The 56,376-nt window shown below is 60.3% G+C and carries 59 protein-coding genes and 1 riboswitch (2 of these 60 running past the window's edge); of the genes, 9 read left to right on the top strand and 50 right to left on the bottom strand.

Annotation, left to right across the window (positions count from 1 at the left end; genetic code table 11):
* From acsB to DXX99_RS02100, 10 genes are all read right to left on the bottom strand, one after another.
* Positions 1-116: the beginning of an acetyl-CoA decarbonylase/synthase complex subunit alpha/beta gene (gene acsB, locus DXX99_RS02145; RefSeq protein ID WP_115791856.1), read on the bottom strand. Its footprint begins 2,092 nt before the window's first position; only the first 116 of its 2,208 coding nucleotides appear in the window; its start codon is at positions 114-116; its stop codon lies off the left edge, out of view.
* Entirely contained in the window at positions 109-2,037 is a 1,929-nt protein-coding gene (gene cooS / locus DXX99_RS02140; protein WP_115791855.1) for an anaerobic carbon-monoxide dehydrogenase catalytic subunit, read from the bottom strand. The genes acsB and cooS overlap by 8 nt, the downstream gene beginning before the upstream one ends.
* 21 nt (positions 2,038-2,058) lie before the next feature.
* Positions 2,059-4,530, bottom strand: a complete 2,472-nt coding sequence (locus tag DXX99_RS02135; protein ID WP_240610782.1) for a molybdopterin-dependent oxidoreductase — start codon at positions 4,528-4,530, stop codon at positions 2,059-2,061.
* Between the two features lie 36 nt (positions 4,531-4,566).
* Positions 4,567-5,088: a 4Fe-4S binding protein gene (locus DXX99_RS02130; RefSeq protein ID WP_134642932.1), complete on the bottom strand. Its 522-nt coding sequence runs from the start codon at positions 5,086-5,088 to the stop codon at positions 4,567-4,569.
* Entirely contained in the window at positions 5,061-6,914 is a 1,854-nt protein-coding gene (locus tag DXX99_RS02125) for an NADH-quinone oxidoreductase subunit NuoF (protein ID WP_240610781.1), read from the bottom strand. The genes DXX99_RS02130 and DXX99_RS02125 overlap by 28 nt, the downstream gene beginning before the upstream one ends.
* A 19-nt stretch (positions 6,915-6,933) precedes the next feature.
* Positions 6,934-7,410 carry an NADH-quinone oxidoreductase subunit NuoE family protein gene (locus DXX99_RS02120; RefSeq protein ID WP_115791851.1) on the bottom strand — a complete coding sequence of 159 codons (477 nt, stop codon included), beginning with the start codon at positions 7,408-7,410 and terminating at the stop codon, positions 6,934-6,936.
* Positions 7,407-8,165 carry an ATP-binding protein gene (locus tag DXX99_RS02115; protein WP_115791850.1) on the bottom strand — a complete coding sequence of 253 codons (759 nt, stop codon included), beginning with the start codon at positions 8,163-8,165 and terminating at the stop codon, positions 7,407-7,409. Before DXX99_RS02115 ends, DXX99_RS02120 begins: the two co-directional genes overlap by 4 nt.
* A 172-nt stretch (positions 8,166-8,337) precedes the next feature.
* The gene (locus tag DXX99_RS02110; RefSeq protein ID WP_115791849.1) at positions 8,338-9,450 is read right to left on the bottom strand and encodes an alkaline phosphatase family protein; all 1,113 of its coding nucleotides are present in this window, start codon (positions 9,448-9,450) and stop codon (positions 8,338-8,340) included.
* A 71-nt stretch (positions 9,451-9,521) separates the two neighbouring features.
* Positions 9,522-9,842: a phasin family protein gene (locus DXX99_RS02105; RefSeq protein WP_115791848.1), complete on the bottom strand. Its 321-nt coding sequence runs from the start codon at positions 9,840-9,842 to the stop codon at positions 9,522-9,524.
* Between the two features lie 394 nt (positions 9,843-10,236).
* On the bottom strand, positions 10,237-10,725 hold the full coding sequence (locus tag DXX99_RS02100; protein WP_115791847.1) for a UPF0236 family transposase-like protein: 489 nt from the start codon (positions 10,723-10,725) through the stop codon (positions 10,237-10,239).
* A 247-nt stretch (positions 10,726-10,972) separates the two neighbouring features.
* Here DXX99_RS02100 and DXX99_RS02095 point away from each other — a divergent pair, with 247 nt between their 5' ends.
* From DXX99_RS02095 to DXX99_RS02085, 6 genes are all read left to right on the top strand, one after another.
* On the top strand, positions 10,973-11,308 hold the full coding sequence (locus DXX99_RS02095; protein WP_115791846.1) for a hypothetical protein: 336 nt from the start codon (positions 10,973-10,975) through the stop codon (positions 11,306-11,308).
* A 17-nt stretch (positions 11,309-11,325) separates the two neighbouring features.
* A complete protein-coding gene (locus DXX99_RS11320) occupies positions 11,326-12,075 on the top strand; it encodes a hypothetical protein (RefSeq protein WP_134642931.1) in 750 nt (249 codons plus the stop codon).
* Between the two features lie 326 nt (positions 12,076-12,401).
* Entirely contained in the window at positions 12,402-13,127 is a 726-nt protein-coding gene (locus DXX99_RS02090; RefSeq protein ID WP_115791845.1) for a hypothetical protein, read from the top strand.
* 38 nt (positions 13,128-13,165) lie between these two features.
* Positions 13,166-13,549 carry a hypothetical protein gene (locus DXX99_RS11315; RefSeq protein ID WP_134642930.1) on the top strand — a complete coding sequence of 128 codons (384 nt, stop codon included), beginning with the start codon at positions 13,166-13,168 and terminating at the stop codon, positions 13,547-13,549.
* Positions 13,550-13,745: 196 nt separating this feature from the next.
* Complete coding sequence (locus tag DXX99_RS11310) at positions 13,746-14,003, top strand: hypothetical protein (protein WP_134642929.1); 258 nt, start codon at positions 13,746-13,748, stop codon at positions 14,001-14,003.
* A gap of 1 nt (position 14,004) precedes the next feature.
* Positions 14,005-14,442, top strand: a complete 438-nt coding sequence (locus tag DXX99_RS02085) for a type II toxin-antitoxin system VapC family toxin (protein ID WP_165847654.1) — start codon at positions 14,005-14,007, stop codon at positions 14,440-14,442.
* Between the two features lie 6 nt (positions 14,443-14,448).
* On the opposite strand, the gene DXX99_RS02080 is transcribed toward DXX99_RS02085, so the two are convergent.
* The 29 genes from DXX99_RS02080 to DXX99_RS01945 all read right to left on the bottom strand — a co-directional run bounded on the left by DXX99_RS02080 (position 14,449) and on the right by DXX99_RS01945 (position 43,712).
* A complete protein-coding gene (locus DXX99_RS02080; protein ID WP_115791843.1) occupies positions 14,449-15,594 on the bottom strand; it encodes a hypothetical protein in 1,146 nt (381 codons plus the stop codon).
* Positions 15,591-16,586, bottom strand: coding sequence for a radical SAM protein (locus tag DXX99_RS02075; protein WP_115791842.1), 996 nt, complete (start codon positions 16,584-16,586; stop codon positions 15,591-15,593). The genes DXX99_RS02080 and DXX99_RS02075 overlap by 4 nt, the downstream gene beginning before the upstream one ends.
* Entirely contained in the window at positions 16,583-17,629 is a 1,047-nt protein-coding gene (locus DXX99_RS02070) for an ABC transporter substrate-binding protein (protein ID WP_115791841.1), read from the bottom strand. The genes DXX99_RS02075 and DXX99_RS02070 overlap by 4 nt, the downstream gene beginning before the upstream one ends.
* A gap of 21 nt (positions 17,630-17,650) precedes the next feature.
* Positions 17,651-18,424: an ABC transporter ATP-binding protein gene (locus tag DXX99_RS02065; protein ID WP_115791840.1), complete on the bottom strand. Its 774-nt coding sequence runs from the start codon at positions 18,422-18,424 to the stop codon at positions 17,651-17,653.
* Positions 18,421-19,512: a FecCD family ABC transporter permease gene (locus DXX99_RS02060; protein ID WP_240610773.1), complete on the bottom strand. Its 1,092-nt coding sequence runs from the start codon at positions 19,510-19,512 to the stop codon at positions 18,421-18,423. The genes DXX99_RS02065 and DXX99_RS02060 overlap by 4 nt, the downstream gene beginning before the upstream one ends.
* Positions 19,427-20,101 (bottom strand): ABC transporter ATP-binding protein, encoded by a 675-nt coding sequence (locus DXX99_RS11825; protein WP_115791839.1) that lies wholly within the window; start codon positions 20,099-20,101, stop codon positions 19,427-19,429. Before DXX99_RS11825 ends, DXX99_RS02060 begins: the two co-directional genes overlap by 86 nt.
* Positions 20,094-20,867, bottom strand: coding sequence for an ABC transporter permease (locus DXX99_RS02050; protein WP_240610772.1), 774 nt, complete (start codon positions 20,865-20,867; stop codon positions 20,094-20,096). Before DXX99_RS02050 ends, DXX99_RS11825 begins: the two co-directional genes overlap by 8 nt.
* On the bottom strand, positions 20,857-21,615 hold the full coding sequence (modA, locus tag DXX99_RS02045) for a molybdate ABC transporter substrate-binding protein (RefSeq protein WP_115791838.1): 759 nt from the start codon (positions 21,613-21,615) through the stop codon (positions 20,857-20,859). Before modA ends, DXX99_RS02050 begins: the two co-directional genes overlap by 11 nt.
* Positions 21,616-21,673: 58 nt before the next feature.
* Positions 21,674-21,795, bottom strand: a riboswitch (molybdenum cofactor riboswitch).
* Between the two features lie 69 nt (positions 21,796-21,864).
* Positions 21,865-23,736 carry a methyl-accepting chemotaxis protein gene (locus tag DXX99_RS02040; RefSeq protein WP_115791837.1) on the bottom strand — a complete coding sequence of 624 codons (1,872 nt, stop codon included), beginning with the start codon at positions 23,734-23,736 and terminating at the stop codon, positions 21,865-21,867.
* Between the two features lie 151 nt (positions 23,737-23,887).
* Entirely contained in the window at positions 23,888-24,805 is a 918-nt protein-coding gene (locus DXX99_RS02035; RefSeq protein WP_115791836.1) for a sugar phosphate isomerase/epimerase family protein, read from the bottom strand.
* Positions 24,806-24,821: 16 nt separating this feature from the next.
* Positions 24,822-26,123, bottom strand: coding sequence for a B12-binding domain-containing radical SAM protein (locus DXX99_RS02030; protein ID WP_115791835.1), 1,302 nt, complete (start codon positions 26,121-26,123; stop codon positions 24,822-24,824).
* 154 nt (positions 26,124-26,277) lie between these two features.
* Positions 26,278-28,497, bottom strand: a complete 2,220-nt coding sequence (locus DXX99_RS02025) for a hypothetical protein (protein ID WP_115791834.1) — start codon at positions 28,495-28,497, stop codon at positions 26,278-26,280.
* Between the two features lie 19 nt (positions 28,498-28,516).
* On the bottom strand, positions 28,517-29,683 hold the full coding sequence (locus DXX99_RS02020) for a glycosyltransferase family 4 protein (RefSeq protein WP_115791833.1): 1,167 nt from the start codon (positions 29,681-29,683) through the stop codon (positions 28,517-28,519).
* A complete protein-coding gene (locus DXX99_RS02015; RefSeq protein ID WP_134642928.1) occupies positions 29,664-29,927 on the bottom strand; it encodes a hypothetical protein in 264 nt (87 codons plus the stop codon). Before DXX99_RS02015 ends, DXX99_RS02020 begins: the two co-directional genes overlap by 20 nt.
* A 12-nt stretch (positions 29,928-29,939) precedes the next feature.
* Positions 29,940-30,110, bottom strand: a complete 171-nt coding sequence (locus tag DXX99_RS11415) for a hypothetical protein (protein WP_165847653.1) — start codon at positions 30,108-30,110, stop codon at positions 29,940-29,942.
* A gap of 11 nt (positions 30,111-30,121) precedes the next feature.
* On the bottom strand, positions 30,122-30,850 hold the full coding sequence (hisIE, locus tag DXX99_RS02010; RefSeq protein WP_115791831.1) for a bifunctional phosphoribosyl-AMP cyclohydrolase/phosphoribosyl-ATP diphosphatase HisIE: 729 nt from the start codon (positions 30,848-30,850) through the stop codon (positions 30,122-30,124).
* A gap of 13 nt (positions 30,851-30,863) precedes the next feature.
* Positions 30,864-31,622, bottom strand: coding sequence for an imidazole glycerol phosphate synthase subunit HisF (gene hisF, locus DXX99_RS02005; RefSeq protein ID WP_115791830.1), 759 nt, complete (start codon positions 31,620-31,622; stop codon positions 30,864-30,866).
* On the bottom strand, positions 31,612-32,358 hold the full coding sequence (gene hisA, locus DXX99_RS02000; protein ID WP_115791829.1) for a 1-(5-phosphoribosyl)-5-[(5-phosphoribosylamino)methylideneamino]imidazole-4-carboxamide isomerase: 747 nt from the start codon (positions 32,356-32,358) through the stop codon (positions 31,612-31,614). Before hisA ends, hisF begins: the two co-directional genes overlap by 11 nt.
* A complete protein-coding gene (gene hisH / locus DXX99_RS01995; protein WP_115791828.1) occupies positions 32,349-32,969 on the bottom strand; it encodes an imidazole glycerol phosphate synthase subunit HisH in 621 nt (206 codons plus the stop codon). The genes hisA and hisH overlap by 10 nt, the downstream gene beginning before the upstream one ends.
* Complete coding sequence (hisB, locus tag DXX99_RS01990) at positions 32,966-33,550, bottom strand: imidazoleglycerol-phosphate dehydratase HisB (RefSeq protein WP_115791827.1); 585 nt, start codon at positions 33,548-33,550, stop codon at positions 32,966-32,968. The genes hisH and hisB overlap by 4 nt, the downstream gene beginning before the upstream one ends.
* Before the next feature lie 3 nt (positions 33,551-33,553).
* Positions 33,554-34,831 carry a histidinol dehydrogenase gene (gene hisD, locus DXX99_RS01985; protein ID WP_115791826.1) on the bottom strand — a complete coding sequence of 426 codons (1,278 nt, stop codon included), beginning with the start codon at positions 34,829-34,831 and terminating at the stop codon, positions 33,554-33,556.
* A gap of 2 nt (positions 34,832-34,833) precedes the next feature.
* Entirely contained in the window at positions 34,834-36,114 is a 1,281-nt protein-coding gene (gene purD / locus DXX99_RS01980; RefSeq protein WP_115791825.1) for a phosphoribosylamine--glycine ligase, read from the bottom strand.
* Between the two features lie 12 nt (positions 36,115-36,126).
* On the bottom strand, positions 36,127-37,662 hold the full coding sequence (gene purH / locus DXX99_RS01975) for a bifunctional phosphoribosylaminoimidazolecarboxamide formyltransferase/IMP cyclohydrolase (RefSeq protein WP_115791824.1): 1,536 nt from the start codon (positions 37,660-37,662) through the stop codon (positions 36,127-36,129).
* Positions 37,663-37,674: 12 nt separating this feature from the next.
* Positions 37,675-38,715 (bottom strand): phosphoribosylformylglycinamidine cyclo-ligase, encoded by a 1,041-nt coding sequence (purM, locus tag DXX99_RS01970; protein ID WP_115791823.1) that lies wholly within the window; start codon positions 38,713-38,715, stop codon positions 37,675-37,677.
* Positions 38,716-38,718: 3 nt separating this feature from the next.
* Positions 38,719-40,140, bottom strand: a complete 1,422-nt coding sequence (gene purF, locus DXX99_RS01965; protein WP_115791822.1) for an amidophosphoribosyltransferase — start codon at positions 40,138-40,140, stop codon at positions 38,719-38,721.
* Entirely contained in the window at positions 40,130-40,855 is a 726-nt protein-coding gene (gene purC / locus DXX99_RS01960) for a phosphoribosylaminoimidazolesuccinocarboxamide synthase (RefSeq protein WP_115791821.1), read from the bottom strand. Before purC ends, purF begins: the two co-directional genes overlap by 11 nt.
* 24 nt (positions 40,856-40,879) lie before the next feature.
* Entirely contained in the window at positions 40,880-42,172 is a 1,293-nt protein-coding gene (gene purB, locus DXX99_RS01955) for an adenylosuccinate lyase (protein WP_115791820.1), read from the bottom strand.
* Positions 42,169-42,657 (bottom strand): 5-(carboxyamino)imidazole ribonucleotide mutase, encoded by a 489-nt coding sequence (purE, locus tag DXX99_RS01950; RefSeq protein ID WP_165847665.1) that lies wholly within the window; start codon positions 42,655-42,657, stop codon positions 42,169-42,171. Before purE ends, purB begins: the two co-directional genes overlap by 4 nt.
* 149 nt (positions 42,658-42,806) lie before the next feature.
* Complete coding sequence (locus tag DXX99_RS01945) at positions 42,807-43,712, bottom strand: DMT family transporter (protein WP_165847652.1); 906 nt, start codon at positions 43,710-43,712, stop codon at positions 42,807-42,809.
* A 121-nt stretch (positions 43,713-43,833) separates the two neighbouring features.
* Between DXX99_RS01945 and selD the strand changes: the two genes are divergently transcribed.
* Positions 43,834-44,877 carry a selenide, water dikinase SelD gene (gene selD, locus DXX99_RS01940; protein WP_115791817.1) on the top strand — a complete coding sequence of 348 codons (1,044 nt, stop codon included), beginning with the start codon at positions 43,834-43,836 and terminating at the stop codon, positions 44,875-44,877.
* Here the strand turns inward: selD and DXX99_RS01935 are convergent.
* The 3 genes from DXX99_RS01935 to DXX99_RS01925 are packed head-to-tail and all read right to left on the bottom strand — an operon-like array spanning position 44,867 to position 48,141.
* The gene (locus DXX99_RS01935; RefSeq protein WP_115791816.1) at positions 44,867-46,642 is read right to left on the bottom strand and encodes a bifunctional lysylphosphatidylglycerol flippase/synthetase MprF; all 1,776 of its coding nucleotides are present in this window, start codon (positions 46,640-46,642) and stop codon (positions 44,867-44,869) included. The two genes, selD and DXX99_RS01935, sit on opposite strands and share 11 nt — an antisense overlap.
* Complete coding sequence (locus DXX99_RS01930) at positions 46,579-47,574, bottom strand: lysylphosphatidylglycerol synthase transmembrane domain-containing protein (protein ID WP_115791815.1); 996 nt, start codon at positions 47,572-47,574, stop codon at positions 46,579-46,581. The genes DXX99_RS01935 and DXX99_RS01930 overlap by 64 nt, the downstream gene beginning before the upstream one ends.
* Positions 47,575-47,580: 6 nt before the next feature.
* Positions 47,581-48,141, bottom strand: a complete 561-nt coding sequence (locus DXX99_RS01925) for a FumA C-terminus/TtdB family hydratase beta subunit (protein WP_165847651.1) — start codon at positions 48,139-48,141, stop codon at positions 47,581-47,583.
* Between the two features lie 90 nt (positions 48,142-48,231).
* Here DXX99_RS01925 and DXX99_RS01920 point away from each other — a divergent pair, with 90 nt between their 5' ends.
* Together DXX99_RS01920 and DXX99_RS01915 are read left to right on the top strand one after the other, a co-directional pair.
* Positions 48,232-48,471 carry a DUF6364 family protein gene (locus DXX99_RS01920; protein ID WP_115791814.1) on the top strand — a complete coding sequence of 80 codons (240 nt, stop codon included), beginning with the start codon at positions 48,232-48,234 and terminating at the stop codon, positions 48,469-48,471.
* Positions 48,461-48,892 carry a PIN domain-containing protein gene (locus tag DXX99_RS01915; RefSeq protein WP_115791813.1) on the top strand — a complete coding sequence of 144 codons (432 nt, stop codon included), beginning with the start codon at positions 48,461-48,463 and terminating at the stop codon, positions 48,890-48,892. The genes DXX99_RS01920 and DXX99_RS01915 overlap by 11 nt, the downstream gene beginning before the upstream one ends.
* Here DXX99_RS01915 and DXX99_RS01910 read toward each other — a convergent pair.
* The 8 genes from DXX99_RS01910 to DXX99_RS01875 form a co-directional block, all read right to left on the bottom strand.
* Positions 48,889-49,728 (bottom strand): fumarate hydratase, encoded by an 840-nt coding sequence (locus DXX99_RS01910; RefSeq protein ID WP_115791812.1) that lies wholly within the window; start codon positions 49,726-49,728, stop codon positions 48,889-48,891. The genes DXX99_RS01915 and DXX99_RS01910 overlap by 4 nt on opposite strands.
* Positions 49,729-49,746: 18 nt before the next feature.
* Positions 49,747-50,424, bottom strand: a complete 678-nt coding sequence (locus tag DXX99_RS01905) for a metal-dependent hydrolase (protein WP_115791909.1) — start codon at positions 50,422-50,424, stop codon at positions 49,747-49,749.
* 63 nt (positions 50,425-50,487) lie between these two features.
* Positions 50,488-50,736, bottom strand: a complete 249-nt coding sequence (locus tag DXX99_RS01900) for a hypothetical protein (protein ID WP_115791811.1) — start codon at positions 50,734-50,736, stop codon at positions 50,488-50,490.
* A 4-nt stretch (positions 50,737-50,740) separates the two neighbouring features.
* Positions 50,741-51,964: a Ger(x)C family spore germination protein gene (locus DXX99_RS01895; RefSeq protein WP_115791810.1), complete on the bottom strand. Its 1,224-nt coding sequence runs from the start codon at positions 51,962-51,964 to the stop codon at positions 50,741-50,743.
* On the bottom strand, positions 51,964-53,601 hold the full coding sequence (locus DXX99_RS01890; RefSeq protein ID WP_240610771.1) for a spore germination protein: 1,638 nt from the start codon (positions 53,599-53,601) through the stop codon (positions 51,964-51,966). Before DXX99_RS01890 ends, DXX99_RS01895 begins: the two co-directional genes overlap by 1 nt.
* Positions 53,558-54,709 (bottom strand): GerAB/ArcD/ProY family transporter, encoded by a 1,152-nt coding sequence (locus DXX99_RS01885; RefSeq protein ID WP_240610770.1) that lies wholly within the window; start codon positions 54,707-54,709, stop codon positions 53,558-53,560. Before DXX99_RS01885 ends, DXX99_RS01890 begins: the two co-directional genes overlap by 44 nt.
* A 190-nt stretch (positions 54,710-54,899) precedes the next feature.
* Complete coding sequence (locus tag DXX99_RS01880) at positions 54,900-56,180, bottom strand: bifunctional folylpolyglutamate synthase/dihydrofolate synthase (protein ID WP_115791808.1); 1,281 nt, start codon at positions 56,178-56,180, stop codon at positions 54,900-54,902.
* Between the two features lie 5 nt (positions 56,181-56,185).
* Positions 56,186-56,376 carry the end of a valine--tRNA ligase gene (locus DXX99_RS01875; protein WP_115791807.1) on the bottom strand. It continues 2,458 nt past the right edge of the window, so only the last 191 of its 2,649 coding nucleotides appear in the window; the start codon falls outside the window, past its right edge — the gene reads right to left on this strand; the stop codon is at positions 56,186-56,188.

The raw sequence follows: 56,376 nt of genomic DNA, 5'->3' as shown, positions 1-56,376 counted from the left end.
AAGGCGACGGGATGATCCGGCCCGTACTTCGCCAGGGCCTCCTTCAGGGCCTCCTCCGCCCGGGATACTATCCTGTGCGCTCCTCTTATAGCCGCCGCAGCAATTATCCTAGACAACTTCGAGCTTCCTCCTCATATCCATGTCGTAGAGTACCCGCTCTTTGGCCACGTCGATGCCCAGCGCCTTGCGCTTGGCGTCGATATGGGCGATGATGGTGCGTGCCATGGCCACCGGATCGGGCTCGTAGAACCAGTGAGCATTCACGTAATCCTTCATGCCGCCGAAAACGAACTCGGAAAGCTTCGCGCTTCCCGTTGTGGGAAAGGCCACGCCGAAACCGACCGTGACCCCACTGGCCACGAAATACTGCCCTATGGCGATAGCCTTTTCGCTCATCCACTCCGGGGCACACCCGCAGAGCGGTACTTCCGATATGTCTTCTCCCAACCCCCCTTCCTTGACGATTTCGGTAGCAGCTATCAAGAGCCGGCTGTTGTCCACGCAGGAGCCGCAGTGGAGCACCGGCGGCATGCCTACCGCTTCGCAGACCTCCCGCAGCCCCGAGCCGGCCATCTCGGCCGCCTCCGGCACGAGTAAGCCCTCTTTGGCACAGTTGATGGCCGCGCAGCCCGTCACCAGCACCAGCACGTCGTTGGCGATGAGCTCGCGCACCAAAGTAGTGTGTAAGTCACCGAAACGCACCCGGGGGTTGGAACAGCCCACCACCGCCGCCACCCCCCGTATGCGGCCGTTGATAATGTTGTCGTTAAGTGGCCGGTAAGAAGCCCGGAAGCGCCCACCCAGGATGTACTTGATGGTCTCGTGGCTGAAGCCGGCGATGAGGTCCATCTCCTCGACGGGAATCTCCACCTTGCGGCGCTGGGGAAAGCGCGCTATGGCCCGCCGCACTATCTCCTTGGCCACCTCCAGCCCCCGGTGGTGGTCAAACTCCAGGTGGGTTACCCCGGGAAGCCTAGCTCGGGAAGAGGTGGTGAAGAGCTCCGTGTGGTAACAGCGGGCTACCTGCCCCAACCCCTGCATGATACACTGTACATCGACCACCATGGCCTCCACCGCCCCGGTGGCGATGGCCAACTCCTGCTGAAGGACGCTTCCCGCCACCGGCACCCCCTTGCGCATGAGGATCTCGTTGGCCGTGCAGCAGATGCCCGCCACGTTTATCCCCTTAGCCCCTACCGCCCGGGCCTGGGCCAGCAATTCCTCGTCCCTGACGGCCAGGAGAATGAGTTCGGGTAAAAGGGGCTCGTGCCCGTGCACGATTATGTTCACGTGATCGGGCTTGAGCACCCCTAAGTTGACTTTAGCCCTTATGGGCACCGGCGTGCCGAAGAGGATGTCCTGTAGCTCGGTGGCAATCATGGAGCCGCCCCATCCGTCCGCCAGGGCCGTGCGCATGCCGTGCAGCATCAGGTGCACATATTCTTGGTCCACCCCCATGTGGGTGCGGTGGAGCATCTCCACGATCTCCCGGTCGATCCCCCGGGGAATTATGCCGAGCCTCCGCCACACCTCCTGCCTCTTCTGCGGAGCGCGGCGAACAAAGCTCAGCTCCCCTTCCTGCTGCCCGAACTCCGTCAAGGCCTTCAGGGCCACCTCCTCGGCCAGTTGGTTCTTGCTCTTGCCGACGGGATCGATTCCCAGATCCTGGGCCACCGCCCAGAGCTTCTCCTCATCCTTTATCTCAAAACCGGGTGCCTCCCCTCGCGCTGCGGCCAGGAGAACCAAAGCCACCTCCCGCGCGTGGTCGGAGTGCGCCGCCGCCCCCGCCGCGACCATCCGGCAAAAGTTGCGGGCCGCGATGGTCTCCGCCGTGGCTCCGCATACCCCGGCGTCCTGCCCATCGTCCTTTACGCGGCAGGGCCCCATGTAGCAGAGGCGGCAGCAGGTTCCCCCACTACCGAAGGGACAGGTCTTCTTTTCTCGCACCCGGTGGAAAACCGTGGTGACCCCTTCACGGGAGGTCTTTTCGATCATCGCCTGAGTAGCCTTACAGCTGGTAAAAGCTTCTGCTTTCAATTTCTTCGCCTCCTCCAAGCTTTAGGCCCGCGCTATGCTGGCCGGCACCGACCCCCAGGGTGCCTCTAAAGGAAAGAGGGCAGCGGCCGCGGGGGAGAAGGCCGGCACCGCGGCCACTCCCCGGGGAAGTGCCTTGTCCAAGTGAACCCGGGTAGTGAAGGCACCGTATGGCGTGGAGACCTCCACCACCGCTCCCTCTTCTAGCTCCTCCTCTGGGGAAAGGGCAACGAAGTTACCTTCGTAGGGGAGGAGAACCTCTAGGCCGCTCAGCTTCAGCCAGTCCTGCCGGTAAAAAGACGGGTAAAAGGCCAAGGCGGTAAGCTTCAGCTGGCTATCTCCCCTGCCGGGCCCTACCTCCCCCAGCTCCCAGAAGCCTAGCTTCCTTTCGGCCGGCACCAGCCCAAACTCAGGAGTTACTGCCTTAATCTCGTTAAGCAGGAGTTCTTGCGCCGACAAGTTCAGTTCAAGGTTCATTTTCGCCGCTAACAAGGCGAAAACCTGCCAGGGCATCAAAATCCGGGGAGAAAGGGCGGAGGAAAGGTGGTGCTTCTCCCCGTGGGTGGCGATGATTGTACCCCCCGTCTCCGGCAGGGAGGCTAGAGGGAGCACCACGTGGGCCTTCTCGGCCGTCTTGGTCAGGGTAAGATCCTGCACCACGAGAAAATCAAGTTCTCCAAGCTTGGCGGCAATGCTCCCGCTGCCGGGGTAAGAGCCGAGCGGATCTTCTCCCAGGAGGTAAAGCGCTTTCACCGGGCTTCCCGGCCTTAACATGGCGGTTAAGCTCAGCCCCGGGGTCCCGTTAGGCACCCTCCCCCAGAAAGCGGCAAATTCGCTTGCTGCCTCGGAAACTGGTCTTAAACCCGGGAAGAACTCCGCCACCCCTCCCAGGCGCCAGACCCCCTGAGCGTTGACGAAGGCGGAGGTGGGAAAGAGGGCCTTTTCCCGCCGCCCGGTGAGCAGGAGTAGGTTGAGCGCAGCCTTGCCCGTGGCCGGCGATACCCCGTCCACGGGAAGCAGCAATACACCCCGTGCTTCCTCAGACCATAGCTCGGCCGCCCGGGCCAGGTTCTCCTCCGGCACGCTCACCTCTACGCGGGCTAGTCGCTCCACCTCCTCCGCAAAAGAGGCAAAGTAAGGCACCCGCTCAGCCAGCGTGCGGTAGGTAGGTTTCTGGAGAATGAGCCAGGCTAGGCGAGCCAGCACCAAGGGCTCCTCCCCGGGCAGGGCCTGCAGCCATACATGGGCCAAGCGAGCAGGTCGGTCTTTGTAAAACCCCAGGTAGATAAGCTTGGCCCCTCTTCCCACCGCTCGCTTGAGATATCCCCAGGTGGCCGGGACCCGCTGGCAGACGTCTCCCACCAGCAGAATGACATTGGCCTCCAACACGTCTTTCCAACTGGCGTAGCCCTCCGGGCCCCCGGTCACCGCATCCGCGTGCCGCAAAAGCTCCAGTCCCGCCCCCACCCGCAAGCCACAGTCCACGTTGTTGGTTCTGAGTCCGGCCCGGAAAAACTTCTGAAAGGCGTAAGCCGTCTCACAACTGACCAGCGGGCTTAAGATTCCCCCCACCCCTTCGGCACCGTAACGCTCGCGGGCCTGGTGAAGATTCTCCGCCACCAGAGACAGCGCCTCGTCCCAATCGACAGGTACCAGCTCCCCGCCCCGGCGAACAAGGGGCGTGGTGAGACGCTCGCCGCTCTGGAGGTACCCGTAGCCGAAGCGCCCCCGCGCGCAGAGGTAAGCCACCGGCCGAGGGGAGCTCACCTTGACGATCTCCCCCCTGCGAAGGTGATAGTTGAGTTCGCAAGCAGCGCCGCAGTAAGAACACCGGCTGGGAACCTTCTCCAGCTCCCACTCTCGCCCTTTACCTAGGCGCGCCTTCTCCATCAGCGCCCCCGTGGGGCAGACCGAAACACAGCTCCCGCAGAAGTCGCAGCCGGACTCAAGCAAAGGACGGTCAAGCGGCGTCCCCACGCGGGTCTCGATGCCCCGCTTCATGAAGTCGAGAATGTCCGCCCCCTGAGTACGGCAGACACGGATACAGCGCCCACAGAGGATGCAAAGGTTATAGTCGCGAACAATGAAGAGGTCGTCTTTGACCTCGTAGCCGGGATCGCGCACCTCGAAAAAAGGGCGCTTGATGCCCAGTTCGTAAGCGTACTGCTGCAACTTACAGTCCCCGCTCTTGTCACAACTGAGGCACAGCCCCGGGTGGCGCGAGAGCAGAAGCTCTAAGACAAACTTGCGCGCCTCGCGCACCCTCGGGGTGTTGGTGTGCACCACCATACCCTCCGCCACCCGGCGCATGCAGGCCACCACCAGCCCCCGCACTTTCTCCACTTCGACCACGCAGAGGCGGCAGGCACCCGTACCCTCCAGGCCCGGGCAGTAGCAGAGATGGGGGATTTCTATCCCCAGAGCTTCCGCCGCGTGCAGGATGGTGGTCCCTTCCGGAACCGTGACCTCCCTACCGTCAATCGTGAGGGTAACCATCCCGGCCAAGAGTCTTCTCCCCTTTCTGGACGAGTGTCACACCAGTTCGATGGCGTTTTCCGGACAGGCCGAAACGCACACCCCGCAACCGTTACACTTGGCCGCCAAGATAAAGTAAGGGTGGTTATCCGTGCTGTAAGGCACATAAGGATCCCCTATAATGGCCCCTGTGGGGCATAAGGCCCGGCAGAGGTCGCACTGCGTGCAACGCTCGGGGTCGATACGGTAGCGGATGAGCTCAGGACAAGCGTGTTGCGGGCAGTTGCCTTCGCAGTGCGCCTCGAACTCCAGCGCTGCCTCCTCCAGGCTCTTGCCTAGTTTCTCCAGCGCCTCTTGCCCGAACTTGCACCGGGCGGTGAGTACCACCCCTTGGGCCAAAAACCGCAGCTCCTCCAGCTCCCTCTTATTCGCCCTCCCCTTCTGCAGACGGTTCAGGAGGTCGAACACCAGTGGCGCCGCCACCAAGCAGGGAAGGCAGCGCCCGCAAAGTTTGGAGTTGGCAAATTCCTCGTACTCCAGGTAGGCCCGCTTCACCGCACAGAGCTGGGCTTCGGCCACGGCTTTTCCCCTCCCGCCGCCTCTAAGTAAATAGCTCCTACAGGGCAAACTCCCAGGCAGGCACCGCAGCGCTTACAAAGGTCGGGCTCGATGTAAAACCCGTCGCGTCTCTCTAGAATGGCTCCGTGTGGGCAGGTGTCCCGGCACCAGCCGCACTGCACACAGTCTTCGCCGATGACGTACTTCCCCACTTTGGTGCAGGTCCGCGCCGGGCAGCGCTTCTCCCTGATGTGTGCCTCGTACTCTTCCCGGAAGTACTTAATGGTGGAGAGAACGGGGTTGGGGGCACTCTGTCCCAGGCCGCACAATGAAGTTTCCTTGATCTTTCTCCCCAACTCCTCCAAGAGCTCTATGTCCCCTTCCCGCCCCTCACCGGCCACTATGCGGTTGAGAATCTGCAGCATCTCATAAGTGCCTATCCGGCAGGGAGGGCACTTCCCGCACGACTCCTGCTGGGTGAAGTTGAGGAAGAAGCGGGCAAACTCCACCATGCAGGTTCCCTCGTCTACCACCACCATGCCCCCCGAGCCCATCATGGAGCCGAGCCGGGTCAAAGACTCGTAGTCCACCGGCGTGTCGAGGTATTCTTCGGGGATGCAGCCACCCGAAGGGCCTCCCGTCTGTACCGCCTTGAGCCGTGCCTCCCCCAGCATCCCCCCGCCCAGCTTTTGCACGATCTCCCGTAAGGTCATCCCCATAGGCACCTCGATAAGCCCGGTGTTCCTCACCTTGCCGGTGATGCAGAAGGCCTTGGTGCCCTTAGAGGTCTCGGTGCCGTACTGGGCGTACCATTCTCCCCCTTTAAGGATGATGATAGGTATGTTGGCAAAGGTTTCTACGTTGTTGAGGCAGGTGGGCATCCCCCACAGACCCTTTTCCACCGAACGGGGAGGGGTGACGCGCGGAGAAGGGCGCTTCCCCTCGATCGACATCATCAAGGTGGTGGACTCGCCGCAGACGAAGGCCCCCGCTCCTTTCTTGAGCTGGATGTCGAAGGAGAAGCCTGTGCCCAGGATGTTTTCTCCTAAAAGTCCCCAAGCTCGGGCCTGCTCCAGAGCTATTCCCAGGCGTTTTACCGCCAGGGGGTACTCTTCCCGGACGTAGATGTAGCCCTCCCGGCAGTCGCCGATGGCGTAGGCGCAGATGATCATCCCCTCGATGATCGAGTGGGGATCGCCCTCCATCAGGCTGGCGTCCATGAAGGCCCCCGGGTCCCCTTCGTCTCCGTTGCAGATCACGAACTTGCGCGCTCCAGGAGCCCGGCGGGCCCCCTCCCATTTTACCCCCGTGGGGAAGCCGGCCCCACCGCGGCCTCTCAGCCCCGACTTCTTTACCTCCTCGATCACCTCTTCCGGGGTCATCTCGGTAAGCACCTTGGCCAGGGCCGTGTACCCCCCCACCGCCAGGTAGTCCTCTATGTCCAGGGGGTTGATCTTCCCCAGGTTCCTCAGAGCGATCTTCAGCTGGTGCCGGAAGAAAGACATGTCCTCCGGGCGCCGGCAAATTTCCCCTGTCTGAGGGTCGCGGTAGAAGTGCTGCACCAGCTCCCCACCCCGCTTGAGCACCACGTCTACGACCTTGGGGACATCCGCCGCCGTGACCCGGTGCAGGAACCAGCCGCGCGGCTCCACGGTGATGACCGGAGCCCCCTGGCAGAAACCCTGGCACCCGGTAGGTACGATTTGCGCTTTTACCCCTTGGCGGGCTATCTCCTCCTGAAAGGCGCGGAAGGTCTCTTCCGCCCCGGCGGCCAGGCAGCCCGTGCCCTGGCAGACCTTGACCACCAGCCCCGCCCGGGCTCTCTTCTCCGCCAGCTCCCGCACCATTCTTTCCAGCATATGCCGGCTAGTGATCCTGGTCACGGTTTTCCCCCTGCCTCAAGGCGGCGAGCAACTTCCCGGGATCGCTGGCGGTAAAGACCTTTTCGTTGATCATCACCACCGGAGCCAGAGCGCAGCACCCCACGCAGTTGACCGCCTCCAAAGTAAAACTGAGGTCGGGCGAGGTTTCCCCCTCCTTGAGTCCCAGCTCTTCCGAAAACTTGGCCAAGACCCGCTCCGAGCCCCGCACGTGGCAGGCCGTGCCCCGGCACACCTTGATAACCGTCTTGCCGCGGGGGGCGAAGTAAAAGCGGGCGTAAAAGGAGGCCATGCCGTAAAGCTCGGCCAGCGACACCCCCATCTCCTCCGCTACCACTTCCATGGCCTCGGGAGGGAGATAGCCGAACCGCCCCTGAATGTCTTGCAAGATGTGAGTGAGTACCCCCTCCCTGCCCTTGTACTTGGCCACTATTTCCCGCGTGACCGTTACCGCTTCGCTCATCCTACCCGCTCCTCTGCCAAAGCTTCTTTAATCTTCTCCACCGCCTCCTGAAAGGCGGGACCAGGAACCCCATCCCCAGACCACAAAGCCTCATCGAAGGGAAGCAGGGCTATCACCTTGCCTGGAAAGGCCCGGTTTATCGCTTCCGCCTCCTCCAGCGTCCGCACCTTACTTCCCACCACTGCCACCCGCTTTATCGCCAGATCGGCCGCCAGCCTATCCACCAGGAAGGCGGTGTGCAGGCTGCGCCGGTTGGGCTCGGTCACGATGAGCAGGACATCCACTCCCCGCGCCGTACCGCGAGAAAGGTGTTCTACCCCGGCCGGCATATCCATCACCACTACCTCATCTTGCTCCAGCAGGAGCGCAGTGATGATGGCGTGAAGGAAAGCGTTTTCCCGGCAGTAACAGCTCGTGCCCCCCTTCTTGAGTTCCCCTAAGCGCAGGAAAAAGATGTTGCCCGCCCGGAAGCAGAACTCTTCCAACATGGTGGCCACCGGGGGATTCAGGGAGAAAAAACTTCCCTCCCCTCCCATGACCTCTCTTATCTTCTCCTTTAGCTCCACTACAGGAACAATGCGGCTGGTCTCTTCCTCGCTAAGCCCTAAAGCCAGGGCCAAGGAAGCGTCCGGATCTGCGTCCACGGCATAAACGCGCCGGTGGGTGGCGGCGTAAGATCTTATGAGTGCCGCCGCCAGGGTAGTCTTGCCCACCCCTCCCTTGCCCGATATGGCCAGCTTGATCCCCTGCCCCAACTCTCTCCCCTGCTAGCCTTAGAGCTTTAGCCGTATTTTTAGCACGCCCATAAAGGGGGAACAAAGGCTTCGGGCTTGAGCGGGCAGATTTGCTCGCCTAAACGCAGGAAAAAATCTTTCACCGGCACGGGGAAAAGAAAAAACGGAAGGGAGAACCTTTCGGGGGAAAAATTCAGAACATAAGATAGCGGCGGCGGAGAAAACGGTATTCCCACCAGTAGCCCAGGAGGGAAAGCAAGAAGAATATTCCTAACGCCAGCTTCCAGGCATAAAGCCTGCGTTCAAGACCAGCAATACGGGCATCTTTTTGAGCGATAATTTTCTGGATCTCCTCTTTCTCGCTGTAAACCCTCTCTTTCTCACGCTCCAAAAGCTCCTTTTCCCGCAGAAAAGAGCAAAGGAAGCTACGGGCACCGTAAAGGGCTTCGCTCAGCTCCTTCACCCGCACCTCCAGAAGGTAAGTTTCGCTCCGTTCGGGGCCGGGCTGTAAAGCGTTCCAAAGCACGTGCCCTTCTGCCGAAGGAAGCTTCACTCCCAGGAAGTAGGCCAGGGTAGGGGCTACATCGGCAAGGCTTACCGGAGGCAGGGTCACTCCCGCCTTTACCTCCGGGGCCTTAAAAGCCAGGTAAGGATCCCCGGTAGTGCCGGTGAGGCAAAAGAAGGTTCGGTCGAATATCTGTTGACTGTAGCAGAACTGGAGGATCCGGCCCACCTGGGTATCGGCCTCCTTGACGGCTCGCAGATAGTCCTTCTGGCTCCCTCCGGCGGCCCGCACCAGCGCCGGCCCCCGCCAGACCACCACCAAGAGGTAAGGCTGCTCCTCCCGAAGGCAGGCCAGCACCTTATTGGTCAAAGAAGTATCGTCGGGAGCACGCACCAGCTTGACTTTCTCCTCTGGAGGCAGTCTCCATTCCTCCTTACCGGCCAGGAAAAGAAAGACTCCCGTCTGCCTAGAAGCAAGAGAGCGGAAGATGCCGGGAACGGCGGGCAGGTCTTGGAAGGAAAAGCAACGATGGCGCTCAGGCTGAGCTCCGGTGAGCAGAGTGGCCAGCGCCGCAGCGGAAGTATCGGGGAAAACACCGCTTACCTTCTCGGCCCTCGCCCCCGCTGCTCCCACCCCACTTATGTTAGGGGTAAGCGAGGAGTTGACTGCTTGACGGTCGAGGCCGTCGACCACCAGCACCAGAAAGCGCTCGGAGTGAAGCGGTTTTCCCTCTTCGGCCCAGGCGGGTAAAGCCCAAAGCAAAAAGAGGCAAAGCGCGAGTTTAAGCCAGCGCCAGGGCATAAAAAGCGCCCTCCCCCGAACTCTTCCTAAGAGCTAGTTTACGGAGCAGGAGGGCGCTTTTAGAACTTAGGTTAGTTGGCTTCGGTCTTGCTCTGACTCTCTAGCAAGATGGCCTCCAGGCGCTCTATCCTCCGGAGAAGATCCTCCCACTCGCGCCGGGAAACCCAACCCCACTGGTAGCGCCACCTCTCCAACCTCTCCTTGGTGGCCTGACATAGGCTGGCGTGCTCCCTAGCACCCCGCTTTTTGAGCTCCTGCCAGAGCGAGCGCGCTTCCTGGGAAGAAGCCTTCCCCTTCTCCTTAAGCTCTTGAGCCAGCTTCTCCAGTTTTTCTTTGGCCAGGGAGAAAGCTCCCATCCCTACCCATACGACCTCTTGCAAAACTCCCGCCATTCTCTCTCCCCTTTCCGGGTAAGGCCTACCTTTTAACAAAAGTCTACTCTAACCGACGTCTGATCGCAACTCGCACACTCCTTTGGTGCGCGTCAAGAGTTGGTAGGTGGTTCGGGAGAAAACTTCCCTTCATGGAGACCTCGCCGCCCAGTATAGTCCCGGTACCTATGCCATTAAGGGATCAAACTACTGAGGCTAGGCCGGCTTAGTTCCCGCAACACGTGCTTCACCCATGGAGCTCCTCTAGACTGCCCCCCTCAATGCCGGCAAACTCGCGTCTCGGGCCAGCTCCCTGCTTCCTCTATCTTCCATAAGCCGCCGGCTCAACTGGGTGTCTTTCCCTTCTCAAAAACGGCTTCTCTTCTGGACTCTCCCTCCTGCCTGAGCGCTTCTCCTACCCCTGCACGGCCTGCCACACCGCCATGGGGCTTATCCCTGGGACAAGATAGCCTGGAATTTCTGCCGCTCGCCTGAAGGGCATGTCCGCTCCCAGCTTCACCGCCATCTCTTTCAAGCGCGGTGTGCACCGGGATCTCTCTGACCAGCCCAAGGCCTGGTCAAGAAGAAACCCGGCTTCCCCCGTTTGCTTGTTCCGGTAAAGCCGCCTTTTTACTTTGAATTCCCCAAAGCTGCTAACTACGGTTCTTTCCCGGAAGCCTATCACTTTCCAGGTGCGCTTGTCCCGGGCGTTCACGAGCCAGGTGTCTATTTCCTCGAGGGCCCAGGCGAAGATCTTCACGCAAGCTCCTTGAGAGAGCTTGTACACTTCTTCTTCGAGCTTGTAGAAGTCGCGACATTCGGTAATTAGTTTGCTAACTTTCTCCCCCAGAAGAAGGATTATGTCCGCAAGAGGTTGAATGTCTGAAATAGGTTGATTGTGCATGAGACCTCGCTCCTCCTTTCAGTCCATGAAAATTGTCCGCGAGGGGCGAGGTCTCCTCCTTCATGAGTCTCCTCCGTCACCTACTGAAATTGTACGCCCTCACTCCTTCGAGTACCCACAGACCTTCCTACCGGCAAGGAGCTGTGTCGGAAAAGCTTCGGATTACAGAGGAAGGGGATTGTAAGTGGGAGGGGCAGGGTCTTTTTCAGCTCTATCATTCCAGTTCCAGAAGGAGGTAGAATTTTAAGTGAGCTGGGCTAGGATCGAATACGTGGCTTCGGAGGCTTTTAAGGCGATGTACAGCGATTGGTACTCTCCACTTGAAGATGTTGGCGCCAGTCATGGAGCTTCGTTATACGAAGCCAGCGAAGAAGGGCTCGTGCCTCGTAATGTTGGTAGGGCAGGGGGTGCGGTGGCATTTGCTTGTGCTGCGCACACACTTTACAGCGGTGCTAGAACATTCTGTGAGGCTTACGAGTGGTACGAGGTAAACCCGTATGAGCTCTTGTCGAAGCCAGACCTACAAGAACCCAACTGGTCCCAGTCAGATTGGGTAGGCTTCTACCAAAATGAAATAGACTAACCATGTGAGGTGATTATATGAAGAAAGGTCCTGTTCCTTCTATTTTTTATATTGGAATTACCTTTCTTGCTTCTGTTGCTGCTGGTTTGTTAATAGGGCTGGTTGTGCTGCCGTGGTGGACCAGCGCTGTCTATCAGTCTCCCTATTGGTATGATTTTTTAAGAATCGTCGCCTTCCGATGGCAGAAATTGATGTATATTTTTATAGGGTTATACGCTTTGATTGCCGATAGATTGAGTGGCCGCGAATTACCTCCCAGTTTTGGAGATTCCCTTAAAACGGTTCTAGACTTATTTTCCCACATAGGCCTCTCCAGGTGCATCGTGTGGACGCTTGGCTTAGCATTACCCACCATCTTTTTGTCCGGGTTTCTTGGCGGGATAGATATGTCGGTGGTGATATTTTTCTTTTTCATGGTAGCCATTCCATTTTCTTCTCTCACTGCTTTCGAGATAAGGTTATCTAGGTTTTACCCTCATCTTGCAGGAGATTCAATGAGCTCCTTTTTCCGCCTGGGACTACTAGTGCTATTCGTTATATTTCTGTTCGCTATTGTATCTCACGTTTTTTCCGGTCCCGTTCCGAGTACTGACCCAACTTCGGTGATGCGAGACGATACCATCTTTGGACTTGTTCTCTCGGCATGTTTCTTTTACAGGGCTACTACTGCTTTTCGGGCAGTGCTGAATTCTCCATCCTCCTCAAAAGGAGAAGTGCTGGAGCAGCAAGAAACAGAAAAACAAAAAGAAGCGCCTCCCGCCGAGTAGAGGTGGGCGCCTGCTTCCCGAGGTCGAGGGGAGTTCTGCGGGAAAGCTTCGGGTTGCAGAGGAAGGAGATTGATTGTGAGTGAGAGAAGTAGAGTTTTCTAGCTCTACCACTCTGGCTCCATAAGCTGAATCGATGGGAGAAGCTGCATACGCGGCGGGCGCTGCTGGTCTCATCGATGCACCTCTAGCAGCTGGGGCTGGCGGGCTGGTAGCTGGTATACTGGGGCTTACTCCTTTGCCGCTTTGGGACGGGCTTTTACCAGGGATGGGAGAAATACGGGGTGAACCCTGCCGGTTAAGATCATGAACTTAGGGGGCTGGAGGTAGTGAAGAAGGGCTCTGCTCTCCCTCTCATTTACGCCGGGGTGTTGGTTGCCTCTGCGCTGCTGGGAGTTGCCCTGGGGGAGCTCGTTTCGCACGGCGACCTGCGCCGGGATCTCAGCTCGGTAATTGATCTACCCAAGGAGGCCGGGGCTTGGTTTAAGCTGATGGGGCTTTTTATTGCCTGCGTTGGGGCCTTTGCTGTTTTCTTGGATAAGAAGGAGCTTATCAGCAAACCCAAGATCAACCCCGAAACAGTGTTTGATCTGTATCGGCATGTTCGTTTGTTCCCACTTTTTATCCGCGCCTTACTGTTTTGCTTTCCTTTTATGTTAATATCAGGTATATTAGGGGGCTTGCCTGTTAAAGTTGTCGCTTATTTTCTGCTTCTTGCTTTTCCTCCAGTTACGATGTGTATAGTCTTTTTTTGTGCTACTGTATATGCATACTACGATTATTCCGCACGGTTTACTCGAACAGTACCGAAGTTGGTACTAACGGGTATTTTGGCCACGGGTATGGTGCTCGTCCTTGGAGTTATGGTTTTCGGTCCTACACCTTTTTTTAGTAAAACCGACCCCATATCGTGTGCTTGCGAAGCTTTTTGCTTTGGAGCGGGAGGGTTGGCATATTTCCTCTATGGTTCCAGGATCTTCTTCAGAATCATAAAAGAGGAACTAGGCAGGGCGGAGGCTGGAGAAGGGAAAGAAGCATCTCATCCCGCCGAGTAGAGGGAGCAAAATAATGCGCAAACAAGGAAGGGATTTTTATGGTAAGTAGCGTGGAAGTCACGATTCAAGTCTTAACTGGATTCTTCTTTGTGGGTGTAGGATTATTTCTTTTTGTTTTTCGCCACACAAAAATGATAGTGGCTCTTTCGCCCCTTGTAATAGGTCAAGGACTATTTCTTGCTTTGTTAACTGTTATGTTACCCCAGCCTGAATCCTGGCGTGTAGGACTAGTTCTGCTGCTTACTCAAAATGCTGTTGTTTCTCTCTGCGTAGGTATTGACTTCTTAGTCTATAGGCAACGGGAAGCTTTGGATAGTGCTGCTAGGAAATATTTTAAAACTATTGGTTTTCTTTTTCTCATTTTCTCTTTTCCCCCAGTATGGCTGCTCGCTTTATATCTAGGCCGCATTGCAAGCAGGTAGGTTTTGATATGATGTCTGCAGGACGCAAAACTGCAAGCCTAAGGCCTTCGAATCGCAGGCTCTCAGTTCGCGAAGCAAGACGCCCTGTTTTTTTTTAAAGCATGCCGGTGCGAAAGAGCACAGGAGCTTCACGATGTAGATTGGCACTAAAGCACTAAAGTGCTACAATAGAGTTGTTAGCGAGGGGGGAAGTAACATGAGAACGGCGAGGTTAAACATTTACTTGGATGACCCGGCGCTGCGGGAGAAGGTGAAGATCGCAGCCGCACGTAGGGGCGTATCTGTGAGCGCCTACGCCCTTATGGCGCTAAGACGCCAGCTGGCGGAGGACGGTTTACTTCCTACCGCGGAGAGCCCCCAAGAGGCGGCCCGAGCTCTGGATGCCATACGCGAGCGCGTCGGGCCTATTGGAGTGCCCGTGCGTCTTCTCATCGAGGAAGGGCGGCGCAGATGAGGTGCGCGTGGTCGTAGATGCTAGCGTGAGTCTCAAGTGGGTATTCGACGATGAAGAACATGTGGAGGAAGCTATTGCCCTGCGGGACGCGGCGGTGTTCGAGCACTCCTTCGAGATGTTTGCGCCCTCCCTGTGGGTGTACGAGATTGCAAACGGGCTTCTGGTCGCGGTGTGTCGGGGGCGTATCTTTGTGGATGTTGGCGAGGAGGCACTGCGTCACCTTCTGGCGCTGGGCGTACGTTTGGCCGATCCGGAACCCGCGGACGTATACCGTTGCGCGTTCCGCTACAGGATAAGTGCCTACGATGCAGCGTATCTGGCCCTGGCCGAGCAGCTGGACGCGGTACTTTTTACGGGTGACGGGCGTTTTTATGCCGCTGTGCAGGAACTCGTGCCCCGGGTGAGGTGGATAGGGGAATTCGGAAAAGGTAAGCCATGAAGGGGATTAAAGCGGGTCGCGCCAAGTGACCATGACGCCCTGGTGGTAAAGACCCCGCACGAAACACTCCACGCATAAGCGGCAACCGGCGAAGACGTGAGTGTGAACGCTGCGCCCTCCTACCGCCGCCGTCCGGCCCGGGTAAACCCTGCCCAGCGCCGCCGCAGGGAGCTCGCTGAAAAGCCCGGAAAAAGGGTAGGGTTTTCCCGGCCGGTCTTCGCGGTAGTAAGCCAGGCCAGGAGGATAAGTCCACGCGGTGAAGTGCTGCCCGGTGAAGAGGGCCAGGTACTGAGGGAAGTCGGCGGCTATGTAGCGGTACCAGCCGCAAGTGTTGGCCACCGGGCGAAAGGGCCAGGGGAAGGCGTCCGTCCCCATTCCCTCCAGCAAAACCAGCAGTATCCGCTGGCCCCGCCGCAGGAGCTCCAGCAGGGTCGGGGCCAAGTCCACCAGTGAATTCACTTTTTCCCTCAGCCCGGCAGGGCCAGTCAAGGGGATAAGGGCGGGGCCCTCCGGCACCAGGTAAGCCGGGCGAGGGCTGCTTCCCAGCGCCCGCAGACAGAAACCCTCCCGGGACAGGATCAGGTAGTCGGGGAAGCGCTGATAAAAAGCGGGGTGGCCGCCAAATTCGTTCTGGAACTCCTCCCGCGCCACCACCCTCTCTATCCCCACCGCGCGCCGCAAAAGCTTCAGGTCTTCAGAGGTGGGAAGAAAAAGACCGGCTTGGCGCGCCAGCGGACCAGCCGCTACCGCCAGCCCCTCCAGTGACGATAAGAGCTCCACCTCCCCCCGGCAAGGAAGCATCCCGCCCAGCCCCACCAGGACCGGTTCTAGAGAAGTGGCGGACAGCAAACGCTCCACTTCCCGGCGGGTTCTCGCCACCCGCTCCTCCCAGGCGCTCTTCCCCTCCGGGTGGAAAGCAGCCCAATAAGGAGAGGCGTAGATCGCTACCAGCAATTCCGGGGCGTAATCCCGCTCCAGCGCCAGGGCCATCTCGGTGACCCAAGTGGCGGAAGCGGGGTCGAGGTCCCCGGGATAGGGGTACCGGGCGGCTAGATCCCGGACCAGCTCCGGCGCTTCCTCCCCCTCCAGCGCACGCCCTTCCTCCAGCGTTAGCAACTCCTGCCAGTCACCCACGTCGATGAGCGCCCTCACTTTCCGCCCTCCTCCCCAGGGGCCATGATAACAGGTACCGGACAGCCGCAGCGGGGGCAGGAGTTTCCCCGGAGGCGCAATTCCTGCAGCCTGGCCCCGCACCCCCCTAAACTTACCCGAACAATGAGCTCGGTCCCACAGCAGGGGCAAAGGGTGCTTACCCAGCGAGAGCCGGGGAAATTGCCCAGGTAGGTAAAAGGCAGGATTTTCCGCAGCTCTTTCAGCCGGCGCTGCAAGCGATCCACCCGGGGACGAGGCCAGTCGGCCAGGCGGTGCTCAGGCTGCAAGCGCAGGAGGTGCCAGGGTAGGTGGGGAGCCAGGGAACGCAGGAAGGAAGCCATCGCTTCCAGTTCGGCGTGGTTTATCTCTTCCGCCACCGGGGTGGTCACCTCCAGATGGGTAAGGCCGGATAAAAGTTCCAAGTTGCGCCGCACCACCCGCGCCGAGGTAACCCCCAGCCAGCGGCGAGCAAGGGTCTCGTCCAGCAACTTAAGGCTTGCGTTGACGAAATCCAATGCTTCCCCCAGCGCCCGCGTGGCCATTTCGGTGCCGTAGCCGTTGGTCAAAGCCCCCACCCAAAGACCAGCGGCCCGGGCTTTTGCCGCCGTCTCCAGCAGGGAAGGCAAGGAGACCAGGGGTTCGTTCAAAGCCCAGACCACCGCACGGCAGCCGCTCTGCCGCGCCAGAGCCACCACCCGCTCCGGGGAAAGGTGATGAGGGAGGGAGGTGGCGGGGTTAGCCCGGGCGGCGTAAAAATTCAGGCAATAGGCGCAGTCGAGATTACAGCCTACCCCTCCGAGAACCAGCACCCGCGCCCCGGGGTGAAAATGGAACACCGGCAGCGATTCGATGGTGCTCACCCAAGCCGCGGCGTAGCGGTGAGGATAGAGCTCCACCACTCCGGCGGGAGTGGCGGCGTAGCGGCCGCAAAACCCCCCTTCCGGGCCGAGAAGGCAGCGGCGTTCACAGTAAGGGCATTCCCGGGCCGTCAATCCAGCTTTCCCCCTAGATCGGTGAAAGAGCGGCCGTAAAACTCCTGATAGAACCGATTAGCTTCCTGAAGCGGGTCTAGATCGGGAAAGAGCTCGGGGTGCAGGGTTTTGGCCAGCCAGATAAGACCCAGAACATTCTGAGGGGCGGGCCAATCCCAGGGAGTGAGATTCGAGGGGAACCACATAACTTTGTGGTTTTTAACCGCTTTCAAGGTTTGAAAGCGGGGATCGGCGCAAATCTCCTGAGGAGTGACCTTCCCCACCCAACCGTAGCGCGGCACCAAAATGAAGTCCGGGTTCCACTGTATCAACTGCTCCGCCGAAACCGACACCCACCCGCCGCGCAGCCCGGCAGCTACATTTCTCCCGCCAGCCATGGCGATAAGCTCGCTCTGGTACATATCACCCGCCGCCGCTTTGAGAATGTCGGTGCCGGCGAAGTAAACCGTGGGGCGATCGGCATCGGGTAAGCTCTTGGTTTTAGCCTCAATCTGGTTCATAACATCCCGGTAGAAGGACACAAACCTCTGCGCCCGCTGTTCTTGCCCAAAAAGGCGCCCCAGGTTTTCCATAGTGCTCATAACTTGTTCGGGGGTTTCCGCTACTACGGCGAAAACTCTCAACCCCCGGGAACTTAATTCGTTCACCATCTTAGCGTCACGCCCCTTTACCAGCACCAGATCCGGCTTCAGAGCCAGGAGACTTTCGATGTTGACCGCTCCTTTCTCCCCTCCCACCCGGGGCAACTTCTCGAGTTCGGGAGCCAGCTGAAGGAAAAAGGGCTCCTTACTCCCCACTCCATCGCTGGAGACCAGACGATTTTGCACTCCTAAAACAAAGAGGAAATGGGTGGCGATGGGGTAGAAAGAAACCACCCGGTTCACCGGACCGCTTACCTCCACTTGGCGGCCCAGGCCGTCGCTGGCCACAACGGCGGCCGGGGCACCTGGGCCGGCAGGTGTTCCCCGGCCCCAGCAGCCTCCTACCAGCACCCCCAGCAACGCTATAAGGGTCAGCACCGCCCCGATTTTCTTACCCTTCATAACTCCACCTCCAGAGAAATTTCACATTAGGGGAATGCAGATTCGGGCCTCCCCCGCCCCGTCCAGTTGCACCCGCACGATGCGAGCTTTTACCCGGTAGAGCCGAGCCAGACTCTCCTCGGTTATCACCTCCCCCGGCGGGCCATATCCGACCACCTCGCCCCCCCGCAACAGGAGCACCCGGTGACCATAAAGCAGGGCGTGGTCGGGAAAGTGCGTGGTCATAAGGACGGCCAGACCGGAAGCGGCCAGACGCCGCAGATTCTGCAACACCATGAACTGGTTGCCGAAATCTAGCGAAGCGGTGGGCTCGTCCAGCAGCAGGATGCGAGGGCATTGGGCCAGGGCGCGAGCGATAAGAACCAGCTGCCGCTCCCCCCCGCTGACCTCGGTGTAGGGGCGCTCCTCCAGATGGGCTATGCCCAGGTCTCGCAGCAGGCGGCGGGCCAAAGCTAAGTCCTCGTCCCGGGGGGAAGCCAGAGCGCTGAGGTGAGGAGTGCGCCCCATAAGCACCACCTCCAGCACCCGGAAGGGGAAGGGAGGGATGTGATTCTGAGGCACGTAGCCCATGGTCTGGGCTAGGAAGCGGCGCGCCCGGTAATTCAGTCTCTTCCCGTTTAGCCTCACCTCCCCTCCGAGCGGGGGCAGAAGGCCCAGCACCGTCTTCAGCAATGTGGTCTTGCCCGAGCCGTTGGGCCCCGGGAGACAGATTATTTCCCCGGCTTCCAGAGCGAAACTCACCCCCTGCACCCGACCCCCATAGCCGCAGGCGAGCTCCTTCACTTCCAGCTTCACGCCCATCCCCTCCGCGTGTGCAGCAGCAACCAGAAAAAGAAGGGAGCTCCCACCAGAGAAGTAAGGATGCTCAAGGGGATTTCCGCGACGCTGAGGCTGCGGGCCAAATCGTCCACCAGAAGGAGGTAACTGCTCCCCAGAAGGAGCGAGGCCGGGAGCAAGCGCCGGTAATCGGGTCCCACCAGGATGCGGGCCAAATGCGGAATCACCAGCCCCACCCAGCCGATCATCCCGCTTACCGCCACGGTGGCCGCGGTAGCCAGGGTGGAGCAAAACACCACCAGCAGCCGCAACCCGGCGGTGTTCAGGCCCAGAGCTCGCGCCTCTTCCTCCCCCAGAGAAAGCACGTTCAGCCGCCAGCGCAGAAGGAAAAGAGGGAGGACGCCCAGCAGCACCGGAGCAATCATCCATTTCAGCTGCGGCAAGGTCACCCTTCCCAGGCCCCCCATGAGCCAAAAAGTGATGGCCGGGAGCTGGTCATAGGGATCGGCCAGATACTTAATTAGCGCCAGAGCGGAAGAAAAGAGGGTGCCCACCAAGATACCGGAGAGCACCAGGGCCAACACCGGATCGTGGCGCACGCGGGAAGCTGCCAGGCAGGCCAAAAGCACTGCCAGCAGCCCCCAGGAAAAGGAGGAGACCTCGATGGCCAAGAAACCCCAGGAAAGATAGATAGCGAGGGCAGCCCCGAAGCACGCCCCCGCCGAAACGCCCAGGATATCGGGAGAAACCAGGGGATTGCGGAACATCCCCTGGTAAGCGGCTCCAGCCACCGAGAGAGCCGCCCCGGCCAGCACCGCAGCCACTATCCGGGGAAGGCGCACCAGCAGCACCACGATCTCCACGGTGGGCGACCAGGTATGGGGCAAAGACCACACTTGCGCCAGCAGAACTTTCAGGAGCAGCAAGGGCGGAACCGGATAAGGGCCAAGAAAAAAGGAAAGGAAAAAGACCCCCACCAGCAGGACCGCCAGCCCCACCAGGGGACCGCCCGCCGCCAGCCTACGCAGAAACGCCGCTTTGGAGAGCGGCGAAAGCCTGCCGGGCCGAGTCCACTTCCTGGACCACACCGCCAACCAGGAGCGCAAAGCTCTCCCCCACCCTTTCCGCCTCTTCACGGTCGTGGGTGACATATAGCACGGGTACTTCCAGCAAACGCAAAACGCGGTGAAACTCTTCCCAAAGCTTCTGCCTGATGGCCACGTCCAAGCTGCTCAAGGGCTCGTCCAGCAGCATGGCCCGGGGGCGGGGAATGAGGGCGCGGGCCAGAGCCACGCGGCTCTGATAGCCTCCGCTGAGCTGAGCCGGCCGGCGGTCAAGATACTCCCCCAGACCCATAAGATCCACCACCTGCCGCACCCAAGCCGCGTCTTCCCGCTTCCCGCGCAAGCCATAAAGAAGGTTTTGCCGCACGCTGAGGTGGGGGAAAAGGGCCGGGCGCTGAGGTACATAGCCCATTCCTCTCTCTTCCGGCGGGAGGGAGGTGATCTCTTTACCATCCAGGAAAACCTGTCCCCCGTCGGCGGGCAGAATCCCGGCCACCACCTTCAGCAAAGTCGATTTACCGCTACCGTTGAGCCCCACCACCACCTTGATCTCTGGCCCCACTTGCAAGGAAACCCCTTTGAGCACCGGGCGCCCGTTGAAAGCTTTAACCAGGTTTTTGATCTCAAGCACGCTGTTTCCCCACCTTTCCCAGCCAGAGAAGGGAGACCACCACCAACGAGAGCAGGATACAGAAAGCGCTGGCCGTGACCGCCATACCCAGCTCCCCCTCCTCTACTTTGGTGAAAACATAAGAGGCTAGGACCTGAGTGCGGGCGGGCAGGTTGCCGCCGAACATGATGACAGCGGCGAACTCACTGATGGAGCGGGAAAAAGCCAGAATAAAACCGGCGAAAAGGGCCTCCCCCATGGTAGGCAGGGCCACTTTGAAATAGGCCTCCACCGGCGTATCCCCCAGGGTCCGGGCCACCTCAATGAGTTCCTTTTCCATCCGGTCCACCGCCGCAGCCAGAGCTCTGGCTGCCAGGGGGTAGGAGACGAAGAACATGGCCAGAACGACCGCCGTCAAGGTGAAGGCCAGCCCGGTGCTGCCCAGAAAACCCATGGTCTTGCGGCCGAAGGCCAGAAGCAAGGCCAGGCCGGCCACCGTGTGGGGTAAAGCGATGGGCAGATCGTTCATCAGGTTGGCCAGACGGTAAAAGTAAGAGTGTTGCTTGAACAGGTGATAATACCCGAAGCCCACGGCCAAAAAAAGGCTAAGGGCTGCGGCGGCCAGAGCGGCCAGGATGGTGTTCTTAACACTCATCCAGAAAAAGGAGTCGGCCAAGGTGCGCCTAATGCCTTCCGGGTTGAGGTGGAAAAGCAGAGCCACTACGGGAAAAACTACCAACAAAAGAAAGAGGGGGACGAACACCGCCTCCACCAAGTTACGGCGCATAGGGCTTCCACCCGTACTTGGTGAAGATGTCGACGTGCTGGAAGGCGTAGTTCATAAACTCCCGGGCCAGGGCCTCGTGCCCACCTTTAATCACACCGACGCCGAAGATGATCTCCCCGGTGTACTGGGGCCCGATGAGCTCCACCGGTTTTAGGCCGTAAGCCTGGGCCACGCTCTGAAAAATCAAGGTGGCGTCGATCTGGTCTTCCTTCACCATGATGGCCGCCTGGTTGACGGTAGGGGGACGGGCCTTGAGGTTAGACTGGATCTTGTCCCAGAGGCCCAGCTTCTTTAAGGCCTTTTCTGAGTAATCCCCCACCGGAGCTCGGGGGTCGCATACGGCCACGGTGACCCCAGGCTTGGCCAGATCGGCCACGCTTTTAACCTTATCCTTGGCTGAGGGGGCCACCACCAGGGCCAGCTCGTCCTGCAGGAACTTTTTGGCCTCGGCAATTTTCCCTTCTTTCTGCGCCATCTCGATGTACATCCAGTCGGCGCTGTAAAAGAGATCGCAGGGCTGCCCTTCTTTGATCTGCGCCCAGAGGCCGCCGGAAGGGCCGTAGTTGGGTATCACCTTCACTCCCTTTTCCTGCTCGAAGCGGGCAATGACCTCATCCATGGGCTTTTTTAGCCCGGCGGCGGCGAAGATCCGGAGCTCCTTGGGTTGGGCCTGGGGCTGCTGCTTACAACCCGCCAGCAAAGTCATAATTATTCCACCTAGCAGCAAGAGAGCCAGTAATCTTCGCATACTTCTTTAACCTCCCCCTTAGGCAAAATTAAACCGACCGGTGCCTCCCGGTCGGCCAAAAACTACCCTCACCCCTCCTTTCCGCACCGGGAGGCGCACCCGTTTCCAGGTGCACCCTGTCGGCCCTGATCCCGTAGCCCTTAAAGCCTTAGGTGATCGGGCTCGGAGGGAACCTCTCAGCCATATTGGTTCGCCAAGCTTAAGTCGTTTCCCTGCCCGCCTGAACTTTTTTGCAATCGCTATGATTCATCACAAGCGGAAACGCTTCATCTCCTCTTGCAGCGCCTCAGCGGTGGAAGCTAACTCCTGTGCTATCTGAGAAATATGCTCCATAGCGGCCGACTGCTCCTCGGAAGCGGCTGCTACCTCCTGGCTGGCAGCGTTGACTTCACCGGTGGCCTTAGCCACTCCCTCCACCTGAGCAGCCAGGCGCTTGATGTGGGCCAGAATGCTCCGGAACTGGTTAGCTTGCTCCTCTGCCAGACGCAGGCCCTCCTGAATACCCGAAACGCTACTCTCCATATCCTTAACCGCCCGCCGGGTCTCTTCCTGAATCTCGGCGATAAAGGTCCCAATCTCCATGGCGGCCTGCGCCGACTCCTCGGCCAACTTGCGCACTTCCCCGGCCACCACGGCGAAACCCCGGCCCTGCTCCCCTGCGCGCGCCGCTTCAATAGAAGCGTTTAAGGCTAGAAGATTGGTTTGCTGAGCAATCTCGGCGATCATATCCACGAAGCGGCCGATCTCCTGAGAGCGGTTTCCCAAACTATGGATGGCGCTGGAAAGCTGGTCGATCAAGAGGCGTATTTTCTCCATCTGCTCGCGCAAGCTATTCACCGCCCGTTCGCCTACCTCGGCATCCCTAATGGCCCGGTTCGACGCCGCCTCCAACTCTGAGGTATCTTCGTTTAAACGGTAGGCCACCTGAGCCAGATTGTCGGCCACGCCGGCTACCTGCTGGATGCCAGCGGTCACTTGATTAACGCTCTCCGCTAACTTGCCGCCCGCGCTGGTCAGAGATTGAGCGGCAGCCGCCACCCGCGTTAAAAGCGAACGAATATTGCCTAGCATTTGCCGGAAGCTTTCCGCCAACCGCCCCATCTCGTCGCGGGATTTATATCCAGGGGACACGGTGAGATCTCCTTGCCCCACCCGGGCCATGTCTTCCAAGAGATAAGAAACGGGCGTCAGGAACCGGTGGATAATGAAGTAGAGCACGCCGCCCAGGATGAGTATGGTAAGAAGGGTAAGCCCCAGCATCCTCATCCAGGTCTGGCGCAGATCCCCTAGCACTTTTTGCCGATCACTAACTATCTTAAGGTAACCCACGGTCGCTCCCTTGTAGTCCCGCAAGGGTATGAGCTGCACCGCCAATCGCCCGCCGTTTATATAGGCAATCTGGCTCTGCCCCTGCTCCAGGCAAGCGTTGATCATCGCCTGGTCCACCGGGTAGTTGTCTTCCTCCTTGGTAGCTACCAGCAGGTCTTTCTGCTCGTTCCAGGCCACACCCCGTTTACCGGCTCGGTAAACGAAAAACTCGCCCCCGATCTGCTCTTTCCATTTATTGAGCAGGTCTTGGGTAAAGCCCAGGCCGAACTCGGCGCTACCCACGTGCTGGCCTTGGTAAAAGACCGGGGCCACGGCGCGGAAGCCAAATCCGGCCCTCCCCTCTTCCAGTCCGAAGACCATCTTCTTGCTCTTGTTTGCCTCTACCACCGTGGCCCGGAAAGAGGAAAGGTCGTCCCCGTACTTCTCCGGCATGTGCAGGCGCAAAAAGGCGGTGGCCGGCGGCAGGTGAAACTGGAACTGCTCTATTCCCTCGTTTTTTACCTGCTGCCAGATGGGTTTCGTGAGCGCCAAGAGCTTTTCCCGATCCCGGGCCGCAAAGGCCTCCTGCACCGCAGGATTGTTGACCACGCTCTCTATCCCCAAGCAAAGTCCCCGGCCGGTCTCCGCCAGGTAATTCTCTACCAGCGCCTGGGCCGAGCGGAAGCGCCTTTGTTCTTCGTCAAAAATAATGTTTTTGACCTGCCAGTAGCCTAAAAGCAAAACGAAAGCAAAACAGGCGGCAAGAATAAGAGAAAGCGCAACCAGCAAACGACTCTTTATACTGCTAAACAAAAAACACCACCCCGCTCAGCTAGATGAGGTAACTTGTACTCGTCTTAAATAATCGCTCCTTGTGCCAACAAGCTTTAGGGGTGGTGAGCTAATTCAAGTAGATACTATTGTAATGCAGCAGACATAAAATTGTCAGAAAGAAAACATTCGATTAACCAACAGTACGACTAGCTAAAAGCCGGCGCAGATAATCCAGGCCCTCGCGGAAGCGGGTGATGTCGTTCCCCTTGGCCACCTCCACCACCTTCAAAGCCTGGGCCGGAATAAAGCTTAACACCCGAACCAGATCTATCTCCCCGCTTCCGGGAGGAAGGTGATCCTGCTCCCCTACGGCATCGTGCAGGTGCACCCCTATGATCACATTTTGATAGCGCTTAAGGATCTCTTCCTGCCGGGCCAGGCCCAGCACCTCCAAGTGATGCGCATGCCCCACATCGTGCCAATACCCTATGGGAGCCCCAGCAAACTTATTTAAGATGACCTCCACCTCTTCCGGCAGCGGTATTTCATGGTAGTAGTAGCGGTTTTCGATACCCACCTGCACTTCCAGGCGCATGGCCGCCTGCAAGATGCGATCGAGGCACCAGAACACCCGGTCAAGATAAACCGAAGCCTCTTGCCAGCGCCGCGCCTTGAGTTTTTCCCGCGCTTCTTCCACCTCGGGTCCGTCTTTCTTCTCGCGCCACTTGGCGGTAAAAGCCTCTACCTCTTCCCGCAAGGGAACGTAGCCCAAGTGCAGCACCACGGCGCGGGCTTCCAGGTCGGCCGCCTGCTCCAGCGTATTTATGGTGGTCCGCACGGCCAAAAGCCGCTCATCCGGATCGTCGGAAGTGAAAAGAAAAGCATCCCCGCTGGGCTCTGGTGCCGCTTCGGGAAGAGGGCAGAAGTTGTGCAGGCTTAAGACCTTTATCCCGGCCCGCAGAAGCTCGCGCTTAAGCTTGGAAAAGGTCTCCTCCCTTATCCGGTACTCGAGCTCCACCGCCTCAGCACCCACCTTATCCAGCCAGGACAGAATCTCTTCCGGTTTGTCCGTCTTGCTGGTAATAGCGCAGGTGGAAACCTGAAGCAAGGTTCATCCCTCCAGTTTAACTTGCTGCCAGCCCCCTCACGCGACGGAGGTAGCTTTTCACTCCCTGGCGGAAGATGAGGTTGAGCGTCCCAAAGATGGGCCAGCGCCAGTGGATGCCCAAAAGCCGCCGCAAAATGCCCCCCCAGGAGTAAGTTTCTTTAAGGAGTTGCCGGAAACCGCGCTGCAACTCCTCCACGGTCAAGAGACGGGGACGAAAGACCACGTGGTTGCCGTTGTACTTGGACCAGTCCCGGTCGACGATCCTCCCCTCCCGCTCCATCTCTTCGTAAAGCAGCGTGCCAGGAAGGGGAGTAAGGATACTGGCCTGCAAGAGGTCGAGCTTGGCCCGGAAGGCGAACTCTTTTATGCGCTCGAAAACGCTTTTGTCGTCGCTATCCAGCCCCACGATGAAAGAACCGATGACGCCGATACCGTATTTGTGCAGGCGCTTGATGGTCTCGACGTAGCGGCGGGTATCGTTGTGAAATTTTCTCACCTTCTTTAGTTCCTCCGGGGAAAGACTTTCAAAGCCCACGAACAACCCCTTACAGCCGCTCTCGGCGGCCAGCTTCAAGAGGCTCTCGTCCTGAAGCTGGGGAAGGGAAGCCTGGCTCAGCCAGTGTTTTCCCAACCCTTTCAGGGCTTCGAACAACCGGCGTGCATACGAGGGAAGGCCCATGATGTTGTCGTCCACAAAGATGATCACTTTTTCTTTTAGGCTAGCTACTTCCTCCAGCACTTCTTGGATGGGGCGGGTGCGGTAGGTGCGGCCAAAAAAGCGGGTCACGGAACAGAAGGCACAGCCGTAGGGGCAGCCCCGCGTCACCTGGACCGTACTGGTAAGCACATAAGCGTCCTTTTTTAAAAGGTCCCGCCGCGGTCTTACGCCTTTTAGCTCGGGGAACCTACCTTCAGGGTGGCGGTAAAAGCGTTTGAGCCTTCCCGCCTTGGCATCGGCTATGACCTGGGGCCAAAGGCCCTCCGCCTCCCCTATGACCACCGCGTCGGCATACTGGGCCGCTTCTTCCGGCAAAGCCGTGGGGTGGATCCCACCCAGCACCACCGGCACTCCCAAAGCGCGAAAGGCCTGGGCTATCTCGTAAGCGCGCGGCGCCTGGGCGGTGGTGGCCGTTATCCCTACCAGATCCCACTCGGCGCTGACCTCCAACTCCTCTACCGCCTCATCCACCAGCTTAATCTCCACCTCGGGTGGTGTGAGCCCGGCCACGGTGAGGAGGCTCAGAGGGGGAAGAAGCCCTTTTCCCCTCCTCCTCTCCTCCGGCGGCCCGCTCAAGGGCGAGACGAGCAGAAGGCGCATTCTTTTCCCCCCTTGGTTTAGGATGGTAGGGAGGCAGCTTAATTATGCGGCGGGAGAGGCGACTAAGTGCGGCTTACTCTGCAACAAAAGCAACGATAGTAATTTTCAAAAATTATATCACTACCAGCGGCCTTCTGCCAAAATTTTCTCTCCCTTAAGGGAAGGTCGGCTCGCTGTCGGGCAGCTCTTTGAGCAGGAGGTAGAAGAGAGGCGGAATGCCGAAGGTGACGGCCGTGGCCGCCGCCACCGTGCCGGCGTCGTTGAAGAGAAAAGCCGCCAGAGCCGTCAGCACCACTCCGATGAGCCCCCAGTAAAGGAAGGGGTAGTGTTTTGTAAACGAGCGCATTATTCCCACCGGGCGGTAGAAGAGGATGATAAGTCCGCCCAAACCGGCCAGAAGCACGCGCGACCAGATGGTGTAGCGGAAGAGCTTGAGATTCATGGCTACCTTGCGGGTGATGATGTTCCAGGCTTGCACCGGCTCGCTTAGGACCAGAGTGAGGTTGTGCCCCACATGGGTCTGGGAAGAGGCGCTGCGGAAGAAGTCGAAAAGGGCAAACCCCACAGGAAGGGAGCAGAAAGCCAAGGTGAGAAGAAGAAACGTCCGCCAGTTAAGGCGTACTCCTCTAAAGAGAAGGAAGGTCACGGGGAAAACGGCCGCCGAGGTTAAGACTCCTCCGAATTTGGCCCCCCACCTGGGAGCTCCCAGAATGACCGTCACCAGCACAAAGCCCAGCGCTACTCCCAACAGGGTCGAGCGGCGGGGTTTGAGGCTTAGCCAGCAGGCCGCTCCGAAAATGGAGGCACTAATCAAGACCCCCATGTACTCGTTCCCTATGCCGTAAAAACGGGCCCCGCCGGAGGGGTCGTAGCTGAGGATGGAGCGGGAGAGCAGGAAACAACCGGTTAGAGCATCGAGGAGGATTACGGCCACGGTGAAGGTGGCCAGCGCGGCAAAACCCAGCAGGGGACGCCTCTTCTCTAGCCACAGGGTGAAGGCGGTCAGGGCCACCATGAGGAGGAGAAGAACCATGGTGTAAGGGAGCAGGGAAAGAAGGTGAAAGACGGGCATGATAAGACAAGCGGCGGGAAAGACCATGAGGCTCACCAGAAGCTGCGGCAGCCGCAACTTCTGCGCCGCTTCTTTTTCTCTGATCAGGATAAAGATCAGGGCCACCATGAGCACCCCTATGGCGTAGCCCAGGTAGGTCTTGATGAGCGGGGCACGGTTGTTGTGAACAAAGAGTATCTGCTTGAGCATCCCCGCCAGATAACCGGAGGGGTCGCTCCCCACCGAGACTGTCTGCATGGGCCTTCCCGACATGGTCTCCGGAGTGGGAAGGCCGAAGAACCCAAGCACCGAAGGCGCGATATCGGTATTGAGGACCAGGCCCGGACGGCGGGTGGAAGGAGAAAGCAAAACCTCTCCCGCCTTTGCCCCCTTCCCCACCACCGCCAGAGGAGTGAAGAGATCTCCTTGCTGGCGGGCCAAACGGGAGGGGGTAGGCGAGACCACCAGCAGGCAGTCGCGGCTAGGGTCGAGGTCGCCAAGCAGCCGGCCCAAGAAGTCATCTGCTCTTTTAAGCGTCAACCGCCACTCCCGGGCAAAGGTGGAAGGCTCTATGTAGTCGCGCAGGTCGTCCAGCCGGGAGGTATCCCCCAGCTCGATAACCAGGAAGCTGGCCTTTTTCTTTAAAGCCCGGTAGTTCTCCCATAAAGCTTGGTAATTGGTGCGCCAGCCGCCAGGAAAAGCAGGGTCCTTTTTGAGAATCTCCTTACCCACAACTCCGAGAGGAACTATCCCCTGGCGGTTCATGGCTATGGCTGCCAGGTAGCGCCCCGGCTCGCCGGGAAGGTCGGCGTTGCCCAGGCAGGCCACCTTCACCCCCGCCTTCCCCAACTCCTCCCCCAACTCGCCTGGAACCACCGGATAGGGGAGGGAAGCGTTGCTTTGCTGGAGCCGGGCGATGGTTATCATACCCACGCTTCCCGGTGGCAACTCCCAGGAAGTGAACTGGCGGAAAGCATCTTTGGCCCTTTCTCCAGACTTCAGCAACTCCTCCGGCTCGTAGGCCTCTCCTGCCGCCCCTCCCCCTGTCGCCCGCGAGCCGGAACCGACGGTGAGATAGGCGCTACCGGGATCGTAACCTCCCCCCGTGCCGGTCTGCAGGAGGCCGACGCTGCCCCGACGGGCCAAGGAGCTCAAGTTAGGGTAGGCCGGATCGCTAAAGTCGCGCCAGCTAAGGCGGTCTATAACCACCAGGACCAGATGAGGGCCTTCTTCCTGCGCCCGCACCCCTGCCGGAGCACAAAAAGACAGTAAAACCGCCGCTGCCAAGACAAAAGAAAAACGCTTCCACGCGCTTCCCCGCAAAACCGCTGCACTCCTTCCCCTATCCCCGAGCGGCCAAAGCCTCTCGATAGATTGCCATTACCTCCTGGGCCATGCGCTGGGAAGAAAAGCGCTCCTCCACCCGCTTCCTCCCCGCCTCTCCCATCTCTCGCGCCCTATCCGGCGACTCCAGCAAGGAGAGCAGGGCCCGGGCCAAGGCCTGGGCGTCTCCCGGCGGGACGAGATACCCCGTCCGGCCTTCCTGCACCACTTCCGGTATCCCCCCCACCGCCGTGGCCACCACCGGCTTCCCCGCCGCCATGGCCTCCAGCAGCGCCAGCGGGAGACCCTCGGAGAGAGAAGGGAGGACGAAAATATCGATGACCTTCAGGATAGAAGGGATCTCCTCTGGGGGCCGGTAGCCGGCAAAAACGACCAGGTGAGAAAGGCCGAGGGCGCGCGCTTTATCCTCCAACTCCTGGCGCAACGGCCCGTCTCCCACGATGAGCCACCCCGGCCGGAGCTCGGCCGGCAAGAGGGCCAAGGCTTCCAGGAGGCAGGGGAGCCCCTTCTGAGGAACCAGCCGGGCCACCGTTCCCAAAAGGGGAACCCCGGCAGGCAAGGGAAGCTCCCGGAGGATGGTGGGGAAGAGAACCCCCAGGGTGAAGGGAGTAAGGTCGATGCCGTTGGGTATCACCACCACCTTTTCGGAAGGCAGGTGGAACTTGGTCACGAGCTCCGCCCGCAGGGCCTGCGAGACGGCGATGACTTTAAAGGTCCGGCGGCTCAGAAAGGCCTCTATGCGGGCCAAGAACCTCTGCTTCCCCGAACCCTCGCCGAAGAAAAGGGAGTTGTGTATTGTCAAAACGATTGAAGGGGGCGGCCGCAAAAGCCAGCCCACCAGCCCTCCTATAAGCCCCGCCTTGAAGCCGTGTAAGTGAAGGAGGGAAAAGTTTTCCCGACGCAGCAAGGAAAGGAGGGAAAAAACAGCCTTCACATCCTCCCACGGAGCCAGCTCCCCCCTCAAAGCCAGGGGATAAGTGGGAACTCCTAAGGAGGCTACTTCGTCCAGTAGCTCCCCCGGCGGCCCGGCCACGGCGGGGGCAAAGAAAGAGTAGTCGGTATGGCGTAAGAGCTCTATGAGATGGCGCTTCATGCCGCCAGCCGCCGGCCTTATGACGTGCAGTATACGAAATCTTTCGTCCTTCTTAACCGAGCAAGATCTCATAAACCGGAATTTCTCCTGCTTCCTGGCGCAGTTGCGCCACTGTCTTCTGCGGGTAGGACCGAAGATCGGTCACCCCTATATAAGCCTGCCAGAAGGGGAAGAGCTTTTCTCGCTCCCTACCCACCACCACATCCTCCCACCGGTGGCCAAAAAAGCGGGCGAATTCTCGCTTTACCTCATCTAGGCTGGGAGCCTCGGGCACTTCCACCCATATCTTTACCACCTTGCCCGTGGCCACGGCCACGTGGGGCAGAGCTCAGGTGGGAGTGCAGAGGTAGATGGTGACCTCCTCGGCACCTCGATCCAGCAGGCGCAACAGCACCTCTTTATCCCCGCTACCGAAGGCTGCTAAGCCCTGCCCTCTTGCGATCTGATAAGCGGCCAAGAGGTCCTCACAGGTAAGCGTCCCCACCAGCCAAGCCTTCATTCCCCCACCTCTTACTTGCGCCGCTGGCGCAGCTCCTCGAAAACCTCGTGCAACCCTACTCCCTCGGCCGCCAACAGCACCAGCAGATGGTAAACGAGGTCGGCCGCCTCTTTCACCACTTCCTCGTGACGGTGGTTCTTGGCCGCCAAGATGACCTCCATAGCCTCCTCGCTCACCTTCCGCAGAATGGTGTCCAGTCCCTTGTCGAAGAGGTAGGTGGTGTAGGCCCCAGGCGGGCGGTTGCGCTTCCGGTCCAGTACCACATCGAAAACCTCTTCCAGGATGCTGCTGCTACATATGCAGACCGGCCGTTCTTCCGGCTCCTTCTTGGGAGGGAGTTGAGCTGGCGGACGCCGATCGCCGTAGACGTCGGCCGGGTCGAAAGCCGGCTGCCCCACCAGGGCTACCCGGCCGTCGGGCTCGATGCGGTAGTGGAAGCAGCTCTTGTAGCCTTCGTGGCAGGCCGCGCCGTGTTGCCGCACCTTTATGAGCAGGGCATCCGCGTCGCAGTCGAAGTAAACCTCGTCCACTTCTTGGATGTTGCCGGAGGTCTCCCCCTTGTGCCAGAGACGTTGGCGGCTGCGGCTGTAGAACCAGGTCTGCCCGGAAGTCAGAGTCTTAGCCAGAGCCTCCTTGTTCATGTAAGCCAGCATCAGGACCTCGTTGGTCCTGCTGTCCTGGATGATGGCCGGTATGAGGCCCTGCGCGTCGAACTTGAACCGGTCCAAATTGAAAGCCACTTTCCGCGCCCCCTCAAAGCCGCACGGTGACCCCGCGCGCGGCCAGGTATTCCTTTACCTGCCTTATAGAGTACACCCCGAAGTGGAAAAGGGAAGCCGCCAGGACAGCGTCCGCTCTGCCCTCCGTCAAAGCTTCCGCGAAGTGCTCCAATTTCCCCGCCCCTCCGGAAGCAATAACGGGAACGGGAACCGCCTCCGCCACCGCCCGGGTGAGCTCCAGGTCGTAACCCTCTTTGGTCCCGTCCCGGTCCATGCTGGTAAGCAGAATTTCACCTGCTCCCAGCTCCACCACCCGGCGGGCCCAAGCTACGGCGTCAAGCCCGGTTGGGGTACGGCCTCCGTGGATGTAAACCTCCCAGCGCCCCGGGCCAACCCGACGCGCGTCTATGGCCACCACCACGCACTGGCGGCCGAACTGCTCCGCCGCCTGGGAGATGAGCTCCGGATTTCTAACGGCGGCGGTGTTGATCGCCACCTTATCGGCCCCGGCGGCCAAGATATTCCTTACGTCCTCCAGCGTCTTTATTCCTCCTCCCACCGTGAAGGGGATAAAGATCTTTTCCGCCACCCGTTTTACCACGTCGCGCATTATTTCCCGGCCTTCTGCCGAGGCGGTTATGTCCAAGAAAACGAGCTCATCCGCCCCTTCCCGATCGTAAAGCGCAGCCAGCTCCACCGGATCCCCGGCATCCCTTAAAGAGACGAATCTTACCCCTTTAACCACCCGCCCCTTGTCCACATCCAGGCAAGGTATGATGCGCTTAGCCAGCATTCCCCTCTTCCTCCATTAAACGCAAAGCCTCTTTGAGGTCGATCCTGCCGTCGTAAAGGGCCTTTCCTACGATGACCCCCTCCACCCCCAGGGGGGCCAGCTTCTTAAGGTCCATGAGGTCCTCCAGCCTGCTCACCCCGCCGGAGGCTATGACCCTGAGCCCGGGGTTGAAGCGGGCGAACTCGGCCACCGCCGCCACATTGGGCCCCTTGAGGGTGCCGTCCCGCTTAATATCGGTGAAGATCACCCGCGTCACCCCCAAAAGCCTTAACTCCCGGCCGAAGGTCAGGGCGTCTACCATAGTGACTTCTTCCCATCCCTTAACGGCCACCCTCCCCTCGCGGGCGTCCACGCTGACTGCTATCCGGTCCTTCCCGAAAGAGTTTAGAAGCTCCTGCAGAAGCCCCTTCTCCCTGACCGCGGCCGTGCCTAGGATGATGCGGGCCGCCCCCAAGGCAAAAATCTTCTCTGCAGTTTCCCGGCTCCTTATTCCTCCCCCCACCTGCACGGGTATGCTCACCGCGCGGATAATCGCGGCCATCGCATCCAGGTTGGCAGGTTCCCCCCGGAAGGCGCCATCAAGATCCACTACGTGCAGCCACTTGGCCCCCGCCGCCTGGAAGCTGAGGGCCACCTCCACCGGGTCGGAAGAGTAGACCACCTCAAGCGCGGCCTTTCCCTCCACCAGCCGGACGCAGCGGCCCCCTTTGAGGTCTATAGCCGGTATCACCAGCATGACTCCGCCATCCTTCCGAAGTTTTCTAAAAGCTTGAGCCCCCACTCCCCCGATTTTTCCGGGTGAAACTGCACCCCGAAGACCCTTCCCTTCTCCAGCGCCACCGCAAAGGGAAAAGAGTAATCTGTGACCGCTACCACCGAGCTTTCGTCCTCCGGGGCAACGTAGAAGGAATGGGCGAAATAGAACCAGGAGCCGTCCGGGATGCCCTCAAATAAAGGAGAAGGGCGCTTAAGCTCTACTTTATTCCATCCCATGTGCGGCACCTTAAGCCCGGCCGGCAGCCGGCGCACCCTACCGGGAAAGTAGCCCAGTCCCTCTTCCCCTTCTCCTTCTTCGCTGGAGGAGAGCAAAAGGTGCAGTCCCAGGCAGATTCCCAGCAGGGGCTTGCCCTCAGCCAGGGCTTCCCGCAGAGCCTCCCAGCAGTTCTGCGCCTTAAGGTAAACCACCGCCGCGGCGAAAGCCCCCACCCCCGGCAGAACGATCCCCCGAGCCCCCTTCAGTTTCCTTGGCTCGGCCGTGACCTCCACTTTAAAGCCCGAAGTCTCCAGGGCCTTGGCCACGCTGCGCAGGTTTCCCCTGCCATAATCGACCACTGCAATCAGGATCAAAGCACCCCTTTAGTAGAAGGAATTTCACCGCCATGCGGCTGGAGGCCCACCGCCTGGCCCAGCGCCAGGCCGCAGGCTTTGAAAAGGGCTTCGGCCGCGTGGTGGGTGTTTTCCGCCGCTAAGATGCGCAGGTGAAGCGTGATCCGCGCGTTGAGGGCAAGGGAGCGAAAGAACTCCGGGATAACCTCCACATCTAAGCCCCCTACCTGCGCCGCCGGGAAAGATCCTTGCCAGTAAAAGCCCCCCCTGCCGCTCACGTCCACCGCCGCCAGCACCAGCGCCTCGTCCATGGGGAGGAGGGTATGTCCGAAGCGGGCGATCCCCTCCCTGCTCCCTAAAGCCTCCTCCAAAGCCTTGCCGAGGACTATGCCCACGTCCTCCACCGTATGGTGGGCGTCCACCTCCAGGTCTCCTTTGGCCCTCACCTTCAGATCAAAGCCGCTAAAACGGGTGAAGGCTTCCAGCATGTGGTTGAAAAAGCCTATGCCGGTGTCCACCTCTGCTCGCCCCCGCCCGTCTAGGCAAAGCTCCACCCGCACCTCGGTCTCCTTAGTCTTGCGGGATGCCTCGGCCCGACGCAAGATCTACACCCCCCGTACTTTGATCGCCCGCGCGTGGGCTACCAGTCCCTCCACCTCAGCCAGAGTCGCTGCGTGCGGTGCCAGCTCCCGGAAAGCCGCCGAAGAAAGCTGGAGCACGCTGGTGCGCTTGAGAAAGTCACTCACCCCGAGAGGCGAAGCGAAGCGAGCCGTTCCTCCCGTAGGCAGGACGTGGTTGGGGCCAGCGATGTAATCCCCCATGGGGACTGGTGAGTAGGGCCCGAGGAAGACGGCTCCGGCGTGCTTCACCTGCTCCACCAGAGGAGCCGGGTCGGCCACCAGGAGTTCCAAGTGCTCGGGAGCGAAGCGGTTGACGCAGTCTAGAGCCGACGACAGATCGGGCACCAGCACCGCCCAGCTGGCCGAAAGGGCCTCCCGCGCCCCGCTGGGGGAGCCTAAAGAGCGCCACTCCTCCTCAAGCCTCCGGTTCACCTCCTCGGCCAGCTCGCTGGAGGTGGTTACCAGGAGAACGCGGGCCTGGGGGTCGTGTTCCGCCTGGGCCAGGAGGTCGGCCGCCACCCAGGCCGCAGGAGCGGTCTCGTCGGCCACCACGGCCACCTCGCTGGGACCGGCCAGAAGGTCGATCCCCACCTGGCCGAAGACCATCCGCTTGGCCAAAGTAACGTAGATGTTGCCCGGTCCCACTATCTTGTCCACTCGGGGGATGCGCTCCGTCCCGTAGGCCAGGGCCGCCACCGCCTGTGCCCCGCCTACCCGGAAGATGCGAGTTACCCCGGCCTCGCGTGCGGCCACCAGGACGTGCGGATCGATCTTCCCTTGCGGGCCGGGGGGAGTAGTCATCACGATCTCCTTTACCCCCGCCACCCGGGCCGGCACGGCGTTCATCAGCACCGAGGAGGGATAGCGTGCCCTGCCGCCGGGGACATAGATCCCCACCCGCTCCAGCGGCCGCACCAACTCCCCCCAGACCGAGCCGTCGGGCTTCACCTCGTGCCAGCTCTTGGGCACGTGCTTGGCATGGAAGTTGAAGATACGGGTGACCGCGCACTTGACGGCTGCGAGATACTCCGGGGAGACCTCTTCGTAAGCTCGGTCGATCTCCGCCGCCGTAACTTCCAGCTCCCCAGGGTGCAGGCTAACCCGATCGAAGCGGGCGGTGAAGGATAGGACCGCTTCGTCCCCCTTCTCCCTCACTTCCTGCAGGATGCTGGCCACCTGATCGGCAGCCTCGGAAGGAAAGGTGAAGCGGCGATCCAGCACTTGAGGTAAGCGGGGATCATCGTAGGTTATGATTCTGAGCACTTTTACCCCTCCAGATATTTAAGGGCCTTAAGCCCGATGTCCCGCCGGTAGTGCATTCCCGGGAAGGAGATGTGCTTTACCGCCTCATAGGCCCGCTCCCGGGCCTCCCGGACATCCTTGCCCCGGGCCGTAACTCCCAGGACCCTGCCTCCGGCGGTTAAAAACCGGCCTCCCTCGCGTCTGGTGCCGGCGTGGAAGACCATTATCCCTTCCTTATCTTCCAACTCCTCCAGCCCCTTTATCTCATCCCCCGTGCGTGCCGGGCCCGGGTAACCTGCCGCCGCCAGCACCACGCACACCGCCGCTCCAGGATGCCAGGAAAGCTTCACTTCCTCCAGCCGGCCGTCTAGCGCCGCCTCCAGCGCCTCCAGGAGGTCGCTTTCCAGCAGATAAAGGAGGGGTTGAGTTTCCGGGTCGCCGAAGCGCACGTTGAACTCAAGTACCTTGGGGCCTTCCCCGGTCAGCATGAGTCCGGCATAAAGCGCCCCCCGGTAGACCACTCCCTCGGCGGCCAGGCCTCGAACGGCGGGTTCCAGGATTTCTTTCTGAACGCGCTCCAGCATAGCTTGGTTCACCATGGGGGCCGGGGCGTAAGCCCCCATCCCGCCGGTGTTGGGCCCCTTGTCGCCGTCGTACACCGGCTTGTGATCCTGTGCCGGTAAAAGTGGCAGCACCGCCTTCCCGTCGGTAAGGGCGATGACGCTCGCCTCTTCACCTTCCAGCTTCTCCTCGATTAGCACCCTCTTTCCCGCCGCCCCAAAGACCCGGCGCACCATCATGTCCTCTATGGCCTTCTCCGCTTCCTCCACCGTGGCGGCCACCACCACCCCTTTCCCTGCCGCCAGGCCGTCCGCCTTCACCACGCAGGGAGCTCCCCAGGAGCGCACACAGGCCTTAGCCTCCTCCGGGGAAGCGAAAATTGCCGCCCGAGCGGTAGGTATACCGTAGCGCTGCATAAGCGTCTTGGCGAAAACTTTGCTGGCCTCCAAAGTCGCCGCCTGCTTAGAAGGCCCGAAAATCCTGAGCCCCGCCTGCTCCCAGAGGTCCACTATCCCTGCTGCCAGCGGAGCTTCGGGTCCCACCACGGTGAGGTCAATCTTCTCCTGCCGGGCAAAGGCGAGCAGGCCCTCCAGGTCGGTGGCCTTTATGGGCACGCAGGTGGCCAGCCTCTCGATCCCGGCGTTTCCAGGAGCGCAGTAAAGCCTCTCCACCCGGGGGCTCTGAGCCAGCTTCCATACCAAGGCGTGCTCCCTTCCCCCCCCGCCCACCACTAAAACCCGCAAACTCCTCCCCCCTTAGTGCCGGAAGTGGCGCATGCCGGTGAAGACCATGGCGATGTTGTGCTCATCGGCCACCTTTATAGACTCTTCATCCCGCACGGAGCCGCCGGGCTGGATGATAGCGGTGATCCCCGCCCGAGCGGCGAGCTCCACCGTATCGGGGAAGGGGAAGAAGGCATCGGAAGCCAGCACCGCGCCGCGTGCCCTCTCTCCCGCCTGCTCCAGGCTTATGCGCGCCGCCCCCACGCGGTTCATCTGCCCGGCTCCCACTCCCAGCACCTGCCGGTTTTTGCTCACCACTATGGCGTTGGACTTCACGTGCTTGACCACCTTGAAGGCGAAGATGAGCTCCTCCATCTCCTCCGGCGTAGGCTGGCGTTTGGTCACCACCTTCAAAGCCGCCCGATCGAGCACTTCCCGGTCGGCCTCCTGGAACAAGAGCCCGCCGTTCACCTTCCTGAGGTCGCACCAGTCGCTGCTCTGGGCGGTAAGGGGACCGGTGCGCAGAAGCCGGAGGTTGGGCTTGCTCTGGAAAAGCTTCAAAGCCTCAGGGGTGAAGTCGGGGGCGGCAATGACTTCCAGGAAGATCTCTAGCATGGCCTTGGCCGCTTCTTCATCCACCGGGCGGTTGGCCGCCACGATGCCGCCGAAGGCGGAGACGGGATCGGCTTCATAAGCCCGGCGGTAGGCTTCCGCCACCGTAGCCCCTTGGGCCACGCCGCAGGGGTTGTTGTGCTTGATGATGACCACGGTGGTCTCCTCGAACTCCCGCACCAGCTCCAAAGCCGAGTTGAGGTCTAGGATATTGTTGTAAGAAAGGGCTTTACCCTGCAGCTTTTCGGCGTTGGCGACGCAAGAGCCCTGGACCATAATGTCCCGGTAGAAAGCAGCCTGCTGGTGGGGATTTTCGCCGTACCGCAGCAGGTCTACCCGCTCGAAGGCCAGCACCAGTTCCTGGGGGAACTTCTCTCCCGGCGAGAGCGTTCCCAGGTACTGAGCGATCACAGCATCGTAAAAAGCGGTGTGGGCGAAGGCTTCCCGGGCCAGGGCCAGGCGGAAATCGTCGGTTACCTGGTCCTCCTTGAGCCGCGTCAGCACCTCCTCGTAGCGAGCAGGGTTGACCACTACTAGGACGTGCGCGTGGTTCTTGGCCGCCGCCCGGATGAGGGTGGGGCCGCCGATGTCGATCTGCTCCACCGCTTCTTCCAGGGTCACGCCGGGGCGCTCGATGGTGGCCCGGAAGGGATAAAGGTTCACTGCCACCAGGTCCACCGGCACAATGCCGTGGGCTTCCAGTTCCGCCAGTTGCTCCGGGGTCCGGCGGGCTAGAATTCCCCCGTGGATCTTAGGGTGCAGGGTTTTGACCCTCCCCCCCAGTATCTCCGGAAAGCCGGTAACTTCCTCCACGTAGACCACGGGGACACCGGCCGCTTTAAGCGCCTTGTACGTCCCGCCGGTGGAGACAATTTCCCATCCCAGAGAGGCTAGCCCCTGGGCAAACTCCACCACCCCGGTCTTGTCCGATACGCTTATGATGGCCCTTTTGGCCATTTTCCCCCTCCTCTAAAGACTTCCTTCCAGCTTAACTCCCCGCACACCCTCAACGACCCTTCCTATGCAGTAGGCCTTCTCTCCCCGCTGGGTCAGGTAGGATACGAGAGCTTCCGCCTCTTGCGCCGGCAGGATGAGCACAAACCCTATCCCCAAGTTGAAGGTGCGGCACATCTCCTCGGTGGTTATGTTACCCCGCTGCTGAATAAGCCGGAAAATAGGGGGAACCGGCCAGCTCCCCAGCTCTATCACCACGCCCAGGCCAGGAGGCAGCACCCGGGGAATGTTCTCCAAGAGACCCCCTCCGGTTATGTGCGCCATCCCGTGGACGGAGAAGCGCTCGAGCAAAGGTAAGACCAGGGGAACGTAGATGCGCGTGGGAACGAGCAGCTCCTCCCCCAGGGTGCGACCTAACTCGGGTAGGTAGGTCTCCAAAGGGCACTTCTCCATCTCGAGGAAGAGCTTGCGCACCAGACTAAACCCGTTGGCGTGCAGGCCGGAGGAAGGCAGGCCTACCACCACCTCCCCCGGGAGGATCTTCCTTCCGTCCACGATGCGGTCGCGCTCCACCACTCCCACCGCAAAGCCCGCCAGCTCCAGCTCTCCCGGAGGGTAAAAGCCCGGCATCTCTGCTGTCTCGCCTCCCAAAAGGGCGCAGCCGGCCTCCCGGCAGCCAGCGGCGATACCCGCCAGCACCGCCTCCGCCTGCTCGGGGTCGAGCTTACCCACCGCCAGGTAGTCGAGGAAAAAGAGAGGCTCGGCCCCGGTCACCAGCAGGTCGTTCACGCACATGGCCACCAAGTCTATCCCTACCGTATCGTAGCGGCGGGCCAGAAAGGCCACTTTGAGCTTGGTTCCCACCCCATCGGTGCTGGCTACCAGCACCGGGTGGCGGTAGCGGGCGGGGATAAGGGCCATTCCGGCAAATCCCCCTATCCCGGCCAGGACTTCCTCCCGGTAGGTCGAGCGGGCCAGTTCCTTTATCCGTTCCACCAACCGGTTGGCAGCGTCGATGTCCACGCCGCAGGCGGCATAGGTGAGCCTCTCCTGCAACCCTCACACCTCCAGCAGATGCGGTCTGCGGGGAGTCAAGGTTTTGCGGCAGCCGGTGACGGGAAAGGGGTAGTCGCCGGTGAAGCAGGCGGTGCAGAGGTGCCGGGCCATCTCCCCGAAGGGGCGCAGGAGCCCCTCCAGGCTGAGGTAGTAAAGCCCGTCCGCCCCTATCTTTTCCCGTATCTCCTCCCGGCTCAACCGGGCCGCGATGAGCTCCGCCTCGTCGGAAATGTCGATACCGAAGTAGCAGGGCCGGATGACCGGCGGGGAACTCAGGCAGTAGTAAACCGCAGCCGCCCCCGCCTCGCGCAGCATGCGGACAATCTTGGCGCTGGTAGTCCCCCGCACCAGCGAGTCGTCCACCAGGATCACCCGCTTCCCTGCCACCACCTCGCGCACCGGGTTGAGCTTCAAGCGCACTCCCAGCGAGCGCAGCTCCTGCGAGGGCTGGATGAAGGTGCGCCCCACATACCGATTCTTCATGAGCCCCTCCTCCAGAGGCAGGCCCGCTTCCTCCGCGTAGCCGTGCGCCGCCGCCACCCCCGAGTCGGGGACGGGAACCACCACGTCAGCCGGGGGTCGGAACTCACGTGCCAGCTGCCTCCCCAGCTCGCGCCTCACCTGTCCCACTGTGAAGCCGTCGAGCACGCTATCCGGCCGGGCGAAGTAGATGTACTCGAAAACGCAGTGGGCAAACCGGGGAGCGGCCGGACCCGCGTGGCTCACCACTCCCTCCGGCCCTATCTCCAAAATTTCTCCCGGCTTTATGTCCCGCACAAAAAGGGCGCCGATAGCGTCGAGCGCGCAAGACTCCGAGGCCACCGCCCAACCTTCCGGCAGACGGCCCAGGCACAGAGGGCGGAAGCCGTAAGGGTCGCGCACCGCGTAAAGACGCTTCTCTGAAAGGATTACCAGGGAGTAAGCCCCTTCCAGGTAGGCCATGGCGCAGCGCAAAGCCGCAGGGAAGTCCTCATCCTCCAAGAAGCGGGCGACGAGGTTGACGATGAGCTCGCTGTCGGTGGTGGTCTGGAAAATGGCGCCGGTGGCCAGGAGCTTCTGGCGCAGGAACTGAGCGTTGGAAAGGTTGCCGTTGTGGGCCAGACCCATCATCCCCTGGCTACAGTAAAAGACCAGGGGCTGGGCGTTCACCGGGTGGCTGGCGCCGGTGGTAGAGTAACGCACGTGCCCTATGGCCGCCAAGCCCCGCAAAGAGCGGAGGTGCTCCTCCCGAAAAACCTCCGGAACTAGGCCCATGCCCTTATGCAGGATCACTTGCCGGCCGTCGGCCACCGCTATGCCAGCACTCTCTTGCCCCCGGTGCTGCAAGGCGTAGAGGGCGTAATAGGTGAGCCGCGCCACGTCCTGTCCGGGAGCGAACACGCCGAAAACGCCGCACTCTTCTCGGAGCTTGTCTTTACCCCACATCTTCTTCCGATCCCACCAGACGCCGCCAGACCTCGGCGTAGGCCTCCGCCACCCCGCCCAGATCGCGGCGAAAGCGATCTTTATCCAGGCGCTCCCCCGTAGCGCGATCCCAGAAGCGGCAGGTGTCGGGAGAGATCTCGTCGGCCAAGACGAGGGTACCCTCCGCCGTTTTGCCGAACTCCAGCTTGAAGTCTACCAACAAAAGCCCTTTCTCCTCCAGGTGCCGCCGCAAGATCTCGTTGGTTCGGAGGGCCAACTCCCGCATCGTCTTAAGCTCCTCCTCCGTGGCCAGCCCCAGCACCTTAATATGGGAGCAGTTAAGCATGGGATCGCCCAAGTCGTCCCGCTTGTAGTAAAACTCCACCACCGGCGCGGGCAAGGACGCACCCTCCGGCAAACCCAATCTCTTGCTCAGGCTTCCGGCTACCACGTTCCGTACCACCACCTCCAGAGGCACAATGGTGACGGCCCGCACCAGCATCTCCCGGTCGCTCACCGTCTCGAGGTAGTGGGTGGGAATCCCTTCCTCCTCTAAAAGCTTGAAGAAGTAGGCGGAAATGAGGTTGTTGTAAACTCCCTTCCCCTCGATGATTCCCCGCTTCTTGCCGTCAAAGGCGGTGGCCTCGTCCTTAAACTCCACCAGGTATTTCCCGGGATCGTCCGTCCGGTAAACCCGCTTGGCCTTTCCCTCGTAAAGAAGCTCCTTTTTAGACAAAACGGCTCCCCCCGTAAGCAAAGTTCAGAGGCCAAAGCGCTGGTAAATCTCGTCTAAGTGTCGGAGGAAGTACCGGTAGTCGAAAAGCTCTTCGATTTCCTCCGGGCGAAGGTAGCGGCCAATCTCCTCGTCCTGAAGCAGGAGCTCTTTGAAAGAAACCCCCTTCTCCCAAGCGGCCATGGCGTTGCGCTGCACCAGCCGGTAGGCCTCCTCGCGGCTCAAGCCCTTCTCCACCAGTTTGAGCAGCACCCGCTGCGAGAAGACCAGGCCCCGGGTGTGCTCCAGATTGCGCTGCATGTTCTGGGGATAAACGTGAAGGTCGCGGACCAGCTCGGTCATCTTGTAAAGCATGTAGTCCAGCAGGGTAGTGCTGCCGGGGATAATAATCCTCTCCACCGAAGAGTGAGAAATATCCCTCTCGTGCCACAAAGCCATGTTCTCCATAGCCGCCAGGGCGTTGCCCCGCAGGATGCGGGCCAGCCCGCTTATCCGCTCGGCCACGATGGGGTTACGTTTGTGGGGCATGGCCGAGGAGCCCTTTTGTCCCGGTCGGAAAGGCTCCTCCAGCTCCCTTATCTCCGTGCGCTGCAGCCCCCTTATCTCCACGGCAAACTTCTCCAGAGAACCCCCGATTAAAGCCAGGGTGGTTAGGTACTCGGCGTGGCGGTCACGCTGCAGGATCTGAGTAGAGACACGAGCAGGCCTCAGCCCCAGGCGGCGGCAGGCCAGCTCCTCTACCCGCGGGTGGAGATTGGCGTAGGTGCCCACGGCCCCGGAAATTTTGCCCACGCTCACGGTTTCTATGGCCCGGGAGAGCCGCTCCGCCTGCCGGTCCAACTCCGCTACCCACACTAAAAACTTGAAGCCCAGCGTTATGGGTTCGGCATGCACCCCGTGCGTCCGGCCGATCATCAGCGTATCCCGGTGGCGTTTCGCCTGCTCCAGCACCGCCTCGCGCAAGGTAAAGAGGCGGTTGAGCAGGTGCTCCCCCGCCTCTTTCATGAGCAGGCTCAGAGCGGTGTCCACCACGTCGGAGGAAGTGAGCCCCAAGTGAATCCAGCGGGCCTTCTCCCCGACATACTCGGCCACACAGGTGATAAAGGCGATAACGTCGTGCCGGACCTCTTTTTCTATGGCCCTAATGCGCTCGACGTCGAAGTTGGCCCGGGCCTTTATTTCCTCCAGATCTTCCCTGGGGATCACCCCCAGCTCCGCCCAGGCCTCGCAGACCGCCAGTTCCACATCCAGCCACTTGCGGAACTTGTTTTCCTCCGACCACAGGCTTTGCATCTCCGGAAGGGTGTAGCGCGGGATCATCGCCTATCATACCCCTCTATTCCCGAAGATTGCAGGCGGGCATCCTTTTCCCCTACCTCGGCCGCCAGTCTCTCCCTGTAGGCGGCTACCCTTTTCCGCACTTCCGGATCGCTGGCGCCGATTATCTGAGCGGCTAAGACCCCGGCGTTAAAGGCTCCGTTCACCGCCACCGTCGCCACCGGTATCCCGCGAGGCATCTGGACTATGGAAAGGAGAGCGTCCAGCCCCCCCAGCGTCCCCGTTCCCACGGGAACGCCGATCACCGGCAGAGGGGTCAGGGCAGCCAGCAGACCGGGCAGGTGAGCTGCCCCTCCGGCAGCAGCTACCAGTACTTTTAAGCCGCGCTCGGCAGCGGTGCGGGCGTATTCCAGAGCCTGAAGAGGAGAGCGGTGAGCGGAGATAATCCTGACTTCGAAGGGTATCTGGAGGAGGGTGAGGGCTTCCGCCGCCCCCTTGACTACCGGCAGGTCCGAATCGCTCCCCATTACTATGCCTACCAGAGGGCCCGGCCGATTCTCCCCTTGCAAAACTATCCCCCCGCGTTCAAAAAAGAAAAACTCGACCTAGGCGGCGAAATCCGCTCAGGTCCTGGATATCTTGCCTCCTTCATTCTAACAGAGCGCTAAAATCCTTGTCAATTAAAGGCGCCTGGTTCCGGGCAGGAAGCGGTGCTGGAAGAGGCCGTCCCTGTACCCAGGACCGCTCCTACCAAGATAGCGGCGAAGCCCGCGAGCTGCCAAGAAGTAAGGCGGTCGCCCAGGAAGAGGTAGCCAATCAGGGCGGCGACGAGCGGCTCAAGGGCGGCGAGGATGGCCGCCCGTCCCGCCTCCAGGCCTTTAAGACCGGAGTTGTAAAGCCAGTAAGGTAAGACGGTGGCCAGAAGGGTCAGAGCTCCGACGCTGGCCAGCGCCGAAGGGACGGATAAGGCCCGAAATATGCCGGAAAGGGGAGCAACCGGGAGCAAAACCAGAGCGGCGAACAGAAAAGAGTAGGCGGTGACGGTAAGGGAAGGGTAATGGCGGTTAAGGAACTTGCCAAAGATGCTGTAGAGAGCGTAGCCTAAGCCGGAAAGAAGGCCGGTGGAAAAGGCAAGCGGGGAAAGCCGGAGGCCCGCCTGCTCTCCTATTCCGGCCACCAGAGCAGCGCCCGCGGTGGTGAAAAGCAGGGCCAATACCTTGGCAGCGCAGAGGGGTTCGCGGAAGAATATCCGGGCTAAGAGCACCACGAAGGCCGGTCCGGTGTAGAGGAAGGCAACGGCTACGCTCAGGGAAGCCCAGGAGATCGTAGTGAAGTAGGCCCAGTTGGGCAGGGCCAGCCCCAGAGCCCCCATGCCGGCAAAGTAAAGGAGATGCCGCGGACGAAAGCGCAGGGCGGCGGGGCAGCATAAAGCCAAGGCGCCGAAGAGGACGAAGGCCGAGGAGGCGGCCCGCGTGAAAACAATGGCCAGCGGAGGAAGACCCGCCGCGACAAGCCCGTGCACGAAAAGCCCTATCAAGCCCCACAGGGCCGCCGCCAGGGCGACGGCCAAGCGCTCGCGCATAATGATCAACACCACCTTCCTGGATTCTAACACAAAGAGTAGGGGGGTGGCCATTGTTCCGCTCTTCCCGATATGGCAAAATGGTAATAGCGGTCAAAACGAAAGTTTATGGAGGCTTGAAATGGAGCGGATAAGGCTTACCGCCATGACCGCCAGCTCCGGGTGAGCGGCCAAGATCGGGCCCGGGACTTTGGCCCGCATATTAAAGGACCTGCCGCTTGTAAAAGACCCGCGTCTGCTGGTGGGAATAGAAACTTCGGACGACGCCGGGGTTTATCTCCTCACTGAAGAGATCGCTTTGATCCAGACGGTGGACTTCTTTACCCCGGTGGTGGATGATCCTTTCTTCTTCGGCCAGATAGCCGCCGCCAACGCTTTGAGCGACGTTTACGCCATGGGAGGAAAGCCCCTGACCGCTCTCAACATCATCTGCTTCCCCACTGCCTGCGGAGATCTGGAGATCCTGGCCCAGATCCTTAAGGGGGGAGCGGAGAAGGTGAAGGAGGCGGGAGCGGTGCTCTTAGGGGGGCATAGCGTGGAGGACAAGGAGCCCAAGTACGGCCTGGCCGTCACCGGCATCGTACACCCGGCCAGGGTGCTCACCAACCGGGGTTCACGCCCCGGCGACCGCCTGGTGCTCACCAAGCGCTTGGGTACGGGCGTCGTGGTAACGGCGCTAAAGGCTGACCTGGCCCCGGCGGAGCTTGTGGCGGAAGCCACGCAGGAGATGGCCACCCTCAACCGGGCAGCAGCGGAGGCCATGCAGGAGGTAGGGGTGAACGCCTGCACCGACATAACCGGCTTCGGCCTCTTGGGACACGCCCTGGAAATGGCTCAGGCTAGCGGCGTGCACCTGGTCATCAGAGCTTCGCAGCTCCCTCTCTTCCCCCAGGTACTCGACTTTGCCAGCATGGGGCTTATCCCGGCGGGAGCCTACGCCAACCGGCAGTTCGTGGCCGAGAAGGTCCAGATTTCTTCCGCTGTGCCGCCCGAGCTGCAGGACATCCTCTTCGATCCCCAGACCTCCGGCGGCTTGCTCATCTCTGTCCCCGCGGAGCGTCTGGAAGCTTTGCTGGAAGCTCTGAAAGGAAGAGGGGTGGCCACGGCGGCGGTCATAGGTGAGGTCACCGGAGAGCCACCGGGTACCATCGAGGTTATCCCTTAATCCCGCGTCGAAGCTGCCACAGGGTGCGCCAGTAACCCCAGAGGCTGCCTCCAGCGTTGGCCCGGACTATGGCCAAGGCGATTTTGGGCAGGAGCCAGGGAGCAGTATAGGCCATATAGCGGGGCTCCCAGCGAGGGCGGAACTTGTCTTTAAACTGGCGCAGCCCTTTAAAGCCGTAGAAGAAGTTGAAGTGTTCGTAAATGAGGTGGGCCGTCTTCTCGGGCAGGCGATCCTGGAAGCTCTCCAGACCGGCCAGCGGCGCCAGCCCCAGGCTGAATCCCTCCATTCCCTGCCGCCGGAAGTACTCGGCCAAAGAAACGATCAGGAGCTCCATGGCTCCGGGGGGAGCCTCCGGCAGACGGCGCATGAGGTCTATAGTTCCCGTCTTGCCCCGGTAGGTGGGCACGATATTGGCAAAAGCCACCTCCTTCCCCGTGCCGTCCCGCACCACAGCCACGGGACAGGTGCGGAGGTACTGGTAGTCGAACCAACTCAGAGAGAAGCGCTTCTCCGTCCCCTGCTTGCTTGCTAACCAGGCATCGGAGATCGCTTTTAGCCGGTGGAGAAGCTCCTCCGGCAAAGGAGGCTGATAAAATTCCACCCGGCAACCCTGGCGCTCGGCCCGTCTGATCGCGTGCCGCAGGCTCTTCCTTTCCCGCCCTTCCAGGCTGAAAGTACGGAGATCGATGACGGCCTCCTCCCCTATTTTCAGAAGCTCGAAACCGGCGGCGCGGTAAAGAGGGAGATAATCTTCCCCCACCTGGAAGAAGACAGGGTGCCAATCGTGGTTGCGGCAGAAAGAAGCGAAAGCTTTGATCGTTTCCTCCTTTTCTTCCGGAGGACCCACCGGATCCCCCAGGGCAATGGCTACGTTACCCACCACCGTGTACCCCACTACGCTCCGGCGGGACGGGCTGAAGAAATAGGACTTGTCCGGTAAAAGCAGAAGGAAAGCTAGGGTGGAGTCGGCCCAGCGCTCGAGAATCTCCCCTACCTGCCGCACCTCCTCCGGCCTTATCCTCTGCCGGTAAAGCACGGGGCGAAAGACCAGAGCCACGCCGTAAGCGAGGGTCAGCATCTCGCCGAGCCACAGGGAATCGAGAAACCAGCGGGCACGGTAGGTGCGGGGGGCCTCGCTGGGGGGAGTTCCCAGAAAGAGCACGCGGGCCGTTTCGCGCGCCGAAGCAAGCCAGCCGAAGTGAGCGCCGAAGTGCCGGTCAAGCAAGTAAAAGCCGCAAAGGCCGTAGAGAAAAAGAAGGCAGCCGAGAAGAGCGATAAAGAGGAGGGCCTGCCCCAAAGAAGCCGGATCGCTGGCCACGGTGTAATTCCGGCGCAGGAGCAAAAGGAGGCCCAGAGCGACCAAGTTCACCAAAGCGGCGTCGTAGTCCAGCCCCTTTAGCAGGTGGAGCAGAGCCACCAGCCCCAGAAGCAAACAGGTCAAAAGCCAGGCCCGCCGTTTCCGCTTGGCCAGCCCCCAGGCCAGAAGCAGCAAGGCTAGGCCGGTCAGCACGGACAAAAGCCAACTGCAGTACACGACCTCCACTGGCAGGTACTCGCGCACTATCAGGTACCGCGCCGCGTGGTGGCTTAACCAGGAATAGAGGATGTTATAGATGCCGGTTGCTGCCACCAGCAAGGCCACCAGGTAAATAAGCGCCTTCTCCAAAAGCCGCACCATGGCCACCCCTACCCGATCCGGGACTAGAAAATCTCCTCTCTCCTGAGCCAGCGCAAAGAGACCATGCCCGCTAAGAAAGGCAGCCACACGGTTATCCCCCGGTAAACGAAAGTGACCAGCACGGCGCTTTCCGGCGGCACCCCGAGCGAGGACAAAGTGGCGGTCATGGCCCCCTCCACGAAGCCCACGCCCGAGGGGGTGATGGATACTATGAGGAAGAGCACGCCCACCGCGTAGCCTATGAGTAAAGTGCCCAGCGAGACCCCTCCGGCGAAAGCGAAAAAGACTGCTCCTAGGATGCCGATACCCAAGACTTCCACCAGCAGGGCGTGCAGCACCACCCACCCCAGGCCGTGGGGTCGTTTCGCCAGCCACTGCGCCGCCTCGGTCAAGTGCAGCACAAAGTTAACAGCCCGCTCCCGCCAGGCTTCCCGCCTGCCGCGGGGGACAAAGAGCAGAACCAGGCTTACCACCCTCTGCGCCAGGGAAATCAGCTTTTCCGGCCGGTGCATGGCCGCGAGTATGACCAGCACCTGCGCCACCACGAAAAGCAGGAGCAGAGCCGCTGCCACCTCCTCGTAAAAGTTAAGGCGTCCCTTGAGCCAGAGGTAGCCGAACACCCCTATCAGGACGAGAACAAAGGCGCCGTAGTCGAAAAGGTAGAAAAGCAGGCTTATCAAGACGGCCCGCGCCAGGGTAGCTCCCCGCTTCACCGCGTCGGCTACGATGAGCGCCGTCCCGGAAAGTGCACCTCCGGGCGTCACCAGACCCACGAAGGAGCTGGCGGTGACCAAAACCAAAAGCCTCTTCCACGATTCTCTCAGCCCCATGGCGCGGTAGAGGGCGTGGTAAAACCCGGCCAGGTTAAAAAGGAAAAGGGCTTCCAGCCCCAAGGCGACCATCACCCACAGGGGCTGCCCCTGGCGTAAAAGGAGGAGCAGCTTCCTACCCTCAGCGTAGTGGGCGGCTAAAAAAAGGGTGGCGAAGAAGAGTAAGAGGGCTACGACTAATCGGCTCAAGAAGTCTTACCCCCGGCCGCAATGCTGGCTCAGGCTAGCTTTGTATATATCACCGCCGTAGATATCGTTGGCCACCCAAGCGGGAAAGTCCTCTACCCAGAACTCGTAAATTGCTTCGGGGCCGAGTTCCGGGTAGGCTACCAGCCTCACTCCCTTTATACAGCGGCTTAGAAGCGCTCCTGCCCCGCCGTAGGTGACGAAGTAGACGGCCCGAAACTTCACCAGAGCCTCCCGCACCTCCAGGGAACGGTACCCCTTCCCTATCATACCCTTAAGCCCTTTCGCCAAAAGGGAGGGAGTGTAAGGATCCATCCGGCCGGAGGTGGTGGGGCCAGCCGATCCAATCACCCTCCCTGGAGGAGCAGGAGTGGGGCCGGTATAATAGATAACCTGCCCTTTTAAGTCTACCGGGAGCTCTTCCCCCCGGCGTAAAGCCTCCACCAGGCGTTGGTGGGCAGCGTCGCGGGCCGTGAGCAGGCGGCCGGTGAAGAGCACCTGGTCCCCCACCCTGAGTTCCTCGACCACTTCCTCGGTAAGCGGCGGGCGCAGAACCTTTACTCTAGACAAGGGTAAAGCCCCCTTTACCTCAAATTTTTGTATTGGTTTTCGCGAAAAAACGTGATACACTTATTTACGTGAAAGGAGGTTTGAAAATTCATGGAATATCAGAACGTAACTCTCTCCCTGCCTAAGGATGTTTTGCGTCGAGCAAAGCTTATCGCCGTTGAGCGGGGAGTTTCGCTCTCAGCCCTCCTTGTTCAACTGTTAGAAGACTTTACCCGCCAAGAAGACGCATATCGTAAAGCGCAAGAACGCCACTTGGCCCTGTTAAACGAACTCAACTTAGGCACCGGCGGCGAAATCTCTTGGAAGCGAGAAGACGTGCATGAACGCTAAAAAGATTGAGCGGCAGTTTCTAGACACCAACATCCTGGTCTACGCACACGATGTCTCGGCCGGTGAAAAGCATATCCGGGCCAAAAATTTACTAGAAAACCTTTGGCTTACAGGAAGCGGGTGTCTGAGTGTACAGGTACTCCAAGAGTTCTACATAACAGTAACCCGAAAAGTTAAGACACCTCTTTCACCCGAAAAAGCACTACAGGTTATCGAGTACCTATCGAATTGGCGCGTACACGTCCCGGGACCGGTCGATGTACTGGAGGCTATCAGGATACACCAACATCTGAAAATTTCTTTCTGGGATGCTATGATCATCCGGAGCGCGGAAGTGCTGGGGTGCCGAATAGTTTGGTCAGAAGATCTTAACCCTGGGCAATACTACGGCCAAGTAGTGGTAAAAAATCCCTTTGCTTAAAGAACGGCCGTACGGTGGCGCGTGGCGTGGCAGCTGAGGTTCACCGCCACCGGCAGGCTAGCGATGTGGCAAGGATAAGTAGCCACGTGCACCGCCAGGGCAGTGGTATCCCCTCCCAAGCCCAGGGGTCCTATTCCCAGGCAGTTGATGGCCTCCAGCAACTCCTCCTCCAGCTCTGCCTCCAGGGGATGGGGGTGGCGGCTCCCCACCGGTCTCAACACCGCCTCCTTGGCCAGCAAAGCCGCCTTCTCCACCGTTCCCCCTATTCCTACTCCCACCACCAGAGGGGGGCAGGCGTTAGGACCGGCACGCTGCACCGTCTCCAGGACCAGGCGCTTCACCCCTTCCCGGCCGTCGGCCGGCCGGAGCACCTTGACCATTCCCATATTTTCGCTTCCCGCCCCCTTGGGCATGACCGTTATCTTCAGCCGGTCGCCGGGAACCAGCCGGGTATGGATGACCGCCGGGGTGCTATCTCCCGTGTTGACCCGGTCCAGCGGATGGCGCACCACCGAGGCCCGTAAATACCCCTGGCGAAACCCCTCCCTTACCCCCTCGTGCACCGCCTCTTCCAGCTTGCCCACTACCCGCACCTCCTGCCCCACCTCCAGGAAAACCACCGCTATACCCGTGTCCTGGCATATGGGCAGGCCCTCTTTTTCCGCTATAAGGGCGTTTTCTAGAAGCCGGCTCAAAATTTCGCGGGCCCGGGGAAAACTCTCCCTCTCCCGGGCCCGCTTTAAAGCCTCTTTCACATCCGGGGGAAGATAGAGGTTGGCCTCGCGGAAAAGCCGGGCCACCGTGGCCGTGACTTCTGTCGCCGCAATCTCGCGCAAAACCGAAAAAACCCCTCCTTACTCCAGGGTGATCTCCTCGCCGGGGGCGAGCTTTATTCCCCTGACCCCTAGCTTTTCGGCCTCGGCCACGAAAGCGGCCGCGTCCTGCCGGATGGCCGGGAAAGTGTCGTAGTGGATGGGGATGACCGCCTTGGGCTTCAAGAGCTTGAGCGCCCGCAAGGCGTCCTCCGGATCCATGGTGTAAGTCCCCCCTATGGGCAGCAGGGCCACGTCCAGCCCCAGCTCCCCGATAAAGGCCATTTCCGCTAAAAGCGCGGTATCGCCAGCGTGGTAGACCCTTTTGCCCCCGAGCTCGATTACCGCCCCCAAAGGCATGCCGCCGTAGGTGCCGTCGGGGAAGCTGGAAGAATGCCAGGCGGGAACCAGCTTGACCCATCCCCCCTCGAAGCAATACTTCCCGCCGGTGTTGAGAGAACAGGTGCGCTTGGCCCCCTTTCGGCCAGCGTAGTTGGTGATCTCGAAGTTGGACACGAGCAGAGCTCCGCGCTGGCAGAAGGAGAGCGCGTCCCCCCAGTGGTCTCCGTGAGCATGGGTCACCACCACTATGTCCGCTGCCACATCCTGCGGACGCACGGGAGCAAGAGGGTTGCCGGTAAGGAAGGGATCGACGAGGAGCCTCGTGCGCCCGTCGTCCAGCCACACCGCCGCGTGCCCCAAGAACCGGAGCCTCAGCATCCAACACCCCTCGCTTTCTCCGGACAAGCTTTTCTCCATTGTAATGCCGGGAGCAAAAGCCAATCAACCCATCTCGGGAGGAAGTAGGAGCCGCTCCAGGCGCAGGTAAAGGGGACGGAAAAGGGCCTCAATGCCCTTGGTGATATTGGGAAAAGGCCAGTGAAAGATCTGGAAAAGGGCCAGGGTAAAGCCCAGGAGGGAAAGAAAGGCAAAGACCCAGAGCTCCCGGTACATGCGGTTTTTCAGCATCCGGGGCACTTCGAAGTAGGCCACTAAGAAGTAAAAGGAGAGGAGGGCCAAGACATAAAGCATACTTTCATCTCCTGCGCGACTCTACCTCCTGGAGCAGCGACTTAGAGCGCAGGCCGGTGCGCCGGAGTTTCGCGTCCACCTTCACCTCGACCTCCAGGTAAGGAAAGACCTCCTCCGACCACTTCTGCTTGAGCTTTTTCCACTCTTGTGGGTAGTGCCGGTGAAGGGCCGCGCCAAAGCCGAAAATATCGGCCTTGAGTTCCTTGGCCCGCCGCAGGGCCTGCTCCACCTCCGCCTTTATGGCCGCCGCCTGGGCTGCCTCCAGCTGCCGTACTACCTCCAACTTGCTGAGGTCTAAGGGGCAGGCAGCTTCCGCCACGTTCCCCTCCTCCCTTATTTCCACCGTGAACTTCGGCCCGTAAGGAGTGAGGTGCGGGCGGATGCGTGTCTGGGAACGCAGAACGTCGACCGTGACTTCTTTGTCCCCTTCTAGTGAAAGGACCAGCGCCCCCCCACCCACCTTTCCTTTGGCCCACAAAAGCCCCCGGCTCTCCCGCTCGTTCAAGAAACCCACCAGGCGATCCCGGCGGAAAACGGCCGTACCCCCCACCTTGATTTCCATAGCAGGCTCGGGTGCCGGGGCTAAGGGCTCCCGGGGTCTTAGCTTCTGGGTGGGGTTGCGCTCAGCCCGGACCACCGGGCAGTAAGCCTCCTGTCCTTCACTCACGAGCATTCCCAGAAACTCGCCAAAGGTGACTACGGGGAAGAAAGAGGTGCGGCTTTGCTCCCGAACAAGCCCCTCCAAGCGCATGGCCGGGCAACTCTCGTGAGGATTGGGTACGTCTAAAAGCTCCAGCACATCCCCTCGGACCACAAAGACAGGGATTATCTTACGTATTTCCACGCTACGCTCAAAGAAATCCAGCACCTCCGCCACCCCCCGCCGTGCCGCTCCTTCCGTGAACAAAAGCACCCGGCTCTGGGTAAAATAAGGACGCTTGGGCACTTTAAGCGCCAACTCCCTCACAGCAGCAAAGACGGTTTTTCCCCGCGCCTCGTAGTTACGATAGCACTTGGAAGGAACGCTGGCGCTGGGAGTTATAGCCCCCTGAGTTCCTCCCGCCAAGGCACGGGGGTTGAAAGCTTGAACGACCAGTCTAACTTCCCCGGAAGGCAAGCGGTCCACCGCCACCGCCGTGACGAAAGCCAAATCTTCCAGTTCCCGCATATCCCAGCAACCGACAAGCAGAAGAAGACCCGCCGTCAAGCCTGCCAGCAGGAAGCGCATCAGCTTTCCCTCCGGTGCTCCTCTTCGGGCCTCTGGCTCCTGCCCCAGGGGGAGACGCGGAACCAGTTGCGCTTGGAAGTTTCCGGCCGGGTGCGCATGGCCCAGAAGGGAGCCCGCACCAGGACGTCCCGGAGCTCCCCGAACTTCAGAGGAGCCAAAGGAGAAAGGTAGGGGAGACCAAAGGAACGCAGACCCGCCAGGTGGATGAGGATGGCCAGAAGCCCCACCACCACCCCGAAAAGCCCTAAGGTAGCCGCCAGAAAGAGAATGGGAAAACGCAGGAGGCGCATAGGAACCCCGAGCTCGTAAGAAGGGACAGTGAAGGAAGCAATGCCCGTGGCTGCCACTATGATCACCATCAGGGGAGAGACCAGACCCGCCCGCACCGCTGCCTCGCCGATGATAAGGGCTCCCACGATGCTCACCGCTTGGCCCACTTGCCGCGGTAGCCTTATGCCCGCCTCGCGCAGGAGCTCAAAGGCCACCTCCATCATAAAGGCCTCCAGAGCAGCGGGCACCGGCACCCCCTCCCGGGCTGCGGCCAGCGAAAGGAGCAGCCGCGCCGGTATCATGTCGGGATGGTAGTTGGATATGGCCACATAGAGGGGAGACCCCACCACGGAGAAGATGAAGGCCAGGTACCTCAGCCACCGGATGGCGGTAGAGATGCCGCTTATGTGGTAGTAGTCCTCCGGCGTCTGCAGGAGCATGGGCAGAGAAGCCGGAACTATCAGGGCGAAAGGAGAGGTATCCACCAGGATGACCACGCGCCCCTCAGTCAAGGCACCGCACACCCGATCGGGGCGTTCAGTGCAGATGGCTTGGGGGAAAAAAGTATAGGGGTTGTCTATGATCATCTCTTCCACGTAGCGGAAGCCGTAAACGGCATCCATATCGATCTGAGCGATCCGTTTCTTTACTTCCTCTACCAGCGCGGGGTTGACCAGACCTTTTATATAAGCCAAGACCACCACCGAGCGGGTGAGCCTCCCCACCGTGACCCTTTCCATGACCAGGTTGGGAGTCTTTATCCGCCGCCTTATGAGCATTATGTTCTCTTCTACATCTTCGACAAAGCCGTCTCGCGGCCCGCGGACGGTGGACTCCGTCACCGGCTCTTCGATGGCCCGCCGCTCGTAGCCCCGCACGTCGAGCCCTAAGGCGCGGTTTTCCCCGTCCACGAAGAGTACGGCACACCCCTCGGTGACGTGGGAGAAGACCTCCCAGAAGTCCCTGACCTCGCATACCTCGGCCACGGTTATGACCCGGTCGCGCAGAAAATCCAGATCAACTTTCTGGTCCTTAGGTATGCGGAACATGAGGTTTTCTAATATCTGGCGGTTGAGCTGCGAGCGCTCCACCATGTTGGCCATGAAGATGATGGCCGCCCGTTTTTCACCCCCTCCTAAGACAAACTCGCGCATTTCAAAGTCCGCATTGCCCCCCATGACTCTCTTTACCAGAGCAAGATTTTGCTCTAAGGAAGAGGAGATGGGGATCTGCTTCAGCTCCCCCGGTTCCCAGACTTTCTTTTCCGCCTTCCGGTCTTCCTGCGGCAGTGGAGGAGGAGCAGGGGCTAGGCGCCGCTTGAGCTTAGACTGCACCAGCAGATCCTTTAACTTCTTCCCCATCCGCATAGGGAGAGCCGTTCACCTCCCGCAAACCCCGGCAGGCTGCCACCAGCAAGAGCAGGCCGGTCAGGAATAAGTTGACAAAGTCGATGGAGAGAGGAAATACCTCTGCCGAAAAGGCCACCAAGTCACTTATGTTGTGCCAGGACATGAGCGACAGAGCCGCGAGTAAAGCCCCGGTGGGGAATATCAGGGGGCGGTAGGTCTTAAGTCCCAGCCACTGGCTTAGGGCCAGAAGGCCAGCGTAGAAGAAAGTGGTGAGCTTGAAGAGCATGCCTGCCACCCAAATCATCATAAAGACGGCGTCCTGACGCTCCAAGATGGGAATAGTAGCGAAGTGGATGCGGCGGTAGAGGGAAAAGGCGGGAAAGAGTAGGCGCGCCACCACCTCGGCCCCCATAGTTCCTATGGCTCCCACCACGACGACTAACATGCAGAGGAAAAGCACCACCACGGCCGTCACGCTGGTGCGCAACACCCGCCGGCGGTCGCTGACGAAGGGGGTGAGCATAAGGATGACTGCCACCTCTCCCATCCAGGCGCCGGGAGCCAGCGCCCCCACCAGCGGTGGGCCCCAGCCGTTTTCCAGGAAGGGAAGAAAATTATCTAAACGAATATCTTTGGCAATCAAAGCCAAAAGAAAGAAAAAGGCGGGTATAAAAATGACCAGAACTATCTGGTTGACCCGGCATATTACTTCCAGCCCCTGGTAAATAGCATAGCAGGACAAGAGGGTCAGAATGGCGATAAAGACTACGATAGGGGTTTCCTGCATGTAAGCGGTGGTCATGAGCTCCCCAAACTGGCGCTGAACGTAGTAGGCTACGTAGAAGAAGTAATACACGTAGATGAAGCCGACTATCTTCCCCAAAAAGGGACCCAAAATTCGGGGAGCATACTGGATTACCGTCTGGGAGGGAAAGCGCAGAGCCAGCTTGGAAGAAATTACTGCCACGATGAGGCCGAAAATAAAAGCTAAGAGGAGGGACAGCCAGCCGTCGGAACGGGCCTTCTGGGCCACGATACCGGGAACGAAGAGGATAGCCGTGGCCAGGACGATGCTTATTTGATACCCGCAAGCTTGTAGAGCAGAAATCCTTCCCTCTTCCCGCACCACCGCGCCCACCCCTTCCGACCATTAGTATGAGCCGGAAAGGGCTTTTAATTCCGCTCCCCGCCTGGCTTCCCTGGCCCTCGCAGCGGGCTCCCGGTGAGAAGTGCCAGCGTAGCCTTGATACTAGAACGCTCCAGAAGAAGCCTTTGGAAGTTGCTACCGCGAAAACGAGCCGGAGGGGCGAAGCGCTTCAGAAGCCTCTGTCTTCCGGCTCCAGAGCTCCCACCAGGTAAAGGGAGCCGGTCACTACTACCAGGTCTTCCGGCCGGGCCCTGCGCAAAGCTTGACTCACCGCCTCCTGCGGCTCCTCCACCAGGTAGACCTGGGGGCAAAGCTGCCGGGCCCAGTCCGCCACCCGCCGCCAGTCCTCCGATCTGGGCCCCGGAGGGCGGGTCACCACCACTAAGGAGGCGCCGGGCACGAGAATCTTCACCATATCCTCCCGCGCCTTATCATCCAGCATCCCCAGCACCAGGAGGCGCTGGCCACGAGGAAAATAGTGGTCCAAGGCTTCTCTTAGAGCCGTCGCCCCTGCTGGGTTGTGGGCTCCGTCCAGAATTAAGGTGGGCTGGGAAAAAACGATTTCCAGCCTCCCAGGCCAGCGCGTCCGGTAAAGCCCTACTTTGATCGCTCCTTTGTCTATCTGCCAGCCCCGCTCTTCCAAAAGCTTAGCCGCTGCCACCGCTAAAGCAGCGTTAAACTGCTGGTGCCGGCCCAGGAGGTTCAGACGCAAGGGGGGAGTCCTCCCCCACCACCCTTCAACCTCGATCACCTGCCCGGTAAGGTCGTTAGCTATCTCACGGAAGCTAAAGTCACGGCCCTGGACGTAAAGCGGAGCTCCTTTTTCCCGCGCCACCCCTTCCACTACCCCTAGCGCCTCGCCGGTAGCCCCCGTCACCACGGGAACCCCGGCCTTTATGATCCCTGCTTTTTCCCAGGCGATGGAGGTAATGTCGGAGCCCAGGTAGTCAGTGTGGTCCACCGCCACGTTGGTGATGACCGCAAGTTCGGGGAGCACCACGTTGGTGGCGTCCCACCTCCCTCCTAGACCCACCTCCACCACCGCCACTTCCGCTCTGGCCCGCGCGAAGAGCAGGAAAGCCAAGGCGGTGTGGATTTCGAACTCGGTAAGCCGCACCCCCTCCCGCTGTAGAGCCTCCAGATGGGGGTAGAGCTCCTTCACTAACCAGACAAATTCCCGCTCCCCTATGGGACGACCGTTCAGCTGGAAGCGCTCCAGATAAGAGCGCAGGTGGGGGGAAGTAAAAGTGCCCACCCGGTATCCCGCCGCCCGCAATATGAAACTCAGAAAGGCCGTGACCGAGCCCTTGCCGTTGGTCCCTCCCACGTGCAAGAAACGCAAACGGCGGTGGGGGTTACCCAGCCGCTCGAGCAGCGCTTTTATCCGCTCCAGCCCCGGCTTTATCCCCACCGCCGCCACCTGCTGGATATAGGCCAGTGCCTCGCGCATCGCTCCTAGACCCCTTCCAGGAAGGAGAGTAGTTTCTCCAGGCTCAGGCGGTTCTTCTCCAGCTCCTCCTCCTTGGCCCGCTCCTTGGCCACCACCTCGGCCGGCGCTTTGGCCAAGAAGCTGGGGTTGTCGAGTTTTCGGCGCACCCTGGAAAGTTCCTCCTCCAGCTCTTTAAGCTCTTTGTGAAGGCGCGCCC

This window comes from Ammonifex thiophilus (genome assembly GCF_003368535.1).
GTDB lineage: Bacteria > Bacillota > Desulfotomaculia > Desulfotomaculales > Ammonificaceae > Ammonifex > Ammonifex thiophilus.
Note: the sequence above shows the minus strand (reverse complement) of the source record. Positions and strands in the feature narration are given on the sequence as shown.

What these genes read in the sequence shown, in the direction of transcription:
- DXX99_RS02135 (WP_240610782.1), bottom strand. Translation starts at nt 4,530, where the DNA reads ATGGTTACCCTCACGATTGACGGTAGGGAGGTCACGGTTCCGGAAGGG.
- DXX99_RS02125 (WP_240610781.1), bottom strand. Translation starts at nt 6,914, where the DNA reads ATGGTGCGGGAGCTGGCGGAGAAGAGAGCCCGGGCGGGGCTGGTGGTC.
- DXX99_RS02120 (WP_115791851.1), bottom strand. Translation starts at nt 7,410, where the DNA reads ATGAGCGAAGCGGTAACGGTCACGCGGGAAATAGTGGCCAAGTACAAG.
- DXX99_RS02110 (WP_115791849.1), bottom strand. Translation starts at nt 9,450, where the DNA reads ATGCCCTGGCGCTGGCTTAAACTCGCGCTTTGCCTCTTTTTGCTTTGG.
- DXX99_RS02105 (WP_115791848.1), bottom strand. Translation starts at nt 9,842, where the DNA reads ATGGCGGGAGTTTTGCAAGAGGTCGTATGGGTAGGGATGGGAGCTTTC.
- DXX99_RS02100 (WP_115791847.1), bottom strand. Translation starts at nt 10,725, where the DNA reads ATGCACAATCAACCTATTTCAGACATTCAACCTCTTGCGGACATAATC.
- DXX99_RS11320 (WP_134642931.1), top strand. Translation starts at nt 11,326, where the DNA reads ATGAAGAAAGGTCCTGTTCCTTCTATTTTTTATATTGGAATTACCTTT.
- DXX99_RS11315 (WP_134642930.1), top strand. Translation starts at nt 13,166, where the DNA reads ATGGTAAGTAGCGTGGAAGTCACGATTCAAGTCTTAACTGGATTCTTC.
- DXX99_RS11310 (WP_134642929.1), top strand. Translation starts at nt 13,746, where the DNA reads ATGAGAACGGCGAGGTTAAACATTTACTTGGATGACCCGGCGCTGCGG.
- DXX99_RS02070 (WP_115791841.1), bottom strand. Translation starts at nt 17,629, where the DNA reads ATGAAGGGTAAGAAAATCGGGGCGGTGCTGACCCTTATAGCGTTGCTG.
- DXX99_RS02050 (WP_240610772.1), bottom strand. Translation starts at nt 20,867, where the DNA reads ATGCGCCGTAACTTGGTGGAGGCGGTGTTCGTCCCCCTCTTTCTTTTG.
- modA (WP_115791838.1), bottom strand. Translation starts at nt 21,615, where the DNA reads ATGCGAAGATTACTGGCTCTCTTGCTGCTAGGTGGAATAATTATGACT.
- DXX99_RS02030 (WP_115791835.1), bottom strand. Translation starts at nt 26,123, where the DNA reads ATGCGCCTTCTGCTCGTCTCGCCCTTGAGCGGGCCGCCGGAGGAGAGG.
- DXX99_RS02020 (WP_115791833.1), bottom strand. Translation starts at nt 29,683, where the DNA reads ATGAGATCTTGCTCGGTTAAGAAGGACGAAAGATTTCGTATACTGCAC.
- DXX99_RS11415 (WP_165847653.1), bottom strand. Translation starts at nt 30,110, where the DNA reads ATGAAGGCTTGGCTGGTGGGGACGCTTACCTGTGAGGACCTCTTGGCC.
- hisF (WP_115791830.1), bottom strand. Translation starts at nt 31,622, where the DNA reads ATGCTGGCTAAGCGCATCATACCTTGCCTGGATGTGGACAAGGGGCGG.
- hisA (WP_115791829.1), bottom strand. Translation starts at nt 32,358, where the DNA reads ATGCTGGTGATACCGGCTATAGACCTCAAAGGGGGCCGCTGCGTCCGG.
- purH (WP_115791824.1), bottom strand. Translation starts at nt 37,662, where the DNA reads ATGGCCAAAAGGGCCATCATAAGCGTATCGGACAAGACCGGGGTGGTG.
- purF (WP_115791822.1), bottom strand. Translation starts at nt 40,140, where the DNA reads ATGTGGGGTAAAGACAAGCTCCGAGAAGAGTGCGGCGTTTTCGGCGTG.
- purB (WP_115791820.1), bottom strand. Translation starts at nt 42,172, where the DNA reads ATGATCCCGCGCTACACCCTTCCGGAGATGCAAAGCCTGTGGTCGGAG.
- purE (WP_165847665.1), bottom strand. Translation starts at nt 42,657, where the DNA reads ATGGGGAGCGATTCGGACCTGCCGGTAGTCAAGGGGGCGGCGGAAGCC.
- DXX99_RS01945 (WP_165847652.1), bottom strand. Translation starts at nt 43,712, where the DNA reads ATGCGCGAGCGCTTGGCCGTCGCCCTGGCGGCGGCCCTGTGGGGCTTG.
- DXX99_RS01920 (WP_115791814.1), top strand. Translation starts at nt 48,232, where the DNA reads ATGGAATATCAGAACGTAACTCTCTCCCTGCCTAAGGATGTTTTGCGT.
- DXX99_RS01915 (WP_115791813.1), top strand. Translation starts at nt 48,461, where the DNA reads ATGAACGCTAAAAAGATTGAGCGGCAGTTTCTAGACACCAACATCCTG.
- DXX99_RS01905 (WP_115791909.1), bottom strand. Translation starts at nt 50,424, where the DNA reads ATGCTGAGGCTCCGGTTCTTGGGGCACGCGGCGGTGTGGCTGGACGAC.
- DXX99_RS01900 (WP_115791811.1), bottom strand. Translation starts at nt 50,736, where the DNA reads ATGCTTTATGTCTTGGCCCTCCTCTCCTTTTACTTCTTAGTGGCCTAC.
- DXX99_RS01895 (WP_115791810.1), bottom strand. Translation starts at nt 51,964, where the DNA reads ATGCGCTTCCTGCTGGCAGGCTTGACGGCGGGTCTTCTTCTGCTTGTC.
- DXX99_RS01890 (WP_240610771.1), bottom strand. Translation starts at nt 53,601, where the DNA reads ATGCGGATGGGGAAGAAGTTAAAGGATCTGCTGGTGCAGTCTAAGCTC.
- DXX99_RS01880 (WP_115791808.1), bottom strand. Translation starts at nt 56,180, where the DNA reads ATGCGCGAGGCACTGGCCTATATCCAGCAGGTGGCGGCGGTGGGGATA.